This window comes from Rothia nasimurium (assembly GCF_928382285.1).
In the GTDB taxonomy this organism is placed as follows: domain Bacteria; phylum Actinomycetota; class Actinomycetes; order Actinomycetales; family Micrococcaceae; genus Rothia; species Rothia nasimurium_E.
On record NZ_CAKMSS010000004.1, the window covers coordinates 114575 to 172245 of the forward strand.

The 57671-nt window shown below is 61.7% G+C and carries 49 protein-coding genes and 1 pseudogene (1 of these 50 cut by a window edge); 31 read left to right on the plus strand and 19 right to left on the minus strand.

What is annotated here, in order from left to right; genetic code table 11:
* The first annotated feature begins 515 nt into the window (after positions 1–515).
* The 7 genes from L6758_RS06230 (at position 516) to L6758_RS06260 (ending at position 8692) form a co-directional block, all read left to right on the plus strand.
* Complete coding sequence (locus L6758_RS06230; protein ID WP_237205160.1) at positions 516–968, plus strand: hypothetical protein; 453 nt, start codon at positions 516–518, stop codon at positions 966–968.
* A 555-nt stretch (positions 969–1523) separates the two neighbouring features.
* Positions 1524–2219: a hypothetical protein gene (locus tag L6758_RS06235; protein WP_237205161.1), complete on the plus strand. Its 696-nt coding sequence runs from the start codon at positions 1524–1526 to the stop codon at positions 2217–2219.
* Positions 2220–2544: 325 nt separating this feature from the next.
* The gene (locus L6758_RS06240; RefSeq protein WP_237205162.1) at positions 2545–4032 is read left to right on the plus strand and encodes an NAD-dependent succinate-semialdehyde dehydrogenase; all 1488 of its coding nucleotides are present in this window, start codon (positions 2545–2547) and stop codon (positions 4030–4032) included.
* Between the two features lie 101 nt (positions 4033–4133).
* The gene (gene gabT / locus L6758_RS06245) at positions 4134–5480 is read left to right on the plus strand and encodes a 4-aminobutyrate--2-oxoglutarate transaminase (protein ID WP_237205163.1); all 1347 of its coding nucleotides are present in this window, start codon (positions 4134–4136) and stop codon (positions 5478–5480) included.
* Between the two features lie 239 nt (positions 5481–5719).
* Positions 5720–7096 carry an NAD-dependent succinate-semialdehyde dehydrogenase gene (locus L6758_RS06250; protein ID WP_237196068.1) on the plus strand — a complete coding sequence of 459 codons (1377 nt, stop codon included), beginning with the start codon at positions 5720–5722 and terminating at the stop codon, positions 7094–7096.
* A gap of 203 nt (positions 7097–7299) precedes the next feature.
* Positions 7300–8076 carry a sulfite exporter TauE/SafE family protein gene (locus tag L6758_RS06255; RefSeq protein ID WP_237196070.1) on the plus strand — a complete coding sequence of 259 codons (777 nt, stop codon included), beginning with the start codon at positions 7300–7302 and terminating at the stop codon, positions 8074–8076.
* 13 nt (positions 8077–8089) lie between these two features.
* Positions 8090–8692, plus strand: coding sequence for a rhodanese-like domain-containing protein (locus L6758_RS06260; RefSeq protein WP_237196072.1), 603 nt, complete (start codon positions 8090–8092; stop codon positions 8690–8692).
* Between the two features lie 111 nt (positions 8693–8803).
* Here L6758_RS06260 and L6758_RS06265 read toward each other — a convergent pair whose 3' ends face one another.
* Positions 8804–9061 carry a metal-sensitive transcriptional regulator gene (locus L6758_RS06265; protein ID WP_237186546.1) on the minus strand — a complete coding sequence of 86 codons (258 nt, stop codon included), beginning with the start codon at positions 9059–9061 and terminating at the stop codon, positions 8804–8806.
* 128 nt (positions 9062–9189) lie between these two features.
* On the opposite strand from L6758_RS06265, the gene L6758_RS06270 reads away from it, so the two are divergent.
* On the plus strand, positions 9190–10578 hold the full coding sequence (locus L6758_RS06270) for an MBL fold metallo-hydrolase (protein ID WP_237196074.1): 1389 nt from the start codon (positions 9190–9192) through the stop codon (positions 10576–10578).
* Positions 10579–10605: 27 nt separating this feature from the next.
* Here L6758_RS06270 and L6758_RS06275 read toward each other — a convergent pair whose 3' ends face one another.
* The 3 genes from L6758_RS06275 to L6758_RS06285 all read right to left on the minus strand — a co-directional run bounded on the left by L6758_RS06275 (position 10606) and on the right by L6758_RS06285 (position 12905).
* Positions 10606–12261, minus strand: coding sequence for an alpha-keto acid decarboxylase family protein (locus L6758_RS06275; RefSeq protein WP_237196075.1), 1656 nt, complete (start codon positions 12259–12261; stop codon positions 10606–10608).
* 156 nt (positions 12262–12417) lie between these two features.
* Positions 12418–12657, minus strand: a complete 240-nt coding sequence (locus L6758_RS06280; RefSeq protein ID WP_336603549.1) for a toxin — start codon at positions 12655–12657, stop codon at positions 12418–12420.
* Complete coding sequence (locus L6758_RS06285) at positions 12654–12905, minus strand: ribbon-helix-helix protein, CopG family (RefSeq protein WP_237196077.1); 252 nt, start codon at positions 12903–12905, stop codon at positions 12654–12656. The genes L6758_RS06280 and L6758_RS06285 overlap by 4 nt, the downstream gene beginning before the upstream one ends.
* Positions 12906–12951: 46 nt before the next feature.
* Between L6758_RS06285 and L6758_RS06290 the strand changes: the two genes are divergently transcribed.
* Positions 12952–13941, plus strand: a complete 990-nt coding sequence (locus L6758_RS06290; RefSeq protein WP_237205164.1) for an alpha/beta hydrolase — start codon at positions 12952–12954, stop codon at positions 13939–13941.
* Positions 13942–14041: 100 nt separating this feature from the next.
* Positions 14042–14803 (plus strand): VIT1/CCC1 transporter family protein, encoded by a 762-nt coding sequence (locus L6758_RS06295; protein WP_423817199.1) that lies wholly within the window; start codon positions 14042–14044, stop codon positions 14801–14803.
* On the opposite strand, the gene L6758_RS06300 is transcribed toward L6758_RS06295, so the two are convergent.
* Positions 14744–15739, minus strand: coding sequence for a sucrase ferredoxin (locus tag L6758_RS06300; protein ID WP_237205165.1), 996 nt, complete (start codon positions 15737–15739; stop codon positions 14744–14746). The two genes, L6758_RS06295 and L6758_RS06300, sit on opposite strands and share 60 nt — an antisense overlap.
* 147 nt (positions 15740–15886) lie before the next feature.
* Between L6758_RS06300 and L6758_RS06305 the strand changes: the two genes are divergently transcribed.
* The 5 genes from L6758_RS06305 (at position 15887) to L6758_RS06325 (ending at position 19996) form a co-directional block, all read left to right on the plus strand.
* Positions 15887–16294: an RNA-binding S4 domain-containing protein gene (locus tag L6758_RS06305; RefSeq protein ID WP_237205166.1), complete on the plus strand. Its 408-nt coding sequence runs from the start codon at positions 15887–15889 to the stop codon at positions 16292–16294.
* Between the two features lie 2 nt (positions 16295–16296).
* On the plus strand, positions 16297–16818 hold the full coding sequence (locus L6758_RS06310; RefSeq protein ID WP_237205167.1) for a GNAT family N-acetyltransferase: 522 nt from the start codon (positions 16297–16299) through the stop codon (positions 16816–16818).
* A 90-nt stretch (positions 16819–16908) separates the two neighbouring features.
* Positions 16909–17421: a GNAT family N-acetyltransferase gene (locus L6758_RS06315; RefSeq protein ID WP_237205168.1), complete on the plus strand. Its 513-nt coding sequence runs from the start codon at positions 16909–16911 to the stop codon at positions 17419–17421.
* A 186-nt stretch (positions 17422–17607) separates the two neighbouring features.
* Positions 17608–18447 (plus strand): shikimate 5-dehydrogenase, encoded by an 840-nt coding sequence (locus L6758_RS06320; protein WP_237205169.1) that lies wholly within the window; start codon positions 17608–17610, stop codon positions 18445–18447.
* Positions 18448–18541: 94 nt separating this feature from the next.
* The gene (locus L6758_RS06325) at positions 18542–19996 is read left to right on the plus strand and encodes an MATE family efflux transporter (protein ID WP_237205170.1); all 1455 of its coding nucleotides are present in this window, start codon (positions 18542–18544) and stop codon (positions 19994–19996) included.
* On the opposite strand, the gene L6758_RS06330 is transcribed toward L6758_RS06325, so the two are convergent.
* The 6 genes from L6758_RS06330 to L6758_RS06360 all read right to left on the minus strand — a co-directional run bounded on the left by L6758_RS06330 (position 19993) and on the right by L6758_RS06360 (position 29564).
* The gene (locus L6758_RS06330) at positions 19993–21309 is read right to left on the minus strand and encodes a hypothetical protein (protein WP_237196101.1); all 1317 of its coding nucleotides are present in this window, start codon (positions 21307–21309) and stop codon (positions 19993–19995) included. The genes L6758_RS06325 and L6758_RS06330 overlap by 4 nt on opposite strands.
* Positions 21310–21638: 329 nt before the next feature.
* A complete protein-coding gene (locus L6758_RS06335; protein ID WP_237205171.1) occupies positions 21639–23531 on the minus strand; it encodes a hypothetical protein in 1893 nt (630 codons plus the stop codon).
* Between the two features lie 27 nt (positions 23532–23558).
* On the minus strand, positions 23559–25391 hold the full coding sequence (locus L6758_RS06340) for an HSP90 family protein (protein WP_237205172.1): 1833 nt from the start codon (positions 25389–25391) through the stop codon (positions 23559–23561).
* A gap of 2 nt (positions 25392–25393) precedes the next feature.
* Positions 25394–25864: a YbjN domain-containing protein gene (locus L6758_RS06345; protein ID WP_237205173.1), complete on the minus strand. Its 471-nt coding sequence runs from the start codon at positions 25862–25864 to the stop codon at positions 25394–25396.
* Positions 25865–26061: 197 nt separating this feature from the next.
* Positions 26062–28902, minus strand: coding sequence for a YhgE/Pip domain-containing protein (locus L6758_RS11010; protein ID WP_272878589.1), 2841 nt, complete (start codon positions 28900–28902; stop codon positions 26062–26064).
* 53 nt (positions 28903–28955) lie between these two features.
* Positions 28956–29564: a TetR/AcrR family transcriptional regulator gene (locus tag L6758_RS06360; protein WP_237205174.1), complete on the minus strand. Its 609-nt coding sequence runs from the start codon at positions 29562–29564 to the stop codon at positions 28956–28958.
* Between the two features lie 116 nt (positions 29565–29680).
* Here L6758_RS06360 and L6758_RS06365 point away from each other — a divergent pair, with 116 nt between their 5' ends.
* The 3 genes from L6758_RS06365 to L6758_RS06375 all read left to right on the plus strand — a co-directional run bounded on the left by L6758_RS06365 (position 29681) and on the right by L6758_RS06375 (position 33202).
* Entirely contained in the window at positions 29681–31165 is a 1485-nt protein-coding gene (locus L6758_RS06365) for a phospholipase D-like domain-containing protein (protein ID WP_237205175.1), read from the plus strand.
* Positions 31166–31283: 118 nt separating this feature from the next.
* Positions 31284–31745, plus strand: coding sequence for a helix-turn-helix domain-containing protein (locus L6758_RS06370; protein WP_237205176.1), 462 nt, complete (start codon positions 31284–31286; stop codon positions 31743–31745).
* Between the two features lie 443 nt (positions 31746–32188).
* A complete protein-coding gene (locus L6758_RS06375) occupies positions 32189–33202 on the plus strand; it encodes a TPM domain-containing protein (protein ID WP_237205177.1) in 1014 nt (337 codons plus the stop codon).
* A gap of 104 nt (positions 33203–33306) precedes the next feature.
* Here the strand turns inward: L6758_RS06375 and pdxT are convergent, their stop codons facing one another.
* Together pdxT and pdxS are read right to left on the minus strand one after the other, a co-directional pair.
* Positions 33307–33939: a pyridoxal 5'-phosphate synthase glutaminase subunit PdxT gene (gene pdxT, locus L6758_RS06380; protein ID WP_237205178.1), complete on the minus strand. Its 633-nt coding sequence runs from the start codon at positions 33937–33939 to the stop codon at positions 33307–33309.
* Positions 33939–34857 (minus strand): annotated as a pseudogene (gene pdxS, locus L6758_RS06385) (pyridoxal 5'-phosphate synthase lyase subunit PdxS). The gene pdxT and the pseudogene pdxS overlap by 1 nt, the downstream one beginning before the upstream one ends.
* 536 nt (positions 34858–35393) lie before the next feature.
* Between pdxS and L6758_RS06390 the strand changes: the two are divergent.
* The 6 genes from L6758_RS06390 (at position 35394) to L6758_RS06415 (ending at position 42920) form a co-directional block, all read left to right on the plus strand.
* On the plus strand, positions 35394–36845 hold the full coding sequence (locus L6758_RS06390; RefSeq protein WP_237205179.1) for a glycoside hydrolase family 16 protein: 1452 nt from the start codon (positions 35394–35396) through the stop codon (positions 36843–36845).
* A 237-nt stretch (positions 36846–37082) separates the two neighbouring features.
* Positions 37083–38645 (plus strand): MocR-like pyridoxine biosynthesis transcription factor PdxR, encoded by a 1563-nt coding sequence (pdxR, locus tag L6758_RS06395; protein ID WP_440480464.1) that lies wholly within the window; start codon positions 37083–37085, stop codon positions 38643–38645.
* Between the two features lie 58 nt (positions 38646–38703).
* Positions 38704–39354, plus strand: coding sequence for a hypothetical protein (locus tag L6758_RS06400; protein WP_237205181.1), 651 nt, complete (start codon positions 38704–38706; stop codon positions 39352–39354).
* Between the two features lie 68 nt (positions 39355–39422).
* Entirely contained in the window at positions 39423–39833 is a 411-nt protein-coding gene (locus tag L6758_RS06405; RefSeq protein ID WP_237198304.1) for a hypothetical protein, read from the plus strand.
* 489 nt (positions 39834–40322) lie between these two features.
* Positions 40323–41822, plus strand: coding sequence for a CoA-acylating methylmalonate-semialdehyde dehydrogenase (locus tag L6758_RS06410; RefSeq protein WP_237205182.1), 1500 nt, complete (start codon positions 40323–40325; stop codon positions 41820–41822).
* Positions 41823–41834: 12 nt separating this feature from the next.
* Positions 41835–42920 carry an enoyl-CoA hydratase/isomerase family protein gene (locus L6758_RS06415; RefSeq protein ID WP_237205183.1) on the plus strand — a complete coding sequence of 362 codons (1086 nt, stop codon included), beginning with the start codon at positions 41835–41837 and terminating at the stop codon, positions 42918–42920.
* Positions 42921–43024: 104 nt separating this feature from the next.
* On the opposite strand, the gene L6758_RS06420 is transcribed toward L6758_RS06415, so the two are convergent.
* Positions 43025–44794 (minus strand): AMP-binding protein, encoded by a 1770-nt coding sequence (locus L6758_RS06420; protein WP_237205184.1) that lies wholly within the window; start codon positions 44792–44794, stop codon positions 43025–43027.
* Positions 44795–45082: 288 nt separating this feature from the next.
* On the opposite strand from L6758_RS06420, the gene L6758_RS06425 reads away from it, so the two are divergent.
* From L6758_RS06425 to L6758_RS06450, 6 genes are all read left to right on the plus strand, one after another.
* Positions 45083–46288 (plus strand): acyl-CoA dehydrogenase family protein, encoded by a 1206-nt coding sequence (locus L6758_RS06425; protein ID WP_237198308.1) that lies wholly within the window; start codon positions 45083–45085, stop codon positions 46286–46288.
* Between the two features lie 31 nt (positions 46289–46319).
* Positions 46320–47081, plus strand: coding sequence for an SDR family oxidoreductase (locus tag L6758_RS06430; RefSeq protein WP_237205185.1), 762 nt, complete (start codon positions 46320–46322; stop codon positions 47079–47081).
* A 54-nt stretch (positions 47082–47135) separates the two neighbouring features.
* Complete coding sequence (gene mmsB / locus L6758_RS06435; protein ID WP_237205186.1) at positions 47136–48065, plus strand: 3-hydroxyisobutyrate dehydrogenase; 930 nt, start codon at positions 47136–47138, stop codon at positions 48063–48065.
* A 26-nt stretch (positions 48066–48091) separates the two neighbouring features.
* Complete coding sequence (locus L6758_RS06440) at positions 48092–48871, plus strand: enoyl-CoA hydratase (RefSeq protein ID WP_237205187.1); 780 nt, start codon at positions 48092–48094, stop codon at positions 48869–48871.
* Positions 48872–48951: 80 nt separating this feature from the next.
* A complete protein-coding gene (locus tag L6758_RS06445) occupies positions 48952–49644 on the plus strand; it encodes an MOSC domain-containing protein (RefSeq protein ID WP_237205188.1) in 693 nt (230 codons plus the stop codon).
* A 204-nt stretch (positions 49645–49848) separates the two neighbouring features.
* Positions 49849–50856 carry an LLM class flavin-dependent oxidoreductase gene (locus L6758_RS06450; RefSeq protein ID WP_237205189.1) on the plus strand — a complete coding sequence of 336 codons (1008 nt, stop codon included), beginning with the start codon at positions 49849–49851 and terminating at the stop codon, positions 50854–50856.
* A gap of 92 nt (positions 50857–50948) precedes the next feature.
* On the opposite strand, the gene L6758_RS06455 is transcribed toward L6758_RS06450, so the two are convergent.
* From L6758_RS06455 to L6758_RS06470, 4 genes are all read right to left on the minus strand, one after another.
* Complete coding sequence (locus L6758_RS06455) at positions 50949–51524, minus strand: YdhK family protein (protein ID WP_237205190.1); 576 nt, start codon at positions 51522–51524, stop codon at positions 50949–50951.
* Between the two features lie 29 nt (positions 51525–51553).
* A complete protein-coding gene (locus L6758_RS06460; protein WP_237205192.1) occupies positions 51554–53830 on the minus strand; it encodes a heavy metal translocating P-type ATPase in 2277 nt (758 codons plus the stop codon).
* Between the two features lie 362 nt (positions 53831–54192).
* On the minus strand, positions 54193–54408 hold the full coding sequence (locus tag L6758_RS06465; protein WP_237186744.1) for a heavy-metal-associated domain-containing protein: 216 nt from the start codon (positions 54406–54408) through the stop codon (positions 54193–54195).
* Between the two features lie 77 nt (positions 54409–54485).
* Positions 54486–54833 carry a metal-sensitive transcriptional regulator gene (locus L6758_RS06470; RefSeq protein ID WP_237186745.1) on the minus strand — a complete coding sequence of 116 codons (348 nt, stop codon included), beginning with the start codon at positions 54831–54833 and terminating at the stop codon, positions 54486–54488.
* Positions 54834–54990: 157 nt separating this feature from the next.
* Here L6758_RS06470 and L6758_RS06475 point away from each other — a divergent pair, with 157 nt between their 5' ends.
* The gene (locus L6758_RS06475) at positions 54991–57096 is read left to right on the plus strand and encodes a glycoside hydrolase family 15 protein (protein ID WP_237205193.1); all 2106 of its coding nucleotides are present in this window, start codon (positions 54991–54993) and stop codon (positions 57094–57096) included.
* Positions 57097–57223: 127 nt separating this feature from the next.
* Here the strand turns inward: L6758_RS06475 and L6758_RS06480 are convergent, their stop codons facing one another.
* Positions 57224–57671 carry the 3' portion of a LysE family translocator gene (locus L6758_RS06480; protein WP_237205194.1) on the minus strand. Its footprint extends 272 nt past the window's final position, so only the last 448 of its 720 coding nucleotides appear in the window; its start codon lies off the right edge, out of view; the stop codon is at positions 57224–57226.

Consider the following 57671-nt stretch of genomic DNA (forward strand, 5'->3'; position numbering starts at 1 on the left):
CGTAGATGGCGACGGTGGCTGAGCGGGCATAATCAGCTGGGGGTGGGGCGCCTAAAGAACCCGTGATGGCACAAGCAACACTATCTAGCGTGGTGTTGTGTACGGTAAAACGGATCTCCAGGGGCTGCTGATGTGCCTCTGAATGCCATTGTGTAAGGTGTGCGAGAGCTAAAAGGTGCGGGGGGAGCTCGGAGTGCGAATCAAAACTCATAGACTCTATTTTTGCACGCCTTGGCGGGTGGGGGAGATAAGGCGTGCGCGGCTGGTGGGTTGGGATTGATTGGGTGGGCAGATGATGGGGCGGTTGTATTAATTTTTGGGGAGTATATGCAAGGGTGCGTATGTTTTAAAAATACAGGTTCTGACTAGTGTTAATAGGTATTTGGGGTGATCGGGTTTTCTCTGTGGCACTCAGGTCTAGACAGGCGAAAATTTCTTCCAGTTTTTTGTCGCCGCAGTACGCCAAGGTGCTACCATGAAAAAGATTTTTATTACTTTTAGGGGAAATTAAAAACATGACTCACACACTGTCGCGCCGTAACGTGGTCAAGGGTAGCGCATGGGCTGCTCCCGTTGTGGTGGCTACTGCATCTGTTCCTGCCTACGCAGCCTCTTTCACCTGCCCTGACGTTGCACCTACTTTTGCTCATGAAACAGCGGAAGGCACCCATCGGGTGACTGCAACCTACAGCTTCCCTGATGCTGGTTCCTACGCCCAGATCGTTCTTGTTTCCAACGCTGAGTTGGCAGATCCCACTGGCATTGCCGGGGCTACCCTTTCTGCTGACCGTAAGACCCTCACTATTCCTGCTGGCTCTGGTCCTGTGGAATTCTCTGCAACCGCCCTTGTGCCTCAGGAGCAAACCAATAATGGGGGCTTCACTCTGCGTTTTACCTACACCATTAACAACTCGCAGTGTGGCTTCTCCTCCACCTTCACCGAGTGGGGTACCGTCGGTTCCAACTAGGTGGCATGTATCTTAATAGTCGGGTCGCGTAACCATTCTTTCTTGAAAAGAGGGTAGACGCGACCCAGACTTTTTAAGGCTTAGTCTCTCGAAGATACGACGAGCTACTGGGTATTGGTTCTGACTCTTGGGCGGGGTATCAGCGTTGCACTCAGCCCGGTGAGCAGGGCTGAGAGGCCAATGGTGAAAGCCTCGTCCTGGGGGGTGCCCCCAAGGGTTGTGTAGGCCTCTGTCATGCTGGGGTGTGTCGTGTTGGTAGTGGGGTTGTGCTTAACTGAGTAAAAAAACGGTATTCAAAGTGCTGAATTTTTACCTTTTAATTAAAAGAATATAAGAAAAATTTTAAATAACGGTGCTCACGCAAGGTTTTTCATGGAAAATACCGAGCTGAAGCTTGGCTTTTTGGAAGAAATGAAACACCTAGTTGGCACGTAGTTGCGGCTAGATTGAGTGCTGTAAATTACTATTTTTAATCACAGTAAATAACTTCTTTTAAAGTCTCGTAGTGAGTGTTATACTAATTCTTATCTCGAACACTTTTAGAGGAAAATAAAAATGTCTACCACTATGAATCGTCGTACCCTTGTGCGCGGCGCAGCCTGGGCTGCGCCTGTTATTGTTGGGGCGTCGAATGTTCCGGCTATGGCAGTTTCATCACCCGAGGCGCAGCTGGGGGTTGGGTCTGTGCGTGCCTACCAGCAGATATTCTCGCGTCAGCCTACCGGGTGTAACGTGACCACTAACCCCAAAGAGGGCTTTATTAACACTCTTTGCTGCGGTGCCTCGGTAACTCCGAGCAAATCAAACTGCATTCAGGATCCCAACTCTTCTGTAGGTTGGTGGATTGAGGCTGACCCTGGATATTCCGGCAGTGTCATCATCGACACCTTCACCGTGACCCATACCTTTGCTCGTCCGGTTACCTTCAATGATGCCCCCACTGCAAACGGTGCTGCATCTACCCTCGGTGTAACAAAGTGGACGAATGCCACCTACCTGGAGCCAGGGTGGTCTATCGTTTCTAGCACTCCTACTTCCATCACTCTGGAATATAAGGGTGACGGTACCCCTGTAGATATGTCTGATGCCACCGCAGGTAGCGGATTCTGCACCGGTTACTTCCTGAATTTCCGCGAAAATACCTGTACTCGCGTCGGTCAGAATACGCTCACTACTACCCGAAGCGTAGCCTATACCGATGCAACAGGTCTTAAGACTAAAACCTGGACTGTTGAGTCTACCAAAGTTTAAATTCGTTGCCTTCCTATTGATGGCGTGATGGTAGGGAGTCGCTTCCAACGATAGGACGCAGAACTTAAAGGCCAAAGTAGGGCTGGTGCCCCATGATTTCATGGGGCACCAGCCCTACTTTTGTATTTGTAGCGATATTGGGGTCTTGGGGTGGAGGCCCACACCTTGACCTGCCCGAATAACCGCCCTGTCGGGCGCGGACGCCTGCCCCGGGGCGTGTGAGACAGGCTACCTGCCCGGCGGGTAGGGGGCGTAAGATAAGCAGAAGGATGGGCCTGATGGTGTGCCCATCACACAGATAGTTCACGAAAGGTGCACACCGGCTATGACCGTAGATGTGAAAGAACTCCTAGCAAAGGTACCTACCGGCCTGCTCATCGGCGGCCAGTGGCGCGACGCCTCAAACGGCGAAACCTTCGACGTAGAAAACCCCGCCACCGGTGAAGTCATCGCAACCCTGGCCTCCGCCACCGAAGAAGACGCCCTCGCCGCCCTCGATGCTGCCTGCCGCGCAGAAAAAGAAGCGGGGGACCACGGCTGGGCCGCCACACCTCCGCGTGAACGCGCCGAGATTCTGCGCCGTGCCTTCGAGCTGGTCACCGAACGCGCCGAAGAATTTGCCACCCTCATGACCCTAGAAATGGGCAAGCCCTACGCCGAAGCCCTCGGCGAGGTCAAGTACGGGGCCGAGTTCCTACGCTGGTTCGCCGAAGAAACCCCCCGCCACTACGGCCGTTCCCTCGACATGCCCGAGGGCACCCTGCGCATGATCACCCGCCGCAAGCCCGTCGGCCCCTGCCTGCTGATTACCCCCTGGAACTTCCCCCTGGCCATGGGTACCCGCAAGGTTGCCCCCGCCGTGGCAGCAGGCTGCACCATGGTGCTCAAGCCCGCCCGCCTGACCCCGCTGACCAGCCAGTACTTCGCCCAGACCATGCTGGACGCTGGCCTGCCCGCGGGCGTCCTCAACGTCGTCTCGTCTAAGTCGGCAGCCGCTATCTCCGAGCCCATCATGAGCGATTCCCGTCTGCGCAAGGTCTCCTTCACTGGCTCCACTCCCGTCGGTAAGGACCTGCTCAAGAAAGCCGCCGAGAACGTGCTACGCACCTCCATGGAACTGGGTGGCAACGCCCCCTTCCTGGTCTTCGAGGACGCCGATATCGACCAGGCTGTCGCCGGCGCCATGGCCGCCAAGATGCGCAACATCGGCGAAGCCTGCACCGCCGCCAACCGCTTCATCGTCCATGAGTCCCTGGCTGAAGAGTTCTCCCAGAAGTTCGCCGACGCCATGGCCGCCCTCAAGGTCGGCAACGGCCTGGACGAAGGCGTCACCTGCGGCCCCCTCGTCGAAAAGAAAGCCCAGGACTCCATGGTTGCCCTCGTCGAGGACGCCGTTGCCAAGGGCGCCCGCGTACTCACCGGCGGTGAAAAGGGCGAGGGCGCAGGCTACTTCTTCAAGCCCACCGTGCTCGTTGACGTGCCCCTCGACGCCCGCGTCGCCCGTGAAGAAATCTTCGGCCCCATCGCCCCCGTCTTCACCTTCAAGGACGAATACGAGGCCTACGAGCTAGCCAACGACACCGAATACGGCCTGGCCTCCTACGTCTACACCGAATCCATCGACCGCCTCTACCGCGCCAGCGACCACCTAGAGTTCGGCATCATGGGCTTCAACGCCGGTGTGGTCTCCAACGCGGCCGCCCCCTTCGGCGGCGTCAAGCAGTCCGGCCTGGGCCGCGAAGGAGCCGCCGAGGGTATCGACGAGTACTCCTCCATCCAGTACATCGGCATTCGCGACCCCTACGCTAACTAAAGCCCAGCGGACGCCCGCCCTCCACGCCCGGTTCGGGCGGGTGTTCGCACCCCTTACCTTTTTGTAGTTACAAGAAAATCCATCACTAAGGAACCTCCACCATGGCTGAGATTGCCTACCGCCTACCCCAGCAGATCACCCTCACCGGCACTGTCCCCGGCCCCAAATCCGCCGAACTGGCCGCCCGCCGCGCCGCCAACGTGCCCGCCGGTGTAGCCTCCACCCTGCCCGTCTACGTAGCGGACGCCGACGGCGGCGTCATCGTCGACGTTGACGGTAACTCCTTCGCCGACCTGGGCTCCGGCATCGCCGTCACCTCCGTCGGTGCCTCCGCCCCCAAGGTCGTAGAAGCCGTGCGCGAAGCCGCCACCCACTTCACCCACACCTGCTTCATGGTCACCCCCTACGAGGGTTACGTAGCCGTGGCCGAAAAACTCAACCAGCTCACCCCCGGCGACTTCGACAAGCGCACCGTGCTCTTCAACTCCGGCGCCGAAGCCGTAGAAAACGCCGTCAAAATCGCCCGCGCAGCCACCGGCCGCAACGCCGTCGTCGTTTTCGACCACGCCTACCACGGTCGCACCAACCTCACCATGGCCCTCACCGCCAAGGCAGCCCCTTACAAGAAGGGCTTCGGCCCCTTCGCCCCCGAGGTCTACCGCGCCCCCATGAGCTACCCCTACCGCGACGGCAACACCGGCGGTAAAGAAGCAGCAGCCCGCGTCATCGACATGATCGAAAAGCAGATCGGCTCAGAATACGTCGCCGCAATCCTCATTGAACCCATCCAGGGTGAAGGCGGCTTTATCGTCCCCGCCGAAGGCTTCCTGCCCGAACTCGTCACCTGGGCCCGCGAAAAAGGCATCGTCTTTATCGCGGACGAAGTCCAGGCCGGTTTCTGCCGCACCGGCACCTGGTTCGCCTCTGACCACGAAGGCATCGAACCCGACCTCATCACCACCGCTAAGGGCATCGCTGGCGGCATGCCCCTCTCCGCCGTCACCGGCCGCGCCGAACTCTTCGATAAGGTCCAGCCCGGCGGCCTCGGCGGCACCTACGGCGGCAACCCCGTCGCCTGTGCCGCAGCCCTCGCCACCATCGAAACCATGGAAGAGTGGGATCTCAACGCCCGCGCCGCCCGCATCGAAGAGATTGCCCGCGAAAAGCTCGGCCCCCTGGTCGAAGAACTCGACATCATCGGCGAAATCCGCGGCCGCGGCGCCATGTTCGCCGTCGAATTCGTAGCAGACTCTGACTCCAAGGAACCCCACGCCACCGCAGCCAAAGACATCGCAGCAGCCTGCGCCGAACGCGGCGTCCTGATCCTCACCTGCGGCACCTACGGCAACGTCGTGCGCCTGCTGCCCCCGCTGACCATCAGCGAAGAACTCCTCGGCCATGCCCTGGACATCTTCGTCGAAGAAATCCGCAAGGTCGCGGGGAACTAATTACCTGCTGTGTATGGGCAGGGCAGGTGCCCTTGCGCCAGGAAAGGGGCAGGAAATACCCTCCGCCAGGCTGACCCTCTCGTAGCTCGCCCTGGGGGCTCGCTACGATTCACGCCAGACCCAGCCAGCCTGGCTTTGAGGGTATTTCCCACCCGAGGCTGGCCCCGTATCCAGCTTGTTGAGTTGTATCTAGGGGCGTCCGTACCGCACATACCCACAAACACAAAGGAGCTAAACCCATGAGCTACCGACTTGAAGACCCCACCACCGGCGAGGTTCTCGAAACTTTCGACACCCTCACCGACGAGCAGGCTACCGCCGCAGTAGACCGCGCCCACGCCGCCTACCTGACCTGGCGCACCACCAGCGTCGAAGAACGCGCCGCCATCGTGAACCGCATCGCTGAACTCTTCGAAGAGCGCAAGCAGGAACTAGCCGAAATTATCTCCCAGGAAATGGGTAAGCCCATCTCAGAGGGCATTGAAGAAGCTGAGTTCTCCTCCGCTATCTTCGCCTACTACGCAGGGATTGCCGCCGACCACCTTGCGGACGAGCCAATCCCCTCAGAAGCGGAGAACTCCGAGGCCTACATCCAGCGCAAGCCCCTGGGCGCCCTGCTGGGCATCATGCCCTGGAACTTCCCCTACTACCAGGTCGCCCGCTTCGCCGCCCCCAACCTCATGCTGGGCAACACCATTGTGCTCAAGCACGCCGAAATCTGCCCCAAGTCAGCGCTCGCTATTGCTGAGATTATGAAGGACGCCGGGCTGCCCGAAGGTGCCTACGAGGCAGTTTTCGCTAGCCACGACCAGATTGAGACCATGATCGGCCACCGCCACATTCAGGGTGTCTCTCTGACCGGCTCCGAACGTGCCGGTGCCATTGTGGCCGGTATTGCCGGGCGCAACCTCAAGAAGGCCGTGCTGGAACTGGGTGGCTCTGACCCCTACATCGTGCTCGATACCGACAATGTTGCTGAAGCTGCGGCCACCGCCTGGGGCTTCCGTATGTACAACACCGGCCAGGCCTGCAACTCCAATAAGCGCATGATTGTCATGGCCGACATTTACGACGAGTTTGTCGCCGAACTGGTCAAGCTGGCCGAGGCCATGAAGCCGGGCAAGCCCGCCGAAGCGGACGAGACCACCTACATGGCCCTCTCCTCCCGCTCGGCTGCCGAAGGTCTCAAGAAGCAGCTGGACGAGGCCGTTGCCGCCGGTGCTACCCTGCGCGTCGGTGGGCAGCTACTGGATGAGAAGAGCGCCTACCTCTCCCCGGCCGTCCTTACCGACGTGCCCGTCGGCTCCGAGGTCTACTACCAGGAGCTCTTCGGCCCCGTCGCCACCGTCTACCGGGTAGAAAGCGACGAAGAAGCCATCGAGCTGGCTAACAACACCCAGTACGGCCTGGGTGGGGCGGTCTTCTCGCAGGACGAGGCCCGCGCCCGCCGCCTGGCCCAGCAGATTGACGCCGGTATGGTCAACGTCAACACCCCTGCCGGTGAAGGCGCCGAAATTCCCTTCGGTGGTGTGAAGAACTCCGGCTACGGCCGCGAACTTGGCCCCTACGGCATGGACGAATTCGTCAATAAGCGCCTCTACTTCGTGCAGAAGTAGGCCTGTTTGACCCGCAGGCTTAGGCGTAGGGTGTGCTGTCGCTAGTGCAGATTGCCCAGCCCCACGGTTTGTCATGAAACCCCGGACGATACATCCGGCTCGTGACGAACCGTGGGGCTGGTGTTATGTGGGGGTGGGCAACCTTGTTTTTTATATACCCCTAGGGGTATTATCTCTAAGGTGAAGAAAGAGAAAGAAGAATTGTGCTGTTAGCTCTTGCGGGCGGCCTGGCTATAGGTTTGCTCATGGGTGCCCTGGGCGGGGGTGGGGCTATTTTAGCGATTCCCCTGTTGGTCTACGGGTTCGGGTTTAGCCCGGCGCAGGCGACCCTGGCTTCCCTTGTAGTGGTGGGTGTTGGTGCTGCCGCCGGTGTGCTGACCCAAGCCCACTCGGTTGACTGGTGTCGCGGCGCTTTCTTTGGGGTGCTTGGTTTGGCTGGTGCCTACGGCGGTCGAATGTTGACCCATAGTCTCGATGGACGGTTGCTCCTGCTGGCCTTCTCTGTTCTGCTGCTGGTGGTTGCCAGTCTGATGGTGCGTGCAGCGCGCAGGGGGTCTATTCGGGCACAAAGTGCGGACGCCGCCTCCCGCCCCTCCGCCTTCCGGCAGGGGGTTACGCTGGTGGGGGCTGCTACGGGGGTTGGCTTTTTGACCGGCTTCTTTGGTGTGGGTGGTGGTTTTGCTATCGTGCCCGCCCTGACTCTAATCTTGGGGCTCAGTATGGCAACCGCCGTGGGGACCTCTCTACTGGTTATCCTCATCAACAGCTTTGTTGCCCTAGCCCTGGGAGTTGGGGCCCTGCCGTCCTTGGATTGGTCGGCGCTTGCCCCCTTGCTGGCTACAACTGTGGTCGGTACCCTGGCCGGCACCTGGGGTGGTAGGCGGGTGCCCCAGCGTTCCCTGCAGCTAGCCTTCGCAATTTTTCTCTACGTCGTCGCAGCCTACATGGCAGCTACCACCCTCATTGAACTGATGGCATAAAGAAAGGAAAAACATGTCAGATACTACAAGCTCTCTCCCCTCAACTCTTGAGGTGCAGCAGCTGGCGCAGAACATTAAAGACTCCCACACGACCCTGCTGCTCGATGTGCGCACCGCAGCGGAATACGAGGGTGCCCATATTCCCGGGAGTGTAAATGTACCCTTGGCTCTAATTGAAAAGCACCCCGAAGAGCTGAGTGCTTTCATTGATGATGAAGCTGTCATTATCTGTCGTTCCGGTGCTCGCGCTACCCGCGCCCAGAAGCTCCTGGCTGGGGCTGGTGTTACTCGCACCAGTGTGCTCACCGGCGGTATGGAGGCCTGGAAGAAGGCTGATCAGCCCGTCAATGTGGGCCCAGCCCGCTGGGATCTCGAGCGCCAGGTGCGCCTGGTGGCAGGTTCCCTGGTGCTGGGTGGGGTGGCAGCTAGTGCCATCTTCCCCAAGGCCAAGTACCTGGCTGGTGCCATTGGCGGCGGTCTGACTTTTGCGGCGGTCAGTAATACCTGCGCCATGGGTGCGGCGCTTTCAAAGTTGCCCTATAACAAGGGTGGCGACGTCACCTTGCGCGAGGCAAAGCGCCGCCTGGCCGCTACTGGTGACTCTCGGGTTAGCTAGGCCCCGCCTTAAATTTTAAAACAGGGACGCCGCACCCCCTGGCTCCTGCCCCGCACCTTGTCAGTGCTGGGGTGGGGGAGGGGTGCAGCGTTTTGGTGTGCTGTGTGGGCCTTATGCGAGCGAAAGGAACATTTTTTCTAGTTGTTCGGGGGTCATCTCGGGTTTGTCTGAGGTAAGGCACTGCTGGAGCCCGCTGGCGACCACGGCAAAGCTGGCGCGGTCGACCGCTTTAGAGGCGGCGGCGAGCTGGGTGACAATTTTTTGGCAGTCATCGCCCTCTTCGAGCATACGGATAATGCCGTTGAGTTGGCCTTGGGCACGCTTGAGACGGTTGATGACCGGTTTCATCTCTTCGGGGTTGAGTTGCATGGCTTCTGCTTTCTTGTAAAAACTTTTTCTCTAGTATACCCCCGGGGGTTTGTTTTCGGTTGGGATTCTGCTATCTTTTAAATACCCCCGGGGGTATTTTTATATTGGTTGCACTGAAAGGATCTACCGTGCTCTTTGAACGCATCTACGAAGAAGGCCTTGCCCAAGCTAGCTACTTCATCGGCTGCCAGCGCAAGGGCGAGGCTATTGTGGTTGACGCCCGCCGCGATATCCAGGTCTACCTCGACCTGGCTGCCAAAAATAACATGAAGATTGTGGCGACCACCGAAACCCACATCCACGCCGACTACCTCTCAGGAACCCGCGAACTGGCGTCCGTAACCGGCGCCACCGTATACCTCTCCGGCGAAGGCGGGGACGACTGGCAGTATGATTTCGACGGCACCCGCCTCTACCACGGCGACACCATCCAGCTCGGAAAGATTACCGTCACCGCCCAGCACACCCCCGGCCACACCCCGGAGCATCTCTCATTCCTTATCACCGATGGTGCTGTGGCCGATGCCCCCGGCTACATGCTCACCGGCGACTTCGTCTTCGTGGGCGACCTGGGCCGCCCCGACCTACTCGACGAGGCAGCAGGCGGCATCGACACCCGCTTTGCCGGGGCTCGCGACCTCTTTGCCAGCCTCAAACATGTATTCATGCCCCTACCTGGCCACGTGCAGGTGCACCCCGCCCACGGCGCAGGATCCCCCTGCGGCAAGGCTCTCGGCGCGGTTCCCTCAAGCACCGTTGGCTACGAAAAAGCCTACGCCTGGTGGGCTCCCTACGTGCGCAACAACGACGAACAGGGCTTTATTGACGAGCTACTCAACGGCCAGCCCGACGCCCATGCCTACTTTGCCCGCATGAAGAAGGAAAACCGGGTCGGCCCTGCCCTCATCGGTTACCCTGCCCCCGAACCTGCTGAACTCACCGCTGCCCAGGTGGCAGAAAAACTTGAGGCTGACGAGGCTATCTTCATTGATACCCGCGACCAGCACGACGTGCACAGCGGCACTGTAGAAGGCTCGCTGAATGTTCCGGCAGGCCCCCAGGCCTCTAACTTCGCAGCCTGGGTGCTAGACCCCGAACGCGAAAGCCGCCCCCTGGTCGTCCTGGCCGATACTGAAGCCCAAGCGACTCACCTGCGCGATGCCCTCTACCGGGTAGGTATCGATACCGTGCGCTACTACACTGCCGACCTTGAGCCCCTCATCAACTTCACCCCGCCCCTGGTAGCGGTGGATGAGCTAGATACAGCCTCCCGCGATGCTCTGGTCGATGTGCGCGCTAAAAATGAGTACGCCGCAGGCACCATTCCCGGTGCCCAGCAGCTCTCAGGTGGTTCAGCCCTCTGGCGCCTTGATGAACTGCCCGCCCCCGGCTCGACTCTGCTGACCTTCTGCCAGTCCGGCGTGCGCAACTCGGTGGTTGCCAGCGGTCTGCGTCGAGCCGGTTACACCGTGCTTGAACTTGAAGGCAGCTACGCCGCCTGGGCGGCGCAGAACTAGCCGGGTGCGGGGTGGACCAGGCCACCTTTAGGAGTTGGCGCGGGTGAGCGCGGCGGCGACGTCGGCCAGCAGGGCGGGCACGTCGTCCTTATCCATCATGACCTCCAGGAAAACCAGCTTGTCGCGTGTGGCCTGGGTTAGGGCGGTTGCTTCCAGCAGCTCGGCGGCGGTGGTCACGCGCAGCGTGAGCACATCGTCCTTGGTTGCGCCCAGCGCTGCCGGGATCAGCTGCCAGTTATAGCGGCGAATATCGTTGTAGGGCTGGGTGGGGCCGTGAATGGCGCGCTCTACCGTGTAGCCGTCATTGTTAATGAGCACTACTACCGGGTTGGTCTTCTGCTCCAGCATGGTGCCGATTTCCTGGAAGGTCAGCTGGGCTGAGCCGTCGCCAATGAGCAGGACGCCGCGCGCACCCCGGTCTGCGATGGAAGCCCCCAGCATGGCCGGCAGGGTATAGCCGATTGAACCCCACAGGGGCTGGCCGATAAACATGGAATTCTCGGGGAAACGGCGGGAGGCCATGCCGAAGAAGGAGGTGCCCTGGTCGGCCACCACAATGTTGCCCGGTGACAGTTCGCGGGAGAGCAGGGACCAGAGGACGTCCTGGGTCAGCGGGGCGTCCATGTTGATGTCTTCGTGGGTTTCTTCGTCCCAGGGCAGCAGTTCCTTGGGGGTTGCCCCGACCTCACTGGCAACCTCGCGCACAATATCCAGGGCGGTATCGAGGGTGAGCGGGGCGTAGGTCTTCCGGCCAATCTTGGCGGTTTGGGCGCCCAAGAAGACGGTGTTTTCGGGGAGGTTCTGGGAGAAACCTGCGGTGGTGGTGTCGGTGAAGGTCACGCCCGCGCAGATCAGGGCTTGGGCCTGCTCCACGGCGTCCTTGGTGCGGGCGGACGACACCACCCCGGCGTAAATACCAGCAAAAGCCGGCTTGGACTCGTCCACCAGGGTCTTGCCCCACATCAGGGTGGCATAGGGCAGGCCGGTTGCCGCCAGCATCTCGGTCAGGTTAGCCTGCGCACCCATGCGGTGAGCCAAAAGATCAGCAAGCACCGTGGTCTGCTTGCCCGCCAGCACTTCAGCCAGGTCAGCGCGGAAGGCTTCAACAGCACCGGGGGACGAGAGAGCCTTGGGCACCTCCAGCGGACCGGTCGGCGGGGCCACCTCAACCCGGGCCACGTCGGTCGCCAGCAAAATATAACCGGGGCGCTTCTGGATCATCATCTCCCGCAACACGCGGTCGATCTCGGCAGTGGCGGTAGCGTGCTCAAGGTTAGCAACCGCGCAGGACACCTCGGAGGCCATGCGGATAAAGTGGCTGAAGTCCCCATCCCCCAGGGTGTGGTGCATGGTCAGGTGGGCGGCCTGGGCGTCCTTGGAGGGGGCGCCCACAATGTGCAGGACGGGCACATGCTCGGCATAGGAGCCTGCCGTCGCGTTAATAGCTGAAAGCTCACCCACACCGTAGGTAGTGACCAGGGCGCCAATACCGCCCACGCGGGCGTAGCCGTCCGCAGCATACCCGGCATTGAGCTCATTGGCGTTGCCCACCCAGGTCAGCTGCTCGTGCGCAATCACATGGTCGAGGAACTGCAGGTTGAAATCGCCGGGCACACCGAAAATATCGGTAGCGCCCAGGGAAACAAGGCGGTCAAGCAGGTAGTCGCTGACGGTGTAGGTCATGGGTGGTGTCCTTATAAATCTAAGAAGAGGAGCAAGGGGTCTTTTGCATGAGATACCTGCGGGGTGTTGCGGGTATCACTTCTATAAGAATGTTAGCGGTGGATAGTTCCACGCCTTCATGTTTTGGGTGGAAAAGGTTCTAGGTTAAAAGATTTTTTACAAAAGCTCCCAGTATTGCTTTCGGGCCTTCATGGAGTGAATGACAAGTTCATTCCCGCTATCAAAGATAAGAACAACGAGCTCAAGCAATCTGCCGTTAGTGTCGAATCCCAGGCGCAACTCCCTCCAGGGGTTCTCTTCGTCTAGGGCCTCTGAGAAGACGTATGTTTGGGCGGCTGCCAGGGTATCTTCTGTTGGTATTCCATGTTTGAGAGCGGAGTGGTGAACTGAAATCATGCATCAACCCAGGCCTGGACAGCGGCGCGGATAGCTTCTGAACGGTTAAGATGCTCAACCTCAGCTTTATGTAAGAGGGCTGCAAGGAGTTCCTCCTCCATGCGGACGGGAATGACCGATGCAGGAGCGCTCCCAAGGCTTGGGCGGCCACGTTTCTTAAATTTTTCTACTGCGTAGCCTGCTTCAGCCTCGTCAGCCCAGGCTTGAATCTGCTCTTCTGTGACCGGGGTGCCGTTGATAGTTTCCATAGAAATATCGTAATACGAAAATGCGCACGAGAGTATAGTGGGTTTTATGACACAGCCAGACATTCTCGGTGCCCCCTACACCGCCGAAACCATCGACCTGGGCCGCGATGCAGAAGGCCCCATCGTTGCCACCCTCATCCACCGGCCCGCAGATGCCGGCGGGGCGGACGCGGCTCCCCAGCTACCGGCGTCCGCGCAGGGGAAGGGCGGGGCGGCACAGCCCGCCGTGCTCTACCTGCACGGCTTTGTGGACTACTTCTTCCAGAAGGACCTCGGCGACTGGTGGGCAGCCCGCGGCCACGACTTCTATGCCCTGGACCTGCGCAAATATGGGCGCTCCCTGCTACCGGGGCAGACCCCCTTCTACACCGAAAACCTCGACGACTACTTCGAAGACCTCACCGCCGCCTGGAAGCTCATCACCGGCCGCGACGGGCACCGGCAGGTCATTCTTATGGCCCACTCCACCGGTGGCCTCATCGCCTCCCTCTGGGCTGACCGCACCGCCCCGCCCGAGCTGGCTGCCGTCGTCCTTAACTCCCCCTGGCTCGACCACTTCAACAACCCGCTTGAGCGCACCCTCATGACCGGGTCGGTGGCGGCGCTCGCGCGCTTCAAGCCGCGCGCCATCGTGCAGAAGGAGCAGGAGGACGCCTACGCCCGCTCCCTGCACGCTGAGCACGCGGGCATCTGGCAGTTCAACACCGCCTGGAAAACCCTCAACTTCCCACCCGTCTACGCGGGCTGGCTGGCGGCTGTGCGCCGGGCCCACCGGCAGCTACAACGCGGCCTCGACATCCAGGCCCCTGTGCTCCTGCTAACCTCGGCCCGCTCCGGCAAACTCAAGAACCCCACCGACCGCCACGACTTCGACGCTGTGCTCAACGTGCAGGGAATCCGCCGCTGGGGCCTGGGGCTGGGTAGGGACGTCACCAGCCGCGTCATCGACGGCGGAACCCACGACCTCGTCCTCTCGCCCGAACCCGCCCGTACCGCCACCTACCGGGCTATCGGTGAGTTCATCGACCGCCTCTAGGTAGCCCAGCCTAGCCTCACCCGGCGGTTGAGCGGGGGAGCAGGCAAGCTTACTCTAGACTTGCTGGAAGAGAGCTGGGGGACTCTCTATGCTTAGACCTATGACGAACCAACCGAACGAAGCAGCCCCCGCAGCTGCAGCCCCTCACTCCCATACCGATGAAGCCCACAACATGGGCGGTGCCTACCATGAAAAACTTAACCGCCTGCGCGCAGCCGTTCTGGGCGCTAACGACGGCATCGTTTCTGTAGCTGCCACTGTAGTGGGCGTTGCCGGTGCAAACACCAGCACTTCAGCCATTGGTGTTGCCGCCGCTGCTGCTGTTGTCGGTGGTGCTATCTCCATGGCCCTGGGCGAGTTCGTCTCGGTATCGTCCCAGGTGGATAGCCAGGAAGCTCTGATCGCCAAGGAAAAGGCTGAGCTGCGCGACATGCCCGAGTACGAGCTCGATGAGTTGACCGAGATCCTTGAAGAGCGCGGCATCTCGCCCGAAACCGCCCGCAAGGCGGCTATCGAGATGACCGAGAAGAACGCCCTCAAGACCCACCTGCGTTTTGAACTGGGCATCGACGAAGAAGACATCCCTTCCCCCTGGTCTGCTGCCTTCGCGTCGGCCGGCTCCTTCCTGGTGGGTGCCCTGCTACCGACCCTGCTGATTCTGCTCTTCCCCGAGTCCATCCGTATTCCGGTGACCTTTGCGGGCGTGCTGATCGCCCTGGCTATTACCGGCACTCTGGGGGCTAAGTGGGGCGGTTCCCCGCACTACGGCAAGGCCGCCCTGCGCGTCGTCATCGGTGGCGCCCTAGCCCTGGCCGTCACCTTCGGTGTTGGCTCCCTGCTGGGGGCAACCGGCGTGGTCTAGGCCAACGAGGCTGACGACCTCCCAGCTGAAGGCGGGGCCGGCGTCCTTACCGCAGGACGCCGGTCGCGGTGCTAGCTCGGTGCGGCGGGCGGTCACGACCCAGAAACGGCCGTCGCGGTGAGCGATATGGGCGGCGTGTAGGTCGGGTTCGGTGACGGTCATTTCACCGGGGTTTAGGTCGTTGGGGTCTGCCTGCTCACCGGCGTCCGCCAGGAGGGTACGGACGGCTACCTCGGCTACCTGCTCGATGGGGGAGTGGGAGGAGCGCCCGCGCAGCCCGGTGAGTTCTACCCGGCCCTGCTGGGCACCCTGGGCTAAGGTCAGGGCCTGTTCGAAGGTTAGGCGCCCGTAGGTGTAGCCGGTGGGCAGGCTGATGGCGACCGGGGCGAAGCGGTGCCCGCCGGTGTGGGAGCACTCCCAGACGCTGCCGTCCGCGAGTTGTTCGGATACAAAGGACGCAATGGGTCGGCCGCGTACCGCGCAGCAGCGGTCGCGCTTGGAGTGGGTGCAGACAAGAGTCAGTGTTTCACGTGAAACAACCGCGCCGGGTATATTTTCGGGGGTTTCGAGGGGAAGGGAGAGTAAATCCTCCGCACCGGTTACCTCAAAAGAGTAGAGCCGGGCGGGTGAAAAATCCCTACCCCCGGTAACCGCAAGGAAGGCGCGGCGGCGGGCGCCGGCGTCCTTAACCTTCTGCCCCTCACGACCGGGCTGCCGAATCAGCAGCAGGCGGGCACCCACCTGCGCCATCTTTTCTTTAAGGGCGGCTGAGAGTTCTGCCCCAAAGACGGTTCCATCGAGAATATCGCGGCCCCAGCCACCGGGGTGCTCCAGCAGGACCCAGAGCGTCTCGCGGGCAGCGGTGCCCGGTAGGTTCTCATCAACCGGCAGGGAGCAGGAATCGGCAGGAATAGCGGGTGCGATAGGGCTAGTCATGGGCATAAGTGTACGCCAGCGCGGGCTCCAAGGGGCGGCGAGCGTGCGTCATATCGCCGAGAGTGCGCATGACTGTTGCACGCTCAGCGATATGACGCACGCTCGCGCAGGTCAGGGCTTCGCCTGCTCATTGGGTAGCCTAGATACATGACTTCACCCGCAGACTCAGCCCCCGTAGAGCCGCAGCCACCTGTGCGCATCGACGCCTGGCTCTGGTCGGTGCGCGTCTTCAAAACCCGCTCACTGGCGTCCACCGAGGTCAAAGCCGGGCACGTGCGCATCAACAGCGAGCATGCCAAGCCCTCCCAAAAAATCAAACCCGGCGACACCGTCACCGTGCGCTACCCCGGCTGGGAACGCGTGCTCATCGTGCGCAAAACCATCTCCAAGCGCGTCGGCGCCCCCGTAGCCGTCACCTGCTACGACGACATCTCCGCCCCCAAGCCCGCCTACCTCACCAGCGGTGCCCTGCCCCGCCGCGACCGGGGCGCAGGGCGACCCACCAAAAATGAACGCCGCGCCCTCAACAAACTCCGCGGCTACGAGAAAGAATAACCATGCCCCACACCTTGCGCCCGGCCGTCCTTGCCGACGTACCCGCCCTCTCAGCTTTTGCCAGCGCCCACTTCCCCGACGCCGCACCGTCCGTGGTTCCTCGTGAGTTCGTTGCGGCCTTTGTGAGTGAAAACCTAGATGAGGCGTCCTTCACCCGCTACATTGAAACCGGCTCCTACAGCTTCACTCTGGCCGTCAATGAAGCAGACGAGATCATCGCCTACTTCGGCATCGACCACGAGGCACCCCAGCCTGCCGAAATTCCCGGCAACGCCGCCTACCTGAGCAAGTTCTACCTCTCCGCAAAAACCCGCGGAACAGGCCTGGCTAGGGAACTCATGGACGCCGTCATCGCTGCTGCCCGCGCCGACGGCAAGGACGGCCTGCATCTGGGCACCCACCAGCTCAACCACCGCGCCCAGGCCTTCTACGAAAAAATGGGCTTCACCAAGGTAGGGGAGCGCACCTTCCAGCTCACTGCCACCGAAGTCGCCCACGACTACATCTACCACCTGTCTATTTAAAACCTGAAGATTGTGCAGGTCGGTGCGGTATCATGACTCTACGCCTTGCCTTCCCCCACTCGCTCGCAGCGGCAGGGCTCGAGGAGAATAATGAATTTTGAGATCCGCCCACCTGTGCCCGCAGAGGCCAGAGCGTGGGAAGAGCTGCGCATGACGTCCTGGCGTCACGCCTACGCAGGCACATTTACCCCCGAAATGTTCGCCAAGCAGGAAGAGCAGCTGGACGCCCGCGCCACCGGATTTGCAGAGTGGCTAGATTCCACCGGCGGCACCGGTGAAGATATTCAGCAGCAACTGGGCCAGCACCGCCGAGCCCTGGTGGCGGTAGAAAAGGACGCCGCGGGCAAGCTACTGGGCCTGGCTTTCGCCTCACAGATGCCGTATGAGGTACAAAAACTTGAAATGCTCTACCTGCTGCCCGAGGCCTTCGGAACGGGAGTTGCCCAGGCCCTGCTGGGCGAGGTTCTCGACCCCGGCCCGGCTGAACTTGAGGTGCTCTCCACCAACGCCCGCGCGATTCGTTTCTATGAAAAAGAAGGCTTCATTATCGCCCGCTCTGACGAGTTTGCGGGCCGTAAAACCTACATCATGACCCGGCCCTAGCAGCCCCACTTTTGACTGTAACGCTAAATGCCATGTGCGCGGTAACGATTCGCGCCCATGGCATTTATCGTTACACTCAGCCGAGGTGGAGCGGTGCGCGGACGCCGGTGGTAGGGTGAAAGAGTCAGGCCGGGTTGACCCCGCTGTGAGGAGCCCGGCTCGAACCCTCACCAAGGAAAACACCCTATGACTAGCTCGCCTGCCGCGCCTGGCCGTCCGCCCCTGAACCGCGACACCACCGTCTGCATTTCTCTCTCGGGCCGCCCCTCAAACCACGGCATTAAGTTCCACAACTACCTCTACGAAAAGTTTGGCCTGGACTTTCTCTATAAGGCCATGACCACCACCGACATTGAGGCCGCTATCGGCGGCGTGCGGGCCCTGGGAATTCGCGGGTGCTCGGTGTCCATGCCCTTCAAGCAGGCGGTGATTCCCCTGGTCAACGAGATGGACCACTCCGCTGAGGTGATCGGCGCGGTCAACACCATTGTGAACACCGACGGCTACCTCAAGGCCTACAACACCGACGTGATTGCGGTGGCCTCCCTGCTGGCCTCCCACCGGGTAGACCCTGCCCTGCCCTTCCTGCTGCGCGGCTCTGGCGGCATGGCGGCGGCTGTAGCTGGAGCTTTCTACGACGCTGGCTTCCGCACCGGCACCATCATCGCCCGCAACGAAGAGGCGGGTCGGGCCCTAGCCGAGCGTTACGGCTACACCTGGGCCGCTGAGGTGGGCGAGCTGACCGCCCCCGTCATTGTGAACGTCACCCCCATCGGCATGGAGGGCGGCCCCGAGGTTGACACCCTGGCCTACCCAGCCCCCGCGATTGAGGCCGCCCAGGTGGTCTTTGACGTGGTCGCCATGCCCGTTGAAACCCCGCTGATTCGGGCCGGACGGGCTGCGGGCAAGGAAGTCATTACCGGCGGAGAGGTCATCGCCCTGCAGGCCGCTGAACAGTTCAAGCTCTACACCGGGGTTGAGGTCAGCGACGCCGATGTGGCCGAGGCAGAAGCCCAGGCCAGCTAGGTTCTTGAAAGTAACCGAAACCTTCATCTGCGCGTTCTTTGCACACGCAGATGAAGGTTTCGCTTACCCATACGGACGCCGGTAGGGTGGTTTTATGCCCTCCATACCGTCTTCTTCGCCCCGGCAGCATTCGCTCAACCGCCAGATTCTTGCCCTAGCGGTGCCCGCCTTTGGTGCCCTCATCGCTGAGCCCCTGCTGGTGCTGGCCGATTCTGCCATCGTGGGCCACCTGGGCAGTGCCCCGCTGGCTGGCCTGACGCTGGGTTCAACCGTGGTGCAGACCCTGGTGGGCTTCATGGTTTTTCTGGCCTACTCCACCACCCCGGCGGTGGCCCGGGCCGTGGGGGCAGGCGATACCCCCAGCGCGTTTGCTGCCGCCCGCAACGGCCTGTGGGTGGCTGCTGGCCTGGGTCTTTTCTTCGCGGTGCTGCTGGCGCTGACCGCCGACCCCCTGCTGCGTGCGCTGGGGGCGGGCGGGGACGTCCTGACCCACGCCACCGCCTACCTGCTACCCTCCCTGGCGGGCCTGCCCGGTATGCTCCTGGTGCTGGCGGCGACCGGTGCCCTGCGCGGTTTTCAGGACGCCACAACCCCCCTCTATGTTGCTACCACCGGCGCTGCCCTCAACGTGCCGCTGAGCTGGGCCCTGGTCTACCCGGCAGGGTGGGGTGTGGCTGGCTCGGCGGTGGCGACGGCGGTGGTGCAGTGGGGTATGGCCCTGGCACTGACCTACGCGGTGGTTGCGCGGACGCGGACGCCCGGCTCGGCTACCAGCTCTTCCGGCTTATCGGCGCGAACCCCCGGCTGGCTGCCCGACCGCGCCGGACTGGCCGCTGTCTTCAAGGTGGGGGCCTGGCTGATGGTGCGGGCGGCCTGCCTGCGGATTGCCCTGCTGGCTACGGTCTTTGTGGTGACCAGCCAGGGGGAGAAAAACCTGGCCGCCTACCAGCTGACGATGGCTTTCTTTAACCTGCTGGCCTTCGCCCTGGACGCCCTGGCCATTGCAGCCCAGGCCCTGCTGGGTAAGGAGATGGGCGCACAGGATCTTTCAACCCGGCAGGGGCAGGATGCGGTGGTTCAGCTCAAAAACCGCCTGGTGCGGTGGAGCCTGGCCTTTGGTCTGGTTACGGCCCTGGTCTGCCCGGCGGTCGGGTTTGGCCTGGCTTGGGTCTTTACCCCCGACCCCGAGGTGCAGCGCCTCTTCGCCCTATCTCTTCTGGTGCTGGCGGTGGGACAGCCCCTGGCGGCCTACGTCTTTATTCTGGACGGCGTGCTCATCGGCGCCCAGGACGTACGCTATCTGGGTCTGGCTGGGCTCTTTACCCTGGTGGCCTACCTGCCGGTGCTGGCTGGGCTTTATTTCTGGTTCGGTGCCGGTACGGACGCTCCCGCCCCGCTTGCCGGGGGCACCTCCTGGGGGTGGGGCGGTCTGTTCGATGCCCCCACCCTGGCCTACCTGCTGCTCTGGTGCTCCTACGCCCTGTGGTACATGGGCGCCCGCGCCCTCACCCTGGGCCTGCGGGCCCGCAGTGGGGTGTGGATTCGTTAGGGGTTTTGCTGATGAAGTTTCTGGGGAATTGTGTAACGGGCAATAACTGCTAAAGCACCTAAGGCGCAGGCCGTTGCAAACAGTGTGACAAATCGGGAAAACCGGGCGTAGGAGAACCCATATAGTCCCGGAGAAATTGCTGATGTAATGATCGAAACTATCGCGCTAGCGCCTGATACACGGGCTTGCATTGTATCGGGAGCCAACTGAGCAAGTGCTACAGCGGTACTTACGCCCAGTGAAGGTATGAGAATGACAGCGCACGAAAGGCTAGTTACTGTAATCCAGTAGTTTTGGGAGAGCGCACAAAATAGCATAGCTGAGCTCAGTAGCATAAACACCATAATGAAGAGAAGTCGTGGCGTAAAACGTGCGCTGATAGTCCCGCTGAATAGGCTACCAACCAGTGCAGCTAGATTGGTGAAAGTTCCTAGCATTCCAACGAGAACAACGCTCACACCGGATGCTATGAGGTCTATTTCTATAATTGTTCCCGCACCTTCTAAGAAAAGATTAGCGGTAGCGCTGATAATAATTACGGCTGCAATAGGCCTAGTTTTGATTGCAAAAGCGAAACCTGCAAAGAGAGTAAAAAAACCGAAATCAGGTACTTCTTGCGGGCGGCAGTTAGCAGCTATGTAGGCGCGACCAAAAACAATAGTAAACCCAATGAGGATAATCCAGCTGGTAGTACTGATTATGAAGGGAAGAGATTGCCAGGCATTGAGCGTGATTCCCGCAAAGATACCAGCTATAGCAGCAGCTACTTGTGTTCTTGCAGCAATAAACCCAAAAGTTTGAGGAAGATCTTCAGGGGTTAGCATGTGGATGAAAGCAGTAGTGTCTGCACGTGAGAGGGCTGAAGAGCAGGTTGTAATGATGAAACTGATGATGACTACTATAGGGAGAGTGAGAGTATCAGTGAGAGAGCTAATAGTTAAGGTAAGTGATGTTACTGTAGCTGTAAACGCAGAGAGGGTAATAATTCGAGGTGGTGCGTAGAAGTCGGCAAGTGACCCAACGATGTTGCCTATAAGCGCTCCGGTGGCAAACGCAATGGCTACGGCTACTCCAGAGTCAATCCCACCGAGATTTTGGATAGCGATAACGGTGACAGCAAACCCTGCCAAACCTTCGCCGAAGCTGGTGAGTAAGCGGCCTGCGATAAGCGCACGCACAGCTTTCTGCGGCGTTATCTTTCGGTCTGCTGCCATGATATGAAGGTAAGTTTTCTGGGTTCCATAGGATTGCTCCTTAAGTGGAGAGGGACGGTTGATATATTGTGACGCAAATCTAATGTTTGCAATTTTCAAACTAATCATTGTGTGAAAATGTGTCAAGAGACACAAAAAAATTTAGGGATGTGGAGTCGATAGGGGTGGCCAGAGTGTGTAGCTTTCCCCCGAAAGTAGAGCGCCAGACGTAGACGATTCCGTTATCAAGGCCTGGGCTTACAGGTAGATTTGTAGAGATACAAAGATGGGGCAACCCGCCACGTTGGCGCGTGACAGGCCGCCCCTTGCTATGGTCGCTACTCTCACTTAGTTGAAGAAGTGTGAGAGAGTGTCAAGGAACTGAGCAATAGCCCGTAAGAGATTCGCAATGGGAGCTATCCTTTCGCGACTCTTACGGGCGATTCTTTTTACATAAGCTCAGCCAGCAGGGCTTCCACGCGGTGCTCCTGGCCGGTAGCGCGCAGCAGCTCAATGCAGGCGTCCAGGGCAGCAGCACGGGACTTCTTCAGCCTTAACGGCTCAAAAAGCTCCGCCGCCAGCTCATAGCGGCCAATCGCCAGCTCACTCTGCCCGGCGGCAGTCGCAGCTTCAGCGGCGACCACCAGCAGGCGGGCTGCCCGCTCCAGGCACTCGTTCTCGCGGTAGGTCTCAACCAGCTTATCCACGAGCTGCTGGCTCGCAGAGTTACCGGTCGCCAGTGAAAGGCGGGCGGCGAAATCCTGAGCTAGCAGGAAAGCCATCAGGTCGGGGCGGACGCCCGGGGCGGCGTCCCCGCCCTGGTCACCGTGGGCTGGGGCAAGAGCCTGCTGGGCCAGCTCCTGTAGCTCACCCACCGGAGTGCGAAGGGCTTCAAGCTCATTGACCCGTTCGGCAACCGGTGCCCACACGCGCACTACCTCTGCCAGCAGGGCAGGGGCGGCGCTGCCGTCCGCCAGTAGGGGCCAGGCCTTCTCAAAGAATCCGTGGGCCTCGAGCGCTTGCGCCCCCGTGACCGACCTACCGGCCAGCACCAAGAAAGCAGCCTCGGCGTAGGCCAGACCTGCTTCCAGGGAAGCCCCTGCGGCCTCATGCTCGCGGGCCACCGCCAGGTAAGACTCCACCGGGGTGAAGGACAGGGGAGCAGCCCCCTCCACGCCCTCACCCTGGGTCTGCGCACCCGCGGCGGCCTCCGCCCCGGCCGAACTAGCCGAACTAGCCGAACCAGCCCCGTCCGCCCCGGTAGGCAGCACAATGGGTGTCAGGGCGTCCAGTTCGGTGGCGGCCTCCAGGGACTCCGAGAACCGGGTATTACCCGCCCGGCGGTCAAAGGCCTGCGCCAGCGGCCGGGATTCGGCCAGTGCCCAGTCGTAGAGCTCCTTCAAGTTAGACCGTTCGACCTGACCGGCAGGCCGCAGACCGGTGGGCATATCCCCGTGGTCCTCTAAAGCCCAGGCCAGGCCAGCGACAATATAGCGCAGGAAGTTGCGGTTATCGCCGGGATCCCCCGCCAGGTCAAGAGCACGTTTGCCGTGGTCGGCCAGCAGGTCAAAGGCCACCTGAAGGTTCTGGCCGCGAGCTAGCACCTCAAACTCAACGCCCAGGTCGTCCGGATCATACTGGTCGCGGTTGGCCGCTGCTCGCAGTAGGTGACGACCGGCTGCTTCGCCGTCCTCCAGGTGCAGGTAGGCAAGGGCCAGCTGCCGGTGGGAGGCCGCAGGCTCCCGGTTACACAAATCTTCGGTGGGGGCACCCATACGGATAGCCGCCTCAAACTCCCCGTCGGTCACGTGGTCGCGCAGAATCCCGCCGTGCCTGCAGGAGCCGCAGTCCATCTCGTCCTCACCGTGCGCAAGCCACCGGGCACGCCAGGTCTCGGCGGCCTCGTCCTCACCAATATGGGCAGCCCACATGTACTCGGCCCGGTCAGGGGCCATCTCGCCCATGCCCGCCAGGCGGTAGCGGCGGCGCATCTCATCGAGCAGCTCGCGCGCCTGCTCCTTAGAGATCTGCGGGTAGGCGGTCATATCGCCGATAATCCACTTGAACTGCCAGAAGAGGGTGCGGGCGGTGAACTCGTCAAAGTGCTCGGGGTGGGCGTCGTAGAGACGCAACAGCTTAGAGAACACCGCAAAGGACGCCGGGGTCGGCTGCCCAAAAACATAGGCCTCCACCAGGTTGAGGTAGGCCTCGGGCAGCATGGATTCGGGGCCCTCCCGCTCAAGAGTGCGGGTGATGTACTCCATGGCGGCGGTGCGGGCGCTACCGTAGGGCAGGTCGCGGGTTGCGGCAATTTTCTGGGCGGCTTCGTGGGTGGACCACACAGTCTTCTCCCTTGTTGGTAGCTATCTTTAGGGCTGGCGCAGGGCAGCTTCAAGCAGCTGGGCCAGGCTATCGCTGAGCAGGTTGGTTTCGGCCCCGCGCAGGCCCTCACCGGCGAGCATGAGGGCCGAGAGGTAGAGGGTCGTCAGACCCGGCTCAAAGGACGCGTGCTCCGGCTGGTGCAGCAGACGGCGGGTATTCTCGTTGGCGTCGTTGAGCACCAGGGTGCGGGTCGACTCGGTTGCCGCCTCGGTAAAGGAGCCGAGCAGCCCACCCCAGGCGCCACCGGCGTCCTCGGCCTCCTGGGCCAGGTCGCGGGCGCGCTCGGCCTCGGCATCGCGCAGCAGCACCGCGGGCACTTCGGCGGGGTCAAAGGTACGCAAGAGGACGCCGCAGTCCTGGGCCGCCAGCACGGCCCGGGCGCGCTCTAAGCCGCGCAATACCTCGAATTCGCGTTCCATCTCAACCGCTGCCAGGGTCTGGGTGACGTCCTTGCTGGTCAGCTCGGTCACCTTCCAGCGGGGCCGGTCAGCTAGCTTGGCCAGCAGGTCGGCATCGTAGACGTAGCCGCCGTTGACCACCCACAGCCCCTGGGCCCGCGCCACCGGAGCCACCCGGCGGTAGGCCTCGGTCGTGGGGGTGTAGAGCACCTGCCCGGTCTCTTCAATGACCTGGGCGAGTGTAGCGATACCGCCAGTGGTTTCAAAGGGCAGGGAGCGCGCTACTACATCGAGCATGTCGTCGCTGGCTAAGGCCACCGCGCGCAGGGCTAGGGAATGGGTTTCAACAAAACGGTCGCGCAGGGTGCTGGGCTCAGAGAGGGTAGCGGTAATCCAGTTTTTGAGCTGCTCACCGATAGCCTCACGGGTGAGTAAAAGAATCTCATCCTCGCGCAGCTGCTCGCGGGAGGCCGTTGGGGTCAGGGACTCCGAGTTCACCACGGCTCGCACAAAGAAAGCCCAGTCGGGTAGCAGGGTATCTTCGCGGGTGTTGACCAGCATGTTCTTCACATAGACCCGGTGACGGCCGGACCCCGGTGATACCGCCTGCGGCAGAACATAGGCCACACCGGTCGTGCCGGTGGCGGGCACGTCGAGCTCAAGAGCAGCCAGGGGAGTGAAGCCCAGGGTCTTCTCGGCGTAATTAGTCAGGGCCAGGGCTCGCTCGTGCTGGTTGGGCTGGTGCTCGCCTTCCCCCTTCGCCCAGGGCAGGGCAGGCAGAGAAATACGACGCCAGATCCGCTGGCCGGCAGCCGTCACCCGAACCGCCACCTCAACCGGCAGCATATCGGCGTAGTCGCTCGCCAGCGTCACCACCGTCTCCTCGGCAACCCAGTGGGCGGCGTCCGCCCGCGCCTTCAGGCGAATCGTCGTGCCGACCTCGGGAACCTGCCCGGCGGCGTCCTCACCGCCGGTTAGTTGAAGCACCTCAAAGGTGCCATCCGCATGGCCCAGCCAGCGCACCGGGGCAGCCCCCGGCAGCACGCTCTGCGAGGTGACCTCAACCGTATCGGCAATCAAAAAACAGGCCAGTAGGCCAATACCGAACTGGCCCAAAAACTCGGCGCGCCCCTCGTTAAAGACCTCATCGCGTTTAGAGGTGCGGCCAATCGTCGCCAGAAACTCCTCAGCCTGCTCGGCCGTCAGGCCCACACCGGTGTCGGTAATGGTGATGCCGGTGCCGTCCTCCCAGGGTTCCAGGAGCACCCGGGCGGGGGCGTCGCCGTCCTGCTCGCGGCGGGCAGTAATAGCGTCAACCCCGTTCTGAATCGCCTCGCGCAGGTAAACCTGCGGGCCCGAATACAGGTTCTTCGACAGCAGCTCAACCAAGCCGCCCAAATCAACTTTAAAGCGCTGTGACAAGGCTATTCCTCTCCAAAGCCAAAGGTGGAGGCAAGGTTCTCGAAGTACTCTAGTGAAGTCTGCACAGCAGCCCGTAGGTGCTCGTCAATCTGGGCGTCCGTTGCCCCGCCCGCATACACCATGCTCAGCTCAACCGGCAGCACTACAAACCCCTGCCCCTCCTCTTCAACCCGGTAGGGGAAGACCTTGGGGAAGAGGTTCTGCTGGTTCCAGGCATTGGTGAACTCGTTGAGGGCAGGCAGTGCCTCCAGGGGGAAGGTACCCCGGTAGCTACCGCGCACGCTCAGCAGGTCGCGGCTGGCGTTACTGGAGAGGGTGTAGTAGAAGTAGCCCCGCTCAAAATGGAACACGGCGGTGCCGTCGTCGCCCAGCTCGTAATCCACCTCAAGGCGGTCAAGGGCAGCCAGCATACGCTCGTTAGTGATCGGCGTGAGTAGCTGCGCGGCAGACTGGACGGAGTCAAAGTACCCCATGGTTCCTCTTTCAACGGTGGAAGATACTGGTACGGTTCTCTCTATCCTATAGGTTCGGGCAAAGGTGGGGTTGGGGTGGAGGGCTAGCCCGTTATTTATGGGTGACCCCTTTAACCCTCTACGCCCCTTCGCTCCTACCTCCGGGGCGATACACCGGGGACAGAAACGAAGGGGCGTAGGTTAGAGGCCTTGACTCTTTAGGCGCTCGCCAGGACGGTCCGGCGGGCCTGGCGTTCGGCCTCTGCCTTATCTTCGCGGCGGTGGCGAATCCAGATGCTCAGGGCAGTGCCCGCAACAGCCAGGGCAATCCAGCCCAGCAGCCAGACAATACCCGTTGCAATACCGATGGAGCCACCGGCGATCAGGGAGCGGAAAGCCTCCAGCGCGTGAGTCAGCGGCAGCCAGGGGTGGATAGCCTGTAGGAAGGCAGGGGCTGTCTCAATCGGGTAGGTACCACCCGCCGCGCCAATCTGAACCACGGTCAGAATCAGAGCGATGAAACGGCCGGGAGCATCCAGCAGGGCGATGAGGGCCTGGTTGATAGCCAGGAAGGTGATAGAGGTCAGAATGGCGAAGCCGGTCAGGCCCCAGAAGTTTATCTCTTCAATGCCCACCCAGTAGTGAATCACGGTAGACATCACCGTGCCCTGAACAATACCCATGAAGAGTACCGGAACTAGGGCACCGCGCAGGGTTCGCAGGCCGGAGTGGCCGCCACGGGCGAACTTGCTGGAGATCGCCGGGTACATCATGAAGTAGGCGATAGCGCCAACCCACAGGCCCAGGGTCATGAAGTAGGGAGCCAGGCCGTGGCCGTAGGTGGACACCTCGTTCAGGCGGGTCTTTTCAATGGTGACGGGGTCGCTGGTGACCGCGCTGAGTTCGCTGGCCTGGTCGGTGGTGTAGCTGGGAACCTGCCCCACGGCGTCCCCCAGGGAGGTCGCTAGCTCGCTGTTACCATCGTTCAGGTCGCTGAGGCCGTTGGAGAGGCTGGTGGCTCCGTCAACGGCGGATCCTGCGCCTTCGCCCAGGGTCTGGGTGCCGTCGGCGAGGGTTCCTGCGCCGGACGCCAGGGAGTTGGTACCGTCGGCCAGGGTTCCTGCACCGTCGGCGAGGGTTCCTGCGCCGGACGCCAGGGAGCTGGTTCCATCAGCCAGGGTTCCTGCACCCGATGCCAGGGAGCTGGTTCCATCAGCCAGGGTTCCCGCACCGGAAGCCAGGGAGCTGGTTCCATCAGCCAGGGTTCCCGCACCGGAAGCCAGGGAGCTGGTTCCATCAGCCAGCGTCCCCGCACCCGATGCCAGGGAGCTGGTTCCATCAGCGAGGCTGTGCGCGCCGGAGGCCAGGGTACCTGTGCCGTCAGCCAGGGCAGAGGCACCGTCATTGGCCTGAGAAATTGCGGTGGCTAGCGAGCTCAAGCCGCTCGCCATAGAACCGGCCTTGTCATTGAGGGTTGCAGCCCCGCCGGCCAGGGTGTCGGCCCCGTCAGAGAGGGAGGTTGCGCCAGCGGCGAGCTGTCCGGCTCCGCTTTCAAGGGATGAAGCGCCGGCGGCAAGCTTAGTCAACCCGCCCGATTCGTTGCCGACGAGGGAGGATGCACCGGTAGCGAGGTCGCCTGATGCGCTATCCACGGCGCTCGCACCCTCCGAGAGGGTGGTGGCACCGGCGTTAATCTGTTGGAGCGCGGCAAGCCTTTGAGCGTCGCTGAGGGAGCCCCAATTATCGATGAGCTGCTGGGAGCTGCTGGCTAGATCACTCGCGCCGGACGCGAGGGTACCGGTGGCGGTGTGGAGAGCTTGCGTGCCGTCGGCAAGGGTTTGTGCACCCTTGACCGCTGCGTCGGCGCCGTCAGAGACTGCGGTGCTTCCACTGGCGAGCTGCCCGGCGGCGTCCTCAAGGTTCTGAGCGCCGGTGGCGAGGTCGCTCGCGCCGGACGCCAGGGAGCTCGTTCCGTCGGTGAGGGCCGGTAGCTGGGAAGGTAGGGCAGAGACGCCGTCGTTGATTTGGTTCAGGCCGTTAGCGAGGGTTGCGGCTCCGCTGGCGGCACTATCGGCGCCGGATGCGAGGGATGAGGCTCCATCGTTGACCTGGGTCGCGCCGGATGCGAGGGATGAGGCTCCGTCGTTGACCTGGGTTGCGCCGGATGCGAGGGATGAGGCTCCGTCGTTGACCTGGGTTGCGCCGGATGCGAGGGATGAGGCTCCGTCGTTGACCTGGGTTGCGCCGGATGCGAGGGATGAGGCTCCGTCGTTGACCTGGGTCGCGCCGTCCGACAGGGACGCTGCGCCCGAGGCGAGGGAGGTTGCGCCGTCATTAACCTGGGTCGCGCCGTCCGCCAAAGAGGCTGCACCCGAGCTCAACTCGCTCGTACCGGACTTCAAGTCGGTCAGGCCCACCACGAGCTCGTCGGAGCCTTCCTTGGCGCTGGTGGAGCCGTCAGCGAGCTGGCTGGCGCCGTCCGCCGCCTGCCCTAAAGAACCGTGGATATCGGTGAAGCCCGCGTAGATGTTGTTGAGGTATTCGGTGGATACCTTGCTGGCCAGGGTGTCGGTAACCGCCGTGCCCAGGGAGCTGGCGATATTGCCCGAGATGATGTTGGAGCCGTCATTGGTGGTGATGGTCAGCTTGGCGGTCTGGGCTGCCGCCGCGTCGTTTTCAGACACTGACGCGACGTTCGCAGAGAAGTCAGACGGAATCGTCAAAACAGCCTGGATGTCACCGTTTTCGAGCTTGGTCTGCGCTTCGTCGGCGCTCATGGTCGACCAGTCAAAATTCTGTTTGCTGTCGTTGCTCAGAAGCTCGTCGGTGAGGTCTTGACCCAGGTTGAGCGTGCTGCCGGTGGCTGTGGTTGCCGGTGAATCTTCGTTCACAATGGCAGCCGGAACGGCGTCGATGGTGCCCGTGGGGTCATAGTTAGCCCAGGTTAGAATACCTGCGTAGATCGAGGGGATGATAATGACGGCCAGCAGCACCAGGTACTTCATGGGGCTGAAGCGATGCGGGTGCAGCTTGGGGCGTTTAGCGCGTGTTGAGGGCACGGGATCTCACCTACTTTCGGGTTGTTGGGATTGTGAAAAGTCTGTTTTTCGGGTTAGGAAATCACGGCTTGCATCATGTGGGCAAGGTGTTCGCCGGTGGCTTCTGCGGTGTTTTCGCCGGTGAAGTCGGTGGCCAGCCAGCGGACGGCCAGCCAGGCGACCCCGGCGGCAACGAACTGGACGTAGTCGCTGGTCAGGTCGGGGTTCTTGGTGATGAAACGTTCAGCAACGGCCGGTCGGCTGAGAAAACGGTGGCTGAGGAAGTCGACGAGTTCGGCGACCAGGGAGGAGTTGCCCGAGATAGCCAGCACGTTGCGGTAGAAATCCGCGTCGACCTGTAGCTGCTTGAGCAGGTTGGTGCTGACCTCGCTGGTAAAGACAGCGACGGACGCGGTGGGGTCGGCGGGCAGTAACGCGTCGAAGGCGGCGCTGAGTTTGGTGAGGGCCGCGGCGTGAATGAGCTCGTGCACGTCGGCGAAGTGCTGGTAGAAGGTGGGGCGGCTGACCCCTGCGGTCTTGACCAGGGTTGTGATGCTGAGGTTGCCGGGGTCGCTGGTAGCCAGAGCCTCGGTGGCGGCGTCGATGAGGGCTGCGCGGGAGCGGGCCGGACGCGGGTCGGCGGCGCGGGCGTCCTCTGCGGCGGGTGCCAGGGTGGGGGTCATAGCGGGTATCCTCTGCCAACAATTTTTCTTACAGATGTAAAGTTTACACTTGTAAAAAATATCGGCAAGCGGTGAGTGTGTGAGATAAGAAATAGCTGTCTAGGTAGATTAGAAACATGAGCACACTGCCCCGCCCCCTCGCCTTTGCCGCCCTGGCCTGCGGTGCTGCCGCAGCCGCGTCCGCCCTCTATCACCGCTACAAACCCCTGCCAGCTGGCCTGGATGTTACCGGGCCCTGGCGAAGCGGGCAGGTAGAGCTGTTGGCAGATCTCACCTACACGGCTGACGGTGAATGCCGCTCTGACCAGCAGATTTTCACCGCTGTTGAGGGGGTCATTGAGCGGGCTACAAGCTTCTTGGTGCTCGATATGTTCCTCTTCAATAGCGACTATGACCGCTCCAGCGGGCGCACCTACCCGGCCCTCTCCCAGCGCCTTACCGAGGCCCTTCTTGCCAAGCGGGTCGCTGCCCCCGATGTGCCCATCGTGCTCATCACCGACCCCATCAACACCTTCTACGGCAGCTACTCCCTGCCTCATCTAGAGCGACTGCGGGCCGCCGGGGTGCAGGTGGTTGAAACCCGGCTAGAGGCCCTGCGCGACTCCAACCCCGCCTACTCCGGCTTCTACCGGGCAGCCCTGGCGCACCTGCCGGAGCTCCCCGCTGTGTTGCCCAATGCCCTGGCACCGGGCGGGCCGCGCGTCTCTGCTAATGCCTATGCCCGGCTCTTTAACTTCAAGGCCAATCACCGTAAGGTGGCCCTGTCTGAGGCCGAGGCTGTGGTGGCGTCTGCCAACCCGCACGACGCCTCTGCGCCCAACTCCAACCTGGGTTTGCGGGTCACTGGTGCTGTGGTGGGCGACCTGCTGGCCAGTGAGCTGGCGGTTCTAGACTTTTCTGCTCCCGACCTTGCCCGTTCCCTGCGGGGGCTAAGGTTTGCTGGTGGTGTTGAGCTCCTGGGTCAGGCGTCTGAGGTGCAGTTGGTGACCGAGGGCGGTATTCGCACTGCGGTGCTGGAGCTGCTGGCGGGTGCCGGCGCGGGGGACCGGGTCTGCCTGGGCATGTTCTATCTATCGGAGCGCGCTGTCATTACCGGGCTTAAAGCGGCTGTGGCCCGTGGCGCTTCGGTGCAGGCGGTGCTCGACCTCAACATTGACGCCTTTGGCCGCACAAAAACCGGCCTGCCCGCCCTCCCCGTTGCGCGAGAGCTGGTACGGGCCGGGGTTCAGGTGCGCTGGTACGCCACAGGGGGCGAGCAGTTCCACCCCAAGTATCTGGCGGTTCACCGAGGGGCGGACGCTCCCGCCCCGGCAGATTCTGGCGGCTTTGAGCTCCTGAGCGGGTCGGGTAATTTCACCCGCCGAAATATTTGTAATTACAACCTAGAAACCAGTCTGCGGGTGCGCGCCGCGGGTGACTCCGCCCTGGCCCAGGAGTTCTCTGCCTACTGGTCCCTGATCTGGAATAACGAACCGGTAGACGGCGCCCAAGCCACCTTCACCCTGCCCTACGTCGCCAAGGCGGGTGGGGGCGTCCTAAAATCGACCCTGCAAACCCTGGCCTACCGCGCCCAGGAGGCGACGGGGCTGAATACCTTCTAGATGTGAATGATGCAAAGTTTGTAATAAATGCAATAAATGAAAACTCTTGCACTTATTTCACTTAATCCGATAGTCTGAGGGTGCATCAAGCGAAGAATCACTGTTACCGAGGAATACTATGACTGCGCAGGCTCTCAAAAATACTGCGACTATCGAAACAAGCCAAGCTATGGCTCAGGAAGCCCACAACCTTCTTGCTCACCTTGAGAAGTCACCCAAGCTGTCTGTGTCGCTGACTGTATCTGGCGAGGCCAGTGAAGTGCTCGGTGCGGAACTGGTCGCTGCTTTGAAAGCAACTCTGTCAATTATTAGTCAGGGAGGGCATGCACAAGTGATTGCTGCGCCCAAAGACCTTACTACGACTGTGGCTGCCCGACGCATTGGTGTATCTCGCCCGACTCTCATGAAACTTATTCGTGAGGGAAAGATGCCGGCCCATCAGGTAGGCACCCACTGGCGTGTTCGCACAGCTGATGTTGATGCCTACAGGGCGCAGCTACTCGCTGCGAAAACCGCCGAGCAGAAAGCTGCCTTCGAAGAGCTCATGAAACTTGACGAAGAGCTTGGAGTTTTAGACTAAACAAAATAGAAATATCGCTGCTTGTGCTACCCATATCTTTAAGATGGGGTGGTATGAGCAGCGATATCTATCGGATGGTTCTCGACACCAACGTACTCATGAGCAAGACGTTGAGAGACTGGATTTTCCTCACCTGTATAGAAACGTAGGAATTCTGGTGCGACCGTGCCTAGCATGCTTCGAAAAGCAGGAGCTTTGAATTTTGCTCGTTATCTCCAAACAGTGGTAATTCCGCGTTTATGATGCGGAGTCTCTTGGTTCAAATTGAAAACTTTAGGGCTTGCTCTTTTGCGGGTCATGCGGGGTTGGGCGGTGGGTTCAAGGAGGTACGAGTCTTTCTTTATTTCATTCTGCCGGGGGAGTTCTTTTATCAGCAGGCTTGTTAAGCTGTCGGTAAGAGCGGGTAAAGAAGCCTGTTACCCGATGCCAGAAAGGACGCAGCCGTGAACCCTCAGACCGACATCGCAAGCCCCCAGATCCAGAACAAGAAGCCGCACCGCAGGCTCGCCACCCTGCCCGCGCTAGCGGCGGCGGGCGTCCTCGCTCTTGCACCCCTGACTATGGCGGCAGCCGAAGCAGCAGACCTACCTGCTGCGCCGGCGTCCGGCAACATTCGCGACGACGCCAACCTGCTCACCGACGCCGAAGAGAATACCCTCAACGACCTCATCGACCAGAAAAACCGGGGCACCGACCGCGCCCGCTTCGCCATCTACACCACCGACCAAAGTCCCGGCGACCTGCCCGATTACGCCACTGACCTGGGCAATGCCTGGGGCGTTGGCGACCAGGGTAAAGATAACGGGGCTGTGCTGGTCATCGATATGGAGGGCCGTGAAACCTTCATCGCGGTCGCAGACGGCGCCGGGGACTACATCAGCGATTCCGAGGCAGAAACCATCGCCAACGACGTCCTGGGCCCCTACCTCACCGACGGCAACTACGCCGCCGGTCTAGAGACCACCATCGACGAAATCTATGCCGCCGCAGAAACCGAGAGCGCAGATAGCAACCTGATCCTGTGGGGCATCCTGGGAACCTTGGGCGCTGTTGCCGCAATTATCGTCGGGTGGGTTTTCCGCGACTACCGTAAGGTCAAGCGGGCTGCTGAGGACGAGATGCGCAGGGCTAAAGAAGAAAACCCCGGCCTGAGCATTCCCGACGATATGCGCCGTGACTACATCAAATACCGCTACGCCAACCGCACCGCCCCGTCAGACCCCGACCAGCGCGAGGCCGAGCTCGCCGAGCAGGAAGCGGAGAACAAGGAGACCTACACCCGCTACGCCCCCACCTTTAACACCTGGCTACCCCTCTACGCGACCATGCCCCACCTCTACTCGGGCAGCAATCACGTGCCGGAAAATTCGGGGGCATCAGGGGGTAGCTTCTCGAGCGGCTCCTCCTTCGGGGGCGGCGGGGGCTTTAGCGGCGGCGGTGGAGGCGGACGCTTCTAGCCCCGGCGGCGCTGCTCGCTAGTACTGAAGGTAATCGAAAACTTCATCTGCATGTTCTTTGAACGCGCAGATGAAGTTTTCGATTACCCACAAGAAGCGAGAGCCTAGGACGCCTCCGCCCGGCTAGCCAGACCCAGCAGGGCCCGGTGCACGGTGGTGTCGCCGGTGAGTTCCGGGTGGAAAGAGATGCCCAGCATGTGGCCCTGCTGCACCCCGACCACCTGCCCGGCATGACGGACCAGCACGGTGACGTCCTCACCCACCCGGGTGACAATGGGTGCTCGGATGAAGGCGGCCTTCACTGGTACCTGCCCGCCTGCATCGGTAAGCTGACCGGAGCCGTCCGCCCCGGTAGCGCCCCAGGCCAGCTCGGTTTCTGCTGAATCCACCTGGGAACCAAAAGCGTTACGGCGCACGGTCACATCGAGTAGGCCCAGGGTCTGCTGGTCGGCGGCCGGGTCCTCAATGTCTCGGGCCAGAAGAATCAGCCCGGCACAGGTGCCCAGGGTGGGCAGGCCACCCGCAATAGCCTCAATCAGGGGCTGCCGTAGGCCAAATATCCTGGTCAACCGGTCAATAGTCGTAGATTCCCCACCGGGAAGCACCAGGGCATCCAGCCCCTCCAGCTCCTCGGGGCGCTTGACCAAAACCACCTGCGCCCCCAGCGCCTCTAGCAGGGACGCGTGCTCGGCGACCCCGCCCTGCAGGGCAAGGACGCCAACAACAGGGGGAAACACTACCAGCCACGCTCCGCCAGGCGGTGGGGGGGCGGGCAGGTCTGCCACGTTGATACCGACCATGGCCTCACCCAGGCCACGGGAGGCATCCGCAACTGCTGCAGGGTCGTTGTAGAAGGCGGTTGCCTTGACGATGGCCTTGGCACGGGCCTCGGGGTTACCCGACTTGAAGATGCCGGAGCCGACGAAGACGCCGTCCGCACCCAGCTGCATCATCATGGCAGCGTCAGCCGGGGTTGCCACGCCGCCAGCGGTGAAGAGCACGACGGGCAGCTTGCCGGTTTCGGCGACCTCGCGTACCAGTTCGTAGGGGGCAGCGAGCTCCTTGGCCTTGACGTACAGCAGGTCGGGGGCGGTGGCGTGCAGGGCTTGCAGCTCGGCAATCTGGGTCTTGATGGTGCGGATATGCTTGGTGGCTTCAGAGACGTCACCGGTGCCAGCCTCGCCCTTAGAGCGAATCATGGCAGCGCCCTCGGTGATACGGCGCAGGGCCTCACCCAGGTTGGTGGCACCGCAGACAAAGGGCACTTTAAAGGCGTGCTTGTCGATGTGATTGACGTAGTCAGCGGGGGAGAGGACCTCGGATTCGTCGATGTAGTCAACCTTGAGGTGTTCCAGAATTTGGGCTTCTACGAAGTGGCCTATGCGGGCCTTGGCCATGACGGGAATAGAGACAGCGTCGATGATTCCCTCGATCATGTCGGGGTCGCTCATGCGGGCCACGCCGCCCTGGGCGCGGATATCGGCGGGTACACGTTCGAGGGCCATGACGGCCACGGCGCCGGCGTCCTCGGCGATTTTGGCCTGTTCGGGGGTGACGACGTCCATGATGACGCCGCCCTTGAGCATGTCGGCTAGGCCGCGCTTGACGAGGGGGGAGCCGGTAACGGTGGTTTCTGCGGTGTTGTGTTCAGTCATGGTTTCAACTGTGCCCGCCGATGTGGCCTAAGAATAGGGCCAGTTTCTAGCAAAGTTTTTAGACCACAGGTAGCGAGGCGGACGCCCGTCAGCACGTTTTAGGGGGCAATTTGTCCCCAAAAGCTAAAATTTTGCCCCCTCCATGCCGAAGGGTGAAGAGGTTTGGGGGACAAAACTGCAGCAAAATCTTTGAAAAAATGAGCTGATTTGCCCAAAAAACCCGACCTTGGGGACAGGCTGAAAATTTTTTCCAAAAAATTTTTTCACCAGACAAGCTAGACTTTACAAGGCAAAACAAAAATACTTGATGCGGAAAGTGGCATTTTTGTCCCCATCTCGCCTTGTCTTGTCCCCCAAACGTCCTATAAAGTTTTCAACCGAAGCACAAAGGGCTAACCCAAAGCCCACAGGCTCCACCCAGGAGCCGCACGAACCCACCCAGGGTTCACCCCGAGATTCCCCAAGAATCTCAACCACCCCAGCTCTCCCCAAGAGCTTCCCATCCCAAACAAGTACACACGAAAGAGACCCAAACCATGCTTTCTGTATCCCGCCGCAACTTCCTGTCACTGACCGCCGCAACCGCCGTAGCGACCGCACTGACCACCCAGGCAGCGCACGCAAACACCGGCATGGTACTCAACGGCAATGGCCTGGCATCAGGCGTCCTGCGCTTTACCCCCCTGGCAGACGTCAACTACACCTCCCCCTTTGCTCAGGCATTCACCGATGCTCGTGCCTTCACTACCGTAGGCACCAAGCACTCAGACGCCCTGGTGGAAGCAACCTACACCACCTCACGTCCTGCAGCAGGTACCGTTTACACCCGCGTCATCGCACGACGCAACAGCACCGGTCGTGACTACTACACCGCGATGCTCTCCATCGCCCACAGCGGCACTATGACCCTGCATATCGAGCGTGTGATGAACCACCGCACCGTTGTACTCGGTCAGAAGGTTCTGGCAACCGCAGCCCCCTCCGCCGCCTTCTCCTACGAGCTGGCTCTATCTGTCCGCGCAACTCGTCTGGTTGCTCAGGTCATCATCAATGGCCAGACCGTTGAGAGCCTGGTATCCAACGACAACCAGGTCCCCTTCCACGCAACCCCCCAGGGTGTCGGCACCGGTATCAGCGCCTACGCAGGCCGTACCGTTCCCTCTACCCACCTGGTCAAGGTCGAGAAGTCCAAGGCGGATAACTGGGGTGAGCACCGCGGTGCCCTGACCGCCTCAGGCTGGGGCAAGCTCATCTTCGAGGATGACTTCAATAACGGCGCAATCGATGGCACCAAGTGGCGCGTGCGCGATAAGTCCTACGTAGGCTACGACTCCGGCGTCAACCTCAAGGAAGCTGTCACCATGGGCGACTCCTCCGCCAAGATTTGGCTGAAGAAGCTGGCTACCCCCGTCACCTACAAGGACGGCAAGCTGCGCGAATGGGCCACCGGCTACATCGACACCATGGGCAAGTTCTCCGCTGAGAGCTTCCGCCTGGAATACCGCGCTAAGCAGCCCGCCTCAAACCCCACCCACATCGGCGCCTGGGGCGGCATCTGGATGCGCCCCAACAACACCGCTCTTCTCGGTGAAATCGACATCTCCGAGTCCTACGGCTACACCTCCGGTAAGCAGAAGATTGATATCTCTAACCGCTCTGAGGGTACCGTTCACTACGGCCAGCAGCAGGGTAACAAGGCTAAGAAGAACGCCCTGATTCCCGTACTGGGCCAGAACCTTGCCGATGAATACCACACCTGGGCAGTTGAGAAGACTCCTGCCGGCATCAAGTTCTTCTTTGACGGGGTTGAATACCTGTTCGTCTCGTCAGAGGATCCTCGCTACCAGGCCGCACTGCCTGCTGGTGAGAAGTTCAACATCCGTTTGTGCATGCAGGCAGGCAATGCCTACTGGGGCGGTCTCGCTGAGTCCACCCGGGATTGCGCAATCGAGGTTGACTACGTACGCGTTTGGGAGTACGTAGGCTAGTCAGATTCCCTGGGAAGAATCTGATGCGAGAGGGGTACCGGCGCCAGCAGCCCGGTGCCCCTCTTCGTTTTGTTTGGGATAGTGCCCGCCGCGTGTGCTTCGCGGCGGGCATTTTTCGTGGTGGACATTTGTCGTGGGGTGCGGACGCCGGTGGGCTAGTATCGGGGGAGCGCGGCTTTGATGTGAGGGGAGTGTAGCGTGGCGAAGTATTCGCGGTTTGATCAGCTGCCGGTAAGCGTGTCCCGGTCGGCGCCGGGTTCTTTGCCGTCGCAGGTGGCTGAGCAGATTCGGGCTCTGGTGTTGGGTGGTTTTCTGGTGGCGGGTGACCCGCTGCCTTCTACCCGTGCACTGGCTGAGCGGCTGAATGTTTCACGTGGAACGGTTGTTTTTGCGTATGAACAGCTGGTGGGCGAAGGGTATTTAACCAGCGGACGCGGGGGCACCCGCATTGCTGCCCATCTCACCCTGGGAGCTGCGGGGGTTTCCCGGCCGACTATTTCAGTGGGGGAGGTGGGCTATTTGCGTCCTGCCGCCGTGGGCGGGGAGGCGGGGCTGGCGTCTGCGTGTCTACCGGCCTCGAATACCGGTCTTGTCCGCCCCACTACCCCCGAGGTTATCGATCTTCGCCCGGGCAGCCCCGATACCTCTCTGGTGGCAAGCTCCACCTGGCGGGCTGCCTGGCGACAAGCCGCTGCCAACCCGGGTACTGCCCACCCGCCGGCGGGATCCTACGAACTGCGGGTGCAGCTGGCTGAGCACCTGAGACTCATGCGATCGGTACTGCGCGGCCCCGATGACCTCTTGGTAACTGCCGGTGCCCGTGATGGCTTTCGTCTGATTCTTACCGCCCTGCGGCGCAGGGTGCGCAACCGTCCGCTTCGAATCGCGGTGGAGAACCCCGGCTACCCCTCCCTGCACCGCATACCCCTTGCCTTTGGTCACGAAATCCTACCGATTGAGGTTGATGGGCAGGGCCTTAACCCTGCCCACCTGCCTACGGGGCCTAACCGGCCCGACCTCGTCCTCATAGCCCCTAGCCACCAGTACCCGCTGGGGGCTTCCATGCCGCTAGCGCGCCGCCTGGAACTGCTGGCCTGGGCTCGCACCCACGACGCCCTGCTCGTTGAAGACGATTATGACTCCGAGCTGCGCTATGTTGGCGACCCACTGCCCGCCCTGGCCTCCCTTGACCGCCCGCCGCTGCCCGGCGGGGCCGAAGCTCATCCGGCCCGGTGGGCCTCCGACCGGGTGGTGACGCTTGGCTCCTTTGCCAAGATGCTGGCACCCGGCCTCAACCTGGGCTATGTGGTGGCCCCGCGACACCTACAGGCTGACCTGCTAGAACTGCGTGCCGATTTGGGCAACCCGGTGTCATCGGTCGTGCAGGACGCTATGGCGGCCTTCCTCGCTGCGGGCGGGGTGCGCCGCCATACAGCGCGTATGCGTCGGGTTTACCGCGGACGCCGGGAGCAGGTACTCACCGCCCTGCAGGGTTTGGATGGTGCCCGGGTTCTACCCATGGATGGCGGCCTTCACACGGTGCTTCACCTGCCCGGCATTGATTCTGCCCGGGGGAGGGGCATCGAGGGCGAACTGGTTGAGGCCGCCCGCCTAGAAGGCGTGCTTGTGGCCCCGCTGGGGGATTACTGGTCAGCACGGGCTGAGGCGGGCGAGGCCCTATATGGCCTGGTGCTTGGTTTTGGGGCCGTCAGTGACCGCAAGCTGGCTCTCGGTCTGGAAAGTTTACGGCAGGTGTTGGAAGGCTGCTCTGCTGGTCTAGGTGCCCATTCTGACCACTAGGGCGTAACAGGCTGCCGGTAGCTCAGCGGCGGTCAGCTTGGCTGGTTAGACTGGTGGGGTGACTTTTGATTCTCAGCACTCCGATTTCCAGCAATCCGATTCCAAGCCCTCCACCCCCCACCCGGCTAGCACCGGTCAGCAGGCTGCCCCCAAGCGTCCGGCTGATCCGGCACTTGCTGCTGCCCTCACCGGACCCACCCTGGTGCACGCTCTAGTGTTTCTAGCTTTTGGTCTTACCACGGTCTTTTGGCAGCAGCCGACCCTGGGCGTCATTACCGTCATGCTGGGGCTCTATATGCTGGGCTACGCGGGGGCGTCCTATCTGACAGCGCAAACCCTGCGCCGCGTGGGTGATTCCGGCACCGCCCAGGCCTTTACCTCTATTGCCCTGGTGCAGGCCGCCGGTGGTGTGCTAGCTTTTGTGGCCCCCCGCGGGGAGTTCTGGCTGACCCTCATCGCCGCCTGTGTGTTGGGTTTGACCGGTGTGCTCAAGCTACTTGCCGGTATGCGCACTAAAGCCAGCAACCCTGCGGCCCGCGACTGGCAGCTAGAGGGAACTATCGTGACGCTTTCAGCTGCTGCTCTGCCCGTGGTTTCTGAGATTGGCGATAAGGCCATTATGGGTACCGCCGGTGGCGGCGCCCTGGTGGCCGGTATTTTCTTGGTAATTGGGGCTCTGACCCTGCGCGCGGACGCCCGTCGCAGCTAGGAGCTGTCGGGCAAAAGTGGCGCTCACCCCGTAGACTGGTGGAGAGTTTGTTTTCAGGAGGAATGGTCTTGGCTCAGAAGAGTGAATCACCCAATCGTGGGTTTAAGGCGCAGGTGCGCGGTCCGCTGATTATTGCGGCGGTCTTGGCCCTGGTGGCTTTCTTAGGCATCGTGGTTTTTGCAACTGGCGGTACAAATAACACCCCGAACGTGGTCTTGGCTCTGACTGTTGCGGGCGCCGTTTTCGTGGTCACCCTGGTCATGTGTGCAACCCTGATTCTGGTGGAACGCCCCAACGACCCCGAGCTGGGGGAGGGTACCGGCATTAACCGGTCCTCCGCCAAGCTGTACGCGGAGGCTAAGGCCCGCCGTGAGGCCGAGACCAAGCGCCGTGAGGCTGAGGAAAAGGAGCGCTTGGCCAAGCGCATTGACGAGGCTAATGCAGCTCAGAAGAAGGGCGAATCTGACCCCTCGGCATAGGCGCCGGTAGAAGACGGGAGCTACCCTGCGGGTAGCTCCTTTCTTTATGCCTGCTGGGAGCGCAGCTGGCTGCCCCTGAGTCCCGCGGGGTGTTGCTCACTGGGGGCGGGGCCGCTCAGGTAACGGTGCAAGAGCTGGGCACTTTGTGTGCGCCCTTAAAAGGTAACGGGGGCAGGTTCTGACGCTCCAGGCGGCAACCGGTGCCGACCTGTGTGAGACTCTAGAGCGTGCGGTGAAAACCAGCGACCGCTTGGTACTTCTCGAAGTTCTGGTGGATCGCCACGATGTCCCCGACCTGCTGGAGCAGAGGGTGGAAGCCCAAAAGTAAGGGGGGTATCTTAACTTTTCCCTATGGATTTTCTGTCTGTCATGCGCTAATGCTGCATATTCTGTGTAACAGCCCGCCCACCCCTATGCACCCGTCTATTTTTTCTGTATCGTGTGAGCTGATGCACAGAAATCTGTGCGCCCTCACGGAAGGAGGCTTCGATGACGAAGCAGTTAACCCACTACGTCGGCGGCGCCCATCGCCCCGGAACCTCAGGTCGTTTCGCCGATGTCTACAACCCCAGCACCGGCCAGGTGCAGGCCCAGGTGCCCCTGGCGTCCGCTGATGAGGTGCGCGATGTTATCGCCAACGCCGCAGAAGCCCAGGCCAAGTGGGCTGCTACCAACCCCCAGAAGCGCGCCCGTATTCTGCACCGCTTCGTGGACCTGGTCAACCAGAACGCCGACGAGCTGGCTGAGATGCTCTCCCTCGAACACGGCAAGACCGTAGCCGACGCCCACGGCGATATCCAGCGCGGCCTTGACGTCGTCGAATTTGCCACCGCCGCCCCCCACCTACTCAAGGGCGAATACTCCGACTCCGTAGGTACCGGCATCGACGTCTACTCCATGCGTCAGCCCCTGGGCGTGGTCGCTGGTATCACCCCCTTTAACTTCCCGGCCATGATTCCCCTCTGGAAGTGTGGCCCCGCGATCGCAGCTGGTAACGCCTTCGTCCTCAAGCCCTCAGAGCGTGACCCCTCCGTGCCCCTGCGTCTGGCTGAGCTCTGGACCGAGGCCGGCCTACCCGACGGTATCTTCAACGTGGTCAACGGTGACAAGGAAGCCGTAGATACCCTGCTCGATGACCCCCGCATTAAGGCCGTCGGTTTCGTGGGCTCCACCCCCATCGCCCAGAGCATCTACGAGCACGCCGCCCGCACCGGTAAGCGCGCCCAGTGCTTCGGTGGCGCCAAGAACCACCTGATCATCATGCCCGACGCCGACCTCGACCAGGCGGCCGACGCCCTGATCGGCGCAGCCTTCGGCTCTGCCGGTGAACGTTGCATGGCTATCTCTGTGGCTGTGCCTGTCGGCCAGGTTACCGCCGACGCTCTGGTTGAAAAGCTGGTCGAGCGCACCAAGACCCTCAAGGTCGGCCACGCCCTTGACCCCGAGGCAGACTTCGGCCCCGTCGTTGCCGCCAGCGCCCTCGAACGTATCGAAGGCTACATCGCCGCAGGCGAGAAGGAAGGCGCCGAGCTACTGGTGGACGGACGCGGAGTTAAGGTCGAAGGCCACGAGGGCGGCTACTACGTCGGTGCTACCCTCTTCGATAAGGTCACCACCGATATGTCCATCTACCGCGAAGAAATTTTCGGCCCCGTCCTTTCCGTGGTGCGCGTCGATGACTTCGAAGAGGCCCTGGCCCTGCCCACCAACCACGAGTTCGGCAACGGCGTTGCCATCTACACCCGCGACGGCGATACCGCTCGCGAATTCGCCCGCCGCGTCGATGTGGGTATGGTAGGTGTGAACGTGCCGATCCCCGTGCCGATTGCCTACTACACCTTCGGCGGCTGGAAGGCCTCCGGCTTCGGCGACCTCAACCAGCACGGGCCCGACGCTTTCCGCTTCTACACCAAGACCAAGACGGTAACATCCCGCTGGCCCTCCGGCATTAAAGAGGGCGCCAGCTTCGTTATGCCCACCGGCAACTAAAGGAGGCCCACCGTGACCGATACGCCCGGCACCCAGCCGACCGAGAGCGTCCTGACCGAAAAACGCGGCAGCCTGGGGGTTATCACCCTGAACCGCCCACGCGCGGTCAATGCCCTCAACGCCGAGATGATGGAGCTGATGAACGCAGCCCTGGACGACTTCGAGCAGGATTCCGGCATTACCGCCGTCCTCCTGCGCGGAGCTGGCGAGCGGGGACTCTGCGCTGGTGGCGACGTGGTAGCCCTCTACAAGGCCACCGGCGAAGACCCGGCTCAGGGCGTGGACTTCTTCCGTGTGGAGTACACGCTCGACCTGCGCATCGCCCGCTACCCCAAGCCCTTCATCTCCCTCATGGACGGCCTGGTGCTGGGCGGCGGCGTTGGCGTTTCAGCCCATAGCTCCCACCGCATCGTCACCGAACGCACCCGCACCGGTATGCCCGAAACCGTTATCGGCTTCTGCCCCGACGTGGGCGGTCTCAACATCCTGGCCCGCGCCCCGCAGAACCTGGGCACCCTCATGGCCGTCACCGGCCTGCACGTGACCGGGGCGGACGCGCTCGCCGTCGGTATGGCCGACTATTTCGTGCCGTCTGAGAAGCTCGATGATCTGGTTGCTGCCCTTGAGAATGCTGAGGGGGCGGACGCCGTCACCCGCGTCATTGAGGGCTTTGCGGCTGATGCACCTGCCTCCCAGCTCGTGGAGAACGCCCACTGGGTTGAGGGTGCTTTTGCCGCTGATACCGTTGAGGAAATCCTTGAGAAGGTCCAGGCGGTGGCTGATTCGGGGGCAGGCGGCGCCGAGTTCGCCGGTACGGTTCTGGCGGCCCTGCAGAAGAACGGGCCGACCGGTATGAAGGTGGCCCTGGAAGCTGTGCGCCGGGCCGGTAGCCAGAGCCTGGCAGAAACCCTGAATCAGGACTTTGTGACCTCCTGTAATGCCCTGACCCATCACGATATGCGTGAGGGTATCCGGGCCCAAGTGGTCGATAAGGACCGCAACCCGCAGTGGTCCCCGGCCAGCCTGGCGGAGGTCTCGCGCGAGAGCGTCCTGGCCTTCTTCACCCCCACGAAGGCGGGGGAGCTGGGTCTAGCCTAAAGATGCAGTCACCCCACCACGAATGTGACTCATATTCCCGAAAGGGTGTTGTTTTAACGCCCGCTTGGGAATATGAGTCACATTCGTTGTAGAGAAAGATTTGCCTAGCCCTTGAGATCCGGGAAGTCCGTGTCGGCGAACTCGTGGCCGTAGCCCTCGGTGGTGGTGCGGGCGGCCAGAGCTGCGGCGGTCTTCTCGCCGTGGCGGCCGTGGAACTCGTTCTCACGGGCCCGCAGTTCCACACGGCGAATCTTGCCCGAAATAGTCTTGGGCAGCTCGTAGAACTCGATGCGGCGCACCCGCTTGTAGGCGGCCAGGTGGTCGCGGGCGTACTTGAGAATATCCTTCGCGGTCTCAGCCGTCGGCTCGTGCCCAGCGGCCAGCACAATGTAGGCCTTGGGCACAGCCAGGCGGATCTCGTCGGGTGAGGGAACCACCGCAGCCTCAGCCACAGCCGGGTGCTCAATGACCACGGATTCCAGCTCAAAGGGGGAGAGCTTGTAGTCGGAGGCCTTGAAGACGTCGTCGGCGCGGCCCACATAGGTGAGCACCCCGTTCTCGTCCCGCTCGGCAATATCGCCGGTGTGGTAGAAGCCCCCGCGCATGGTGTCCTCGGTTTTTTCGGGGTCCCCCTTGTACTGGGTCATCAGGCCCAGCGGGCGGGCATCGCCCAGGCGGATGCAGATCTCACCCTCGGTTTCAGAAATCTCATCGGTAGCCGGGTCAATCAGCACAATGTCGTAGCCAGGCAGGGGCTTGCCCATAGCGCCAATCTTGATGGGCTGGCCGGGTGTATTGGCAATCTGCACGGTGGATTCGGTCTGCCCAAAGCCGTCTCGAATATCCACACCCCAGGCGGTTTTCACCTTGGAAATTACTTCGGGGTTCAGCGGTTCACCTGCGGCAACGACCTTGGTGGGCGGGGTTGCCAGCTGGCTCAGGTCAGCCTGAATGAGCATGCGCCAGACGGTGGGCGGGGCGCAGAAGCTGGTGACCCCGAACTTCTCCATGTTCTGCATGAGGGCAGCAGCGTCGAAGCGGGAGTAGTTGTAGATAAAGACGGTTGCCTCAGCAATCCAGGGGGTAAAAATATTGGACCAGGCATGCTTGGCCCAGCCGGGGGAAGCTACGTTCAGGTGAACATCACCGGGGCCCATACCAATCCAGTACATGGTGGAAAGGTGGCCTACAGGGTAAGAGGTGTGGGTGTGCTCCACCATCTTGGCCCGCGAGGTGGTGCCCGAGGTGAAGTACCAGAGCAGGGGCTCGTCGCCCCGGGTGGGGGCGTCCGGAGTGAAATCGGTGGGAGCAGACGCCGCGTCCAGGTAATTCAGGTGGGGGTGCTTGGTCAGGGCCCCCTCGGTCTTACCGTCTGTTTCGATCACGGTGAAGTTGCCCTCAACTCGCTCGAATTTGGGCACGTTCTTGCTGTTGGTAATGACCCATTCGACCGTGCCACGGCTGATGCGTTCGTCGAGGTCAACCGGCTCAAGCATCTCGGTGGAGGGCATGAGAATAACGCCCAGCTTAATGCCGGCGAGCATAAGCTCCCAGAGCTCTACCTGGTTGCCCAGCATGAGAATCACACGGTCGCCGCGTTTCACGCCTACCGACCGTAGCCAGTTAGCCACCTGCGATGACCGCTGAGACATTTCTGCATAGCTCACGCTCACGCTGGAACCGTCCTGCTCCGCGATAATCAGGGCGGGGGCGTCCTTGCGTTCCTCGCTAGCAGCTACCTGATCAAACCAGTCGAGGGCGAAGTTGAAATGCTCAAACCGGGGCCAGGTGAACTGTTCGCGCGCGGCGGCATAGTCCTCGCGCAGGGCAACAAGCTGATCGCGAATGGTGCGGAACTCTTCGGTAACGCTCATGAGTAACCTCTTTCGGCAATAAACCACACAAAAATAGTGGCATGGGTCACGATTGGGTGCTGTGAGTCACTATAGGGGAGGGGTGGCGCCCCTGCCAAGACCCTGTGGAAAAATCAACGACAGTGAGCCTGTCTGCGCGTAACGAACCAATTAATTCCCCCAAAAGCTACCCGGCGGCCCCCAAGGTGGAGTACATTCAGAGCTAAATATGGCTTGACTCACACAAGAAGCGCGGGTGAACCCCGCCCGTGAGTTGCACACGACGACGTTGCACAGGAGAGCTACCCTATGAACACCCACATCCGCGGAATGGTCAAAAACCCACCCGAAAAGCCCCTGCCCTTCCCCGACATCGACCCCTTCGGCGTCCTCAACCTGCTACCCGACCACGAAAAAGAGTGGTTCTTGCGCATCCGCACCTACCTGCAAGAAGAAGTACGCCCCCAAATCGTTGACTACTGGAACACCGAAGAATTCCCCCTGCATCTGCTTGAAGGCATGGCTGAAGTGGGCCTGGCCCGCCTTGAAACCAGCGGCACCTCCTGGCTCTTCCGCGGCCTGGTCTACGCAGAAGTAACCCGGGTAGATGTCTCGCTCTCAGCCCTGGTCGGTATTCACAACGAGCTGGTGCTCGGTATGATCAACATTCTCGGCTCCAACGAGCAGAAAGCCGAGATGCTCTCGAAACTCGAAAGCTTTGAACTCACCGGTGCCTTTGCCCTGACCGAGCCCGACCACGGCTCCGATATCGCTGGCGGCCTCGAAACCAGTGCCACCTTTGACGGCGAAAACTGGGTCATCAACGGCGAAAAACGCTGGATTGGCATGGGTACCATCGCCGACTTCGCCCTGGTCTGGGCCCGTGATACCGCCGACCAGCAGATTAAGGCCTTCATCGTACCCACCGACGCCCCCGGCTATGAGGCCGAGAAGATTCGCAACAAGATTGGCCTGCGCGTCATGCAGAACGCCCACATCACCCTCACCGACGTGAAGGTGCCCGCTAGTGCCCACCTGCCCGGTGCCGTCAACTTCGACGCCGCCAACGAGATGCTGCGCAACTCCCGCGCCTGGGTGGGCTGGCAGGGCTACGGTATTCAGCTGGGTATCTTCGATATCGCCCGCGACTACGCCATCACCCGCCAGCAGTTCGGCAAGCCCCTGGCTAAGTTCCAGCTCATCCAGAAGAACATCGCAGAAATTATGAGCAACACCCAGGCGGCCCTGGGGCTCATGATGAACTGCGCCCGCATGCAAGAAAACGGAACCCTCGACATGGTTCACGCCGCCATGGCCAAGGCCACCACCACCAAGCTGGCCCGGCAGAGCGCCTGGCTGGGCCGGGAAATCCAGGGCGGCAACGGCATGACCACCGACTACGAGATGGCCAAGTTCTTTGGGGACGCCGAAATCCTCTACACCTACGAGGGCACCTACGAAATCAACTCCCTTATCGTGGGCCGGGCCCTGACCGGCTACTCAGCCTTCGTCTAAACCCCTCACCTCCCACCTGAAAGAGAGCACCATGGATCTCACCAACACCACCGCCCTGGTCACGGGCGCAGCCTCGGGTATCGGAGCAGCAACCGCCCGCGCTCTGGTTGCCCGCGGCGTGCACGTCTACGGCCTCGACCTTCCCGCCGGTATCGAGAAGGCCGGGGAGGTTGATGGCGTTACCTTCCTGCCCGGCGACGTCACCGACTACGCTGCCGTTGAAGCTGCCTTCGAGCAGGTGGGGCAGGACGAGCGCCCCCTGCGTACCGTAGTCAACTGTGCCGGTATCGCCCCGGGGGCCCGCGTCCTCTCCAAAAGGGGGCCGCACGACCCCGCCCTCTTCGCTAAAACCGTCAGCATTAACCTCAATGGCACGTTCAATGTGCTCACGGCCGGGGCGGCCCTGATGGCCACCCAGGAGCCGGTGGAAGGCACAGCCGGGCGGGGCGTCATTATCAACACCGCCTCTATCGCCGCCTATGAGGGGCAGATTGGTCAGATAGCCTACGCGGCCTCTAAGGGTGGGGTCGTTGCTCTCACTCTGCCTGCCGCCCGCGATCTGGCCAGCTCAGGAATCCGCGTGAACACCATCGCCCCGGGCATTGTTGATACCCCGCTCATGGCCGGTATCACCGAAGAGTTCCGTGAAGAGCTGGCTAAAAACGTGCCTTTCCCGCAGCGCCTTGCAGCTCCTGCCGAATACGCCGACCTGGCTGTTTTTATCGCCGAGCATGACTACATCAACGGCGAAACAATCCGCATGGACGGCGCCCTGCGCATGACCCCCCGCTAGGCCTCACCTCGGAACCGACGAGACAGAATAGCCCACCTTATAAGGGAGAAGAAGATGACCACCACACCCACTATTGCTTTTATCGGCCTGGGGCACATGGGCGGCTACATGGCAGCCAACCTGGTTTCTGCAGGCTACACCGTGCATGGCTTCGACCTGGTGCCCGCAGCGCTCGATGCCGCCCGTGACCGCGGAATCCAGGTCGCTGCCAGCGGTGAAGAAGCCGCCGCTCAGGCCGATATCGTCATCACTATGCTGCCTGCTGGCCAGCACGTTCTGGGAGCCTACGGCGGACGCGAGGGGCAGGGCGGTCTGCTGGCAGCGGCTAAGCCCGGCACCCTCTTCGTGGACTGCTCCACCATCGAGGTAGAGCACGCCCGCCAGGCAGCCGACCTAGCTGTGCAGGCCGGCATGCGGGCCGTCGATGCCCCGGTCTCCGGCGGTATGGTGGGGGCCGAACAGGGCACCCTCACCTTCATGGTGGGTGGCGCTGAGGCAGACGTAGACCAGGTTCGCCCCCTACTTGAGGTGATGGGCAAGAAGGTGGTGCACTGCGGCACCAACAGCACCGGCCAGGCCGCCAAAATCTGCAACAACATGCTGCTGGGTATCACCATGGTGGGAGCCTCTGAGGCCTTCGTGCTGGGTGAGCGTCTGGGGCTTGATGCCCAGGTGCTCTACGACGTCATTTCCACTTCGTCCGGCTACTGCTGGGCGGTCAACGTCAACTGCCCGGTGCCCGGCCCCGTGCCCGGGTCGCCTGCCAACCGCGACTACGAACCGGGCTTCGCTACCGCCCTCATGAGCAAGGATATGGGCCTGGCAGTTGCTGCCCTCGACACCGCAGGGGTCAACGGTGAACTCGGCAAGCACGCCGCAGATATCTATACTCACCTGGTAGAAGAAGGGCGTGGCACCAAGGACTTCTCAGATGTCATTAACGCCATTCGCGAGGCCGACGGCTCACCCGTCTCAGGTATCTAACCCGCCCACAGCAAGGAGAAACACCCGTGACTACCTACGAGAACATTCTGGTTGAAACCCGCGGCCGGGTAGGGCTGATTACCCTCAACCGCCCCAAGGCCCTCAACGCCCTCAACGATGCCACCATGCGCGAGGTTGTTGCCGCCGCAACCGACTTCGACCGCTCACCCGAGGTGGGGGCCATCGTCCTGACCGGTAGCGAAAAAGCGTTTGCCGCCGGTGCCGATATCAAGGAGATGTCATCCCAGACCTACGCCAGCATGTACGCGGCCGACTGGTTTGCCCACTGGGACAACCTCACCCGCCTGCGCACCCCCATCGTGGCTGCCGTGAACGGCTATGCCCTGGGTGGTGGCTGTGAGTTGGCCATGATGGCTGACATGCTGGTGGCTGGGCCTTCCACCAAGTTTGGCCAGCCCGAAATCAACCTGGGGGTCATTCCCGGTATGGGTGGCTCCCAGCGCCTGACCCGCGCTGTCGGTAAGGCCAAGGCCATGGACCTCTGCCTGACCGGGCGCTTTATGGGGGCGGACGAGGCTGAGCGAGCGGGGCTGGTCTCCCGCCTGGTGGAGCAGGACGCTGACGTCCTTCCCACTGCCCTTGAGATGGCAGAAACCATCGCTTCTAAGTCAAAGTTCGTGGCCCAGGTCTGCAAGGAGGCCGTTAACGCCGCTTTTGAGACCACCCTGGCCCAGGGTATCCAGTTTGAGCGTCGCACCTTCCACGCTCTTTTTGCTACAGAGGATCAGAAAGAGGGCATGGCTGCTTTTGTGGAGAAGCGGGAGGCAGATTTTAAGCACCGCTAAAGCTTCATGCCCTCCGAAAAGTGCAACTTCCCTGTCAAAAGTGACGGGCAGTTGCACTTTTCAAGGGGTATCTTGAGGGTATGAATAAGAGTCGCCTAACCCCTACCGCCCCCGGCCTGTCTGCTGCAGTCGCGAGCGTCCTATCTACCAACCTTGGTACTAAGATGCCCAACCCGACAGGTAAGGGCGCTACCGGCATCAATAAGCAGTCGGTAGGTTCGCTGGATGTCTTCGCCCCGGCGCCCGGCTACGGCAATGGCTCTGGTGTGATTGGAGACTTTGTGGGGGACGCCAAGCATCACGGCGGTGCTGACAAGGCGGTTTACGCTTTTGCCCGAGAGGAACTGGATTACTGGTCAGAACGACTAGGCCGCCCTCTGGGGAATGGGCAGTTTGGCGAGAACCTCACAACTTCCGGAATTGTTTGGGCACAGGTGCTCGTCAACCAGCGTCTGGCGGTGGGTTCCGCTGTGCTTGAGGTGTCGGTGCCACGCCAGCCCTGCCGCACCTTTGCCGACTGGCTGGGTCAAAAAGGCTGGGTAAAAACCTTTACCGAGCATCAGGACGCCGGTGCCTACCTCCGGGTGATTGAGCCGGGTACGATTACAGCCGGGGATACTATTACTTTTCTACCTGCCCCCGATCACGAGGTGACTATGGGGCAGGCCTTTGCAGCCGCTATGGGTGACCGTGCCGCCATGCAGGCGGTGGTAGAAACAGGCTGCTACCCGCCTTTCTACCACGACCGGCTACTGGCTAAACTGGGGCGCTAGCTGGCTTGTCTGTCTACTTCATGCGGTTTATTTTTTGACTTAGCCTTTGATAGGAAAAATGCCTTGCATCCCTTCGAAAAGTGCAACTGCCGTATGAAAAGTGACGGGCACTTGCACTTTTCCGACGGCATCTCCCTATCGCCCGCAATGCTTTCCTGGTAAAGTAATGCCTGTAAGGGCAATCAACCTGAAAGGCATACAACCGTGGCACCTAAAATAGGCTTCCTCTCCTTCGGCCACTACGGTGACTACCCCGGATCCAAAACCCGCACCGGCGCCGACATGCTCCACCAAGCCATCGATCTAGCGGTCGGCGCTGAAGACATCGGGCTGGATGGGGCCTTCTACCGCGTCCACCACTTCGCCCAGCAACAGATGTCCCCCTTCCCCCTACTGGCCGCCGCAGGGGCCCGCACCTCCACCATCGAGCTGGGCACCGGCGTCATCGATATGCGCTATGAAAACCCGCTCTACATGGCAGAGCAGGCAGCCATGGTCGACCTCATTGCCGGTAACGAGCGCCTACAGCTGGGTATCTCCCGCGGCTCACCCGAGACCGTCTACAAGGGCTTTGCCCACTTCGGCTACCTACCTGCCGAGGGGGAGGACGAGTCTGACATGGCTCGCCGTCACACCGCCCTCTTCCGCGAGGCCATCGCCGGGAAGGGTATCGCCCAGAGCGTTTCTGACCCCACCCAGCTCGATCCGATTACGCCCCAGTCACCCGGCCTGCCCCGTCGTATCTGGTGGGGCGCTGGCACCCGCGACACCGCCCGCTGGACCGGCGAGCAGGGCATGAACCTGATGTCCTCCACCCTGCTGCTGGAAGATACCGGTGTGCCCTTTGACCAGCTGCAGGCCGAGCAGCTACGTATCTTCAAGCAGGCTTGGGCGGACACCGGGCACGAGGGCACCCCGCGCACTTCGGTTTCGCGCTCGATTATCCCGATTATCGATGAGCAGAGTAACTACTACTTCGGCCTGCGTGCTCAGGCTGAGGGGCAAGACCAGGTCGGTATTCTGGACGGTGCTGTCTCCCGCTTCGGTAAGAGCTACATTGGTGAGCCCGACAAAATCGCCGAGGAACTGGCCCAAGACGAGGCTGTGGCAGAGGCAGATACCCTGCTGGTGACCATTCCCAACATGCTGGGAGTGGACTTCAACCTGCGCCAGCTGGAGGCAATCGTCCGCGATATTAAGCCCGCGCTCTAACCCCGCCCCTAGCAAGGGGACCGCAAAACTTCAAAAGGACCGCATAATATGCGGTCCTTTTGAAGTTTTGCGGTCCCCTTGAGAATGAGGAGTTACTTGACCCCTTCAATCTCGGATTCAGTGACCCACTTATGGTTCTTCATGGTCATACCACCGGCAGTGAAGTCCACCATATAAACGGTCTCATCGGTGGATGATTCAACCGTCCCCTCAGCTCCCTGCATACCGGTCATGTGCTCAGCCTCGATGGTCACGGGGGCGCCGTCGGAAAGGCGCTCACTCCCGGCGTCCGCCAGTTCTTCCTGCACAACCCACTTGTGGTCGGTGACGGGGTCAGAGCCATCGGTAGGGGTGTAGTTCACCGAGTAGGTGTAGGTCTGGTAGGCGCCCACGATGGTGGCGGTAGCCCCGTCCATACCACTCATGTGGTCAGCGGCGAGAACAACCTCGGTGCCAACCGGGTAGGTGGGGTCTGATGCTTCAGCGATACCGGCAGGTGCGGGCCCGCCATCTGTCGGGTGGTTGGCGTGATCAGCGTGGGCTGCGGCAGCTGACGAGACCAGAGCCTCAGCCTCGTTTTTAGCATTTGACTCGTTGGACCCGCAGGCGGTCAGAGCCAGCAGAGATAGGGCAGCGAGGGCGAGGACGCGGGTGGGTAGGGTTTTCATAGGTGCCTCCTGGGGCGTTGGTTGGGGTGTTAGGAAAAGCGGAGCAGTCGGGTGGAGTTGAGTACCACGAAGACTGAGGAGAAGGCCATGGCTGCTGCTGCAATCATGGGGTTGAGCAGGCCGGCTGCTGCCACCGGAATAGCCACCGTGTTATAGGCAAAGGCCCAGAAGAGGTTGCTCTTAATGAGTCGCAAGGTGGCCCGCGAGAGTCGAATGGCTGTCGGCAGTGAGCTTAGGTCGCTGCGCACAATGGTCATGTCGGCAGCCTCCATAGCCACGTCGGTGCCCGACCCCATGGCCACGCCTACATCGGCCTTGGCCAGGGCGGCTGCGTCATTCACACCGTCGCCCACCATGGCGACCCCCACCCCGCCCTCTTGTAGGCGGGTGATGGTGGCCAGCTTATCGGAGGGGCTAACTCCCGCATAAACATTCGCGGAGTCAATGCCCACCCGGGCAGCTACCGCACGGGCGACGGGTTCGGCGTCCCCGGTCAGTAGAACCGGGGTGAGCCCCAGCTCCTTGAGTTCTGCCAGGGCTTCGGACGCCCCCGGCTTGGGGGTATCTTGCAGGGCCAGCAGGGCCGCGGGTTGCCCGTTGAGAGCAAGGACGACGGTGGTGCGCCCGGCCTCCTGCCCGGCCAGTAGGGCGTGGGTGTGGGCTTCGCTCAGCTCGATACCTTCGGCAGCCAAGAAGCTGGCCTGACCCACTAGAGCCGTGATTTCTCGGCTTTCACCCGAGGAAACCTCTTCCAGCAGGGTGGCTCGCACACCCCCGCCGGGGGCTGACTCAAAGGCGGTGACTTCAGGCAGAGAGGAACCCGCTCCAGCCGCCTGGGCTGCCTGGGTGATAGCCCGGGCAATGGGGTGCTCAGAGCGGCTCTCAGCCGCCCCAGCCACCACGAGCAGACGCCCTGCGTCCTGGGCTTCAAAGCCCGCAAGGGGAGTTACCTCAGCCAGGGTGAAGGCGCCGGTGGTGACGGTGCCGGTTTTATCGAGCACCACGGTGCGCAGGTGCTTGGTGGATTCGAGCACCTGGGCTGAACGAATCAGAATACCCAGCTGGGAACCGCGCGAGGTGCCTGCCAGCAGGGCCGTAGGGGTAGCCAGACCCAGGGCGCAGGGGCAGGCGATGACCAGCACCGACACGGCTGCGGTAAAGGCAGCGTTGAGGTCGCCGGTCAGCAACAACCAGCCTGCCAGGGTGGCCAGGGCCAGCCCAATGACAATCGGAACAAAAACCGCAGAAACCCTATCTGCTAGGCGGGCGATAGGAGCCTTGGTGGACTGGGCCTCGGCCACGGTGCGGCTCATCTGGGCCAGCACGGTATCGGCCCCCACCCGGGTTGCCCGCACCGTCAGGGAGCCGGACGTATTGACGGTCGCCCCGACAACAGCGTCCCCAACTTCCACCTCAACCGGCACAGACTCACCGGTCAGCAGGGAAGTATCCACCGCCGAGCGTCCTTCGACAACCTCGCCGTCCACCGCGATTTTCTCGCCGGGGCGCACCAGAAAGGTGTCTCCGGGCAGCAAATCCTTGACGGGAATCTGCACTTCCCGCCCGCCCTGCAGCACCGTGGCCGATTTAGCTCCCAGGTTCAGCAGGGCCCGCAGGGCCTGGGAGGACCGCCGGGCGGTACGGTGTTCAATGGTGCGGCCAGCCAGCAGGAAGAGGGTAATCATGGCGGCGGCATCGAAGTAGAGCATATGGTCCATACCGTGCCCGCCTGCGGACGCCCCGTGGCCGGCATGGGCGGTCATGGCCGGATCCATGGCCAGCTGCCAGAGCGAAAAAGCGTAGGAGGCAACCACACCCAGAGAAATGAGGGTGTCCATGGTGAATGAGCCGTGCCGCAGGTTAGTCCAGGCCGGGCGGTGGAAGGGCATAGCTGCCCAGGTGGCCACCGGTAGGGTCAGGGCTGCGACCACCCAGCCCCAGTGGGGGAACTGGAAGGTAGCAAACATAGACATCAGAAAGACCGGCAGGGTGAAGAGCGCCGCTACCCACAGGCGCGGGGCGAGCGAATCCTGCCCGGCCTCGTCCGCCTGCTCCACGGCGTCCTGCTTGAGACTGGCCGAGTAGCCGGCCTTCTCGATGGTCTCAATCAGCTGCTGGTCAGTGACCGAGGCAGGCGCAACCACACGGGCGGTTTCCAACGGAAGGTTAACCGAGGGGTCCACTCCAATTTTCTTGAGCTTGCGCTCCACCCGCCCCACGCAGGACGCGCAGGTCATACCCCCCACATTCAGATTCACGATGCGGGTGTCACCGGTGAAAACCTCAGCGGTGGATTGGGTTGGCATGATGCCTTCTTTCACTTGATGTGTTTGGTGCTTATAGGGTGCTTGGGGCCGGGCATATATCGCGGGCTGTGGAGGGCGGCTTTGCCCAGGGGCGAGCACCTCTCCCTATGGGGTGCGGACGTGCGTCTCTGCCAACTAACCTTCTCGCGGGCTCGCAAGCTCGCGCGCGATTCATGCCAGCCCCAGCCAGTTGGCTGCCGACGCGCGCCCGCACCCGCGGGCGATGGAGGGCGGCTGGCGCCCAGCTGGCTCCGGGGCTGGCGTGAATTGCGACGAGCCTCCAGGCGAGGAGCAAGAGGGTCGCTGGGCAAAGCCGCCCTCCAGAGCCCAAGAAAAATGAGCCGGCAGAGCGCGCTAGGAGATTAGGCGACGGGGGTGAAGCCGGCCTCTTCGATGGCGGCTGAGACGGCTGCGGCGTCCAGGTCGCCGGTGTGGTTGATGGTGACGGTGGATTCGCCGTCCTTGACCACATCGACCTCTACGCCGGTGACGTTCTCAATCTCTTCGATTTCTTCGCGCACGCTCATGGCGCAGTGGTTGCAGGTGAGGCCGGTTGCCTTGACGATGGTTGCTGACATGGGGTTTCTCCTTATGAGGTAAGGGGGCGCGGACGCCCGTACTTGCGGTGGCGGGAAGCGGTGGGCTTCTGCCGTGTTTAGCTCTTAATCAGGCGGGTAATGGCTGCCATGGCCTCACTGATTTTGTCGTCGAGCGGGGCGGTGTCGCCTGTGGTTTCTGCCTGGGTGGCAGCTTCGACGACGCAGTGCCGCACGTGGTCTTCCAGTAACTGGATGGAGACGCTGTGCAGGGCCTTGTTGATGGCAGAGACTTGGGTGAGGATGTCGATGCAGTAGACGTCCTCGTCGACCATGCGTTGGATGCCGCGTACCTGCCCCTCGATGCGGCGCAGGCGCTTGAGGTAGGCGTCCTTATCGGCGGTGTAGCCGTGCTGGTGCCCCTCGTGCGGGCTGGCCTGGTGGGTGGCACAGTGTTCTTCGCTCATGCCTTAAATATATACCCCCTAGGGGTATGTTTACAAGAGGGTGGTTTCTTGAAAGTAACCGAAATTGCCATAGGTGCGGAAAAAGAACGCGCTAATGAAAATTTCGATTACCTTCAGCACCGCCGGTCGATACTAAGCGCCCTGTTAGACTGGTTCTATGGCTTCTTTCATCGAGGATTACGCCCTGCTCTCAGATATGAATACCGGTGCGCTGGTGTCGCGAAGCGGCTCCATCGACTGGTTCTGCGCCCCGCGCTTTGACTCCCGCGCGGTCTTCGCGGCCCTTTTGGGGGAGCGGGAACACGGACGCTGGCTGCTGGCTCCCCTTGAGTCGGTCAACCCCGCCCCGGTGGAAGAGATCCGCACGGAGCGTTCCTACCGCGAGAACACCTTTATTCTGCAGACCGTCTGGTTTGTGGGGGACGCGTCGGTGCGCGTCACCGAGTTTATGCCGCTTTCGGGCGGCACCACGATTGTGCGCAACGTGGAGGGTTTGACCGGTGAGGTCACCATGTATCACGAGCTTGCCCTGCGCTTTGATTACGGTAAGACGATTCCCTGGGTTACCCGCTATGAGGGGGTGGACGCTGCTGGTGCCCCCGACCCGTCCGCCGACATGCTGGTGGGTATGGCTGGCCCCCATGCCCTGGTCTTCCGGGGTGATTCCCTGCCTGAGGGCGACCCCGAATCTAAGGCCGAAACCTTCACCGTTTCTGCTGGTCAGAGCTATACCTTCACCCTGTCTTACTTTGCGTCTAACCACAATCCGCCTGCCCCGGTGGACTACCCCACGGCCCTGACCTACACCCAGGAGCAGTGGCAGGAGTGGTCCGATCTCTACAGCCCCGCAGACTCCCTGCCAGAGGCTGAAGATGAGGACGCCGCCCCCGCCTACCTGCCCGAGGGCGGGCAGGTGCCCACCGGCGTCCGCGCAGCTGACCCCCAAGAAACAGAGCCGGCCGCTATTTCGGCGGTGCGCGAGGTTGAAGAGCTGGAAGAAGCTAAGACCTCCTCACTTCTGCTTGAAACCGGCTCCAACACCGCCGCCCCCGAGGTCGACGAAGCCACCTACCATGAGCTGGCCCAAACTGCTGCGAGCCAGGTTGTTGCCCCCACCGCCGAGGATCACCGCGAAGAGGCCAACGCCCGCTACCGGGAAGCCCGCCTGCGGTCCCTGCTGGTTCTACGTGCCCTGATTTCCCGTGAAACCGGTGCCCTGGTTGCCTCTGTGACCACCTCTCTGCCGGAGGTGCTTGGGGGTAAACGTAACTACGACTTCCGTTTCACCTGGCTGCGCGATGTTGCCATGGCCATGGACGTAACCCTCACCCACGGCCACGAACGCGAAACCGCCCAGCTGCGTAACTGGATTCTGCGCGCTCTGGCCAACAACCCGCGCCGCATTCACGCGGTCTACGGCCTGGCCGGTGAAAAGGACGACATCGAGCGCCGCCTTGCCCTGCCCGGCTATGAGGGCTCCCAGCCGGTCAGAAGCGGCAACGGGTCGGGTGACCAGTTCCAGGGGGACGCCCTGGGCCAGGTGCTCGTTACCTTCGCCAACCTGCGCGAAGCGGGCGTAGCAGAAGACCACCTCTCCTGGCCCATCCAGAAGGCCCTGCTCAACGCCGCCACCGAACGCATCGGCGACACCGACCGCTCCATGTGGGAGACCTTCGGCGAACCCGCCGTCTACACCCACTCCCAGGCCATGCTCTGGGCAGCCTTCGACGCCGGCGTTTCCGCCGTGCGCGACTTCGGGCTCGATGGTGACGCAGCCACCTGGGAACACTGCCGTGACGCCGTTGCCGATGAAATCCTGAGCCGCGGCTTCAACGCCGACCTGGGCTGCTTCGTCTCCACCTACGGTGGCACAGCCGTGGACGCCTCCCTGCTGCAGCTACCCCAAATTGGGCTGGTTGACTGGGACGACCCCCGCATGCTGGCAACCGTTGAACGTATCGAAGCGACCATCCGCCACTCCTCGGGCATGATTTACCGCTACGACAACTCCGACTCCCAAGACGGCTTTGAGGGGCAGGACAACCCCCACTTCATCTCCTCCCTCTGGCTGGCAGAGCAGTACATCCGCTCCGGACGGGAGGCGGACGGACGCACCCTCATCGACACCGTCCTGGACTGCGCCAGCGATCTTGGGCTGATGAGCTCCGAGTACGACTTTGAACAGCAGCGCCTCACCGGCAACTTCCCCCAGGCCCTGGCCCATATCTCTCTGATCCGGGCTGTGGAGGCGCTGGGGCTATAGAAAAAGGTATTGAGCAGGTGGGTATACCTCTGCCTGCGACCCTCTCGCCGGTTCGCTAGCGCTCACGGGCGATTCACGCCAGCCCCGAGCCAGCAGGCTTTCGGTATACCCACCTGCTCTAAATTCTCTAGAGTAGCTTGTGCGCCGCCTCCACCAGGATCAGCACGCCAAAGACCAGGAGCACTGACCCCGCGATGCCGTCGATGACGAGGGTGGCGCGCGGGTGCAGTAGCCACTTCACGGCCAGTGAGGCCAGCGAAATGATGAGGGTAAACCAGAGCACGTTAATGCCGCCGTGGATGAGGGCTAGTAGGCTTCCCATGATGAAGGGTTGCACGCTGGCGACCATAAAGGGCGGCACGCTGGCGATGTAGAAGACCGCGATTTTGGGGTTGAGAATGTTGGCAATGAAGCCGGCGAGAAAATCCTTACCCACCCTGTGTTCGCCAGCGGGGGTGGGGGCGTCCGCTCCGTTAACTCCGGGTAAGGACGCCGCAGGTGCGGGCAACGAGGCCAGGGCGGCTTGGTCGGTTTTGAGGGCGGTCACCTGCCCCCAGCGCCTGAGGTTGAGCAGG

Bases quoted from the DNA above. Each gene is read 5' to 3' on its own strand.
- L6758_RS06230 (WP_237205160.1), top strand. From the start codon at position 516: ATGACTCACACACTGTCGCGCCGTAACGTGGTCAAGGGTAGCGCATGG.
- L6758_RS06235 (WP_237205161.1), top strand. From the start codon at position 1,524: ATGTCTACCACTATGAATCGTCGTACCCTTGTGCGCGGCGCAGCCTGG.
- L6758_RS06240 (WP_237205162.1), top strand. From the start codon at position 2,545: ATGACCGTAGATGTGAAAGAACTCCTAGCAAAGGTACCTACCGGCCTG.
- gabT (WP_237205163.1), top strand. From the start codon at position 4,134: ATGGCTGAGATTGCCTACCGCCTACCCCAGCAGATCACCCTCACCGGC.
- L6758_RS06250 (WP_237196068.1), top strand. From the start codon at position 5,720: ATGAGCTACCGACTTGAAGACCCCACCACCGGCGAGGTTCTCGAAACT.
- L6758_RS06260 (WP_237196072.1), top strand. From the start codon at position 8,090: ATGTCAGATACTACAAGCTCTCTCCCCTCAACTCTTGAGGTGCAGCAG.
- L6758_RS06265 (WP_237186546.1), bottom strand. From the start codon at position 9,061: ATGCAACTCAACCCCGAAGAGATGAAACCGGTCATCAACCGTCTCAAG.
- L6758_RS06275 (WP_237196075.1), bottom strand. From the start codon at position 12,261: ATGACCTACACCGTCAGCGACTACCTGCTTGACCGCCTTGTTTCCCTG.
- L6758_RS06280 (WP_336603549.1), bottom strand. From the start codon at position 12,657: ATGATTTCAGTTCACCACTCCGCTCTCAAACATGGAATACCAACAGAA.
- L6758_RS06285 (WP_237196077.1), bottom strand. From the start codon at position 12,905: ATGGAAACTATCAACGGCACCCCGGTCACAGAAGAGCAGATTCAAGCC.
- L6758_RS06290 (WP_237205164.1), top strand. From the start codon at position 12,952: ATGACACAGCCAGACATTCTCGGTGCCCCCTACACCGCCGAAACCATC.
- L6758_RS06295 (WP_423817199.1), top strand. From the start codon at position 14,042: ATGACGAACCAACCGAACGAAGCAGCCCCCGCAGCTGCAGCCCCTCAC.
- L6758_RS06300 (WP_237205165.1), bottom strand. From the start codon at position 15,739: ATGACTAGCCCTATCGCACCCGCTATTCCTGCCGATTCCTGCTCCCTG.
- L6758_RS06305 (WP_237205166.1), top strand. From the start codon at position 15,887: ATGACTTCACCCGCAGACTCAGCCCCCGTAGAGCCGCAGCCACCTGTG.
- L6758_RS06310 (WP_237205167.1), top strand. From the start codon at position 16,297: ATGCCCCACACCTTGCGCCCGGCCGTCCTTGCCGACGTACCCGCCCTC.
- L6758_RS06315 (WP_237205168.1), top strand. From the start codon at position 16,909: ATGAATTTTGAGATCCGCCCACCTGTGCCCGCAGAGGCCAGAGCGTGG.
- L6758_RS06320 (WP_237205169.1), top strand. From the start codon at position 17,608: ATGACTAGCTCGCCTGCCGCGCCTGGCCGTCCGCCCCTGAACCGCGAC.
- L6758_RS06325 (WP_237205170.1), top strand. From the start codon at position 18,542: ATGCCCTCCATACCGTCTTCTTCGCCCCGGCAGCATTCGCTCAACCGC.
- L6758_RS06345 (WP_237205173.1), bottom strand. From the start codon at position 25,864: ATGGGGTACTTTGACTCCGTCCAGTCTGCCGCGCAGCTACTCACGCCG.
- L6758_RS06360 (WP_237205174.1), bottom strand. From the start codon at position 29,564: ATGACCCCCACCCTGGCACCCGCCGCAGAGGACGCCCGCGCCGCCGAC.
- L6758_RS06365 (WP_237205175.1), top strand. From the start codon at position 29,681: ATGAGCACACTGCCCCGCCCCCTCGCCTTTGCCGCCCTGGCCTGCGGT.
- L6758_RS06370 (WP_237205176.1), top strand. From the start codon at position 31,284: ATGACTGCGCAGGCTCTCAAAAATACTGCGACTATCGAAACAAGCCAA.
- L6758_RS06390 (WP_237205179.1), top strand. From the start codon at position 35,394: ATGCTTTCTGTATCCCGCCGCAACTTCCTGTCACTGACCGCCGCAACC.
- L6758_RS06410 (WP_237205182.1), top strand. From the start codon at position 40,323: ATGACGAAGCAGTTAACCCACTACGTCGGCGGCGCCCATCGCCCCGGA.
- L6758_RS06420 (WP_237205184.1), bottom strand. From the start codon at position 44,794: ATGAGCGTTACCGAAGAGTTCCGCACCATTCGCGATCAGCTTGTTGCC.
- L6758_RS06425 (WP_237198308.1), top strand. From the start codon at position 45,083: ATGAACACCCACATCCGCGGAATGGTCAAAAACCCACCCGAAAAGCCC.
- L6758_RS06430 (WP_237205185.1), top strand. From the start codon at position 46,320: ATGGATCTCACCAACACCACCGCCCTGGTCACGGGCGCAGCCTCGGGT.
- mmsB (WP_237205186.1), top strand. From the start codon at position 47,136: ATGACCACCACACCCACTATTGCTTTTATCGGCCTGGGGCACATGGGC.
- L6758_RS06445 (WP_237205188.1), top strand. From the start codon at position 48,952: ATGAATAAGAGTCGCCTAACCCCTACCGCCCCCGGCCTGTCTGCTGCA.
- L6758_RS06455 (WP_237205190.1), bottom strand. From the start codon at position 51,524: ATGAAAACCCTACCCACCCGCGTCCTCGCCCTCGCTGCCCTATCTCTG.
- L6758_RS06460 (WP_237205192.1), bottom strand. From the start codon at position 53,830: ATGCCAACCCAATCCACCGCTGAGGTTTTCACCGGTGACACCCGCATC.
- L6758_RS06465 (WP_237186744.1), bottom strand. From the start codon at position 54,408: ATGTCAGCAACCATCGTCAAGGCAACCGGCCTCACCTGCAACCACTGC.
- L6758_RS06470 (WP_237186745.1), bottom strand. From the start codon at position 54,833: ATGAGCGAAGAACACTGTGCCACCCACCAGGCCAGCCCGCACGAGGGG.
- L6758_RS06475 (WP_237205193.1), top strand. From the start codon at position 54,991: ATGGCTTCTTTCATCGAGGATTACGCCCTGCTCTCAGATATGAATACC.